The following is a 55,974-nucleotide window of genomic DNA, read 5'->3' as shown; positions in this document are numbered from 1 at the left end:
GCAGCTCGATGAGGTCGTTGCCGTGCACATTCATGATCGACACGCCGGCCGAGACCGTCACGCTGATCATGGCCCCGTCGGTGGGGACCGCCATCCGAGAGATGCGGGACCGCAGCCGCTCGGCGACCCTCCGGGCTTCGGTCACGTCGGCCCGCGGCAGCAGGACGACGAACTCCTCCCCGCCGAACCGGCCCACCACGTCGTAGTCGCGGAGCTGGCTGCGCAGCGTGGCGGCCACGCCGACCAGGACCTGGTCCCCGACCAGGTGGCCGTAGCCGTCGTTGACGCGTTTGAAGTGGTCGATGTCGATGATCAGGAGGGCGAGGCTCTCCCCGCTCCGCCGGGCCCTGCCGATCTCGGTGTCCGCCTCGCGCTGCCAGGCGGCGGCGTTGAGCAGACCGGTCTTGGAGTCGGTGCGGGCCGCCGCCTGGAGCTGGGCGTGCAGGAGGCTCCGCTGCAGCAGGACCACCGGGGGCAGCGCCAGGACCAGCAGTGCGGGGTTGATCCCGCAGGTGATGGCCACGATGACCCCGAGGCAGAGCTCGACCACGTCGAGAGTGAGGCTCTCCCGGTCCCACAGCACCTCCCGCCAGCGGCCCTCGGGATCCGCGGTGTGCGCCGCGACGGCGATCAGCGCCGTGTTGATCACAGTGAACAGCGCGGCGCAGCCGACCGCGACGAGGATCGGCCCTCCCTCGCCGGCGGTCAGCGCCGCCGGGCCCCCGGCGATCGCGTGGAACAGCACGGAGGTCGCGCATCCGGCCAGCCCGATAGCGGCCGCGCTGAGGACCCGCCGGTAGACGACCGTCTCGCGCACCCGCCTCTGAAGCATGATCTGCAGTGGTATGGGGGCGAGAAGCGCGTAGACCGGCGGCAGGAGCAGGGCGACCGGGAGCCACCAGGCGGACAGCAGGTCCCTGGAGACCCCGGCGGGGATGCCGAGCCGCCGGGTCGCCTCGATGCAGACCGCGCCGCACAGCAGCAGCGCCGCGAACGTCGGCGGGTCGGACCAGCGCAGGTCGCCCGTGGCGACGAGGACCGCGAACGCGAGCACCTCCAGGGCCACGACCCCGCACAGGTAGGCGACCAGCGGACGGCGCTGCCCGAGCAGAGGCCACCGACCGGCCAAGGCCGACACGCCGTCGCGCGGCTTGACCGGGGTGTGACTGGGCACCGCCATCCCGCCCTCCTCTTTGACTAACGATGTGTAACACAATAGTTGCGGAGTGTGCGGCACGCGATGGGAACCGCTACCTTTGCAAGGTGGGCCGCCCGACAGGCGGCCCGCGATCGCAAACCGCTCTGACTGGAAACCGCTCTCTCCACGAGCGGCCCGTGCGGGAAAGGAGCAGCCATGCTGCGGGGCGTTACCTGGATCTGACAGGTGCCTCAGCGTCCGACACGAGCAGGGGTCACACGAGCAGGGTCCGGCATCGGCCAGGACCGTCGGCCGGTCTCCCCGGTGCCGCCGCACCTCGGCTGTGGGGCACCGACCCGTCGGGCCGGTGCCCCTCCTCTTCCCCCTTTTCGCGGTCAGGCCGCCATGCGGGCGTCGGCGGGCCACGGCGTGTCGTCCTTGGCCACCCAGGCGACCACCTCGCCGTCCGCGTCTCCGGAGCCCGGCTCCCCGTTCCCGCCCCCAGCGCTCATCTCGGTGCTCGTCTCGGTGCTCCCGTCCGCGGCGTCCGCCCCGCCGTCCGGGTCCGCGGCGTCCGCACGGCCGCCCGGGGCCACGCCGCCCAGCGCCCAGTCATGCGTCCCGAGGTCGAGCTCACTGCGCTCCTGCAGCCCCAGCGCCGGGGCCGCCCCGCCCCGCTGCGGTTTGCTGAAGCTCCCCACGCCCCAGCGCAGGTCGTGCCCGACCGAGCTGGCCTCCACCTCCGCCATGAAGCGGCGCTCGCCCTCGTGGGCGAACTCGCGGATGCGCAACCGCCCCTGGACCACGACCGGCTGCCCCACGTGCACCGACTGGGCGACGTTGTCGGCGAGCCCGCGGAAGCAGCGCACCCCGAAATAGGTCGTCTCCCCGTTGCGCCACTGCTGGTTCTCCCGGTCGAAGTGGCGGCTCGTCGTGGCGACCCGGAGCGAGGTGACCCGCGATCCGTCGGAGAAGGTGTGCTGGCGCGGCGGGGCTGCGACGTTGCCGGTCAGCGTGACGTAGATGTCGTTCATCGTGCCTCCCTGAGGGCGGGCGGACTGCCCGCGTCTGGAGGACACAGTGGCCCGTGCCGCCACCGGCACGGGCCGCCGAACCGCACTCTGTGGACGGGCCGCGCCCGTCCGCCGCAGGCTGTGGACGACCGGCGGCCGGACCCTGCGGCGGGAGCCCCGCCCCGCCCGGCGGGCGGGCGCGGGATCAGCCGCGCACGCTCCGCATGGCCGCGTGGAACTCGCTGTACCGCGCCAGTTCCCGATCGACCGGCTCGATCACCATGCCCTCGGCGATCGAGCCGATCCGGCGGCGCATCTCACGCTCGAGCCGGTCGCGCTCCGTGGCCGCGCCGAGCACCACGACGTTCCGGGCGGCCACCGCGGTGAGCGCGCCCAGGCCGAGGACCGAGAGGATCATCAGTCCCACCCACGGCAGCGAGGCCGCCTCGCCGAAGAGCGCCAGGCCCCCGGGGAGCTCCCCGGCGCCGAGGACGCCGTAGGCCAGGGCCGTACCGACCCAGACCAGCCCGGCGACGAACAGCAGGACCAGCAGGTACTGCCACGCGAGGAGCAGGCGCCACCACACGGGGACCCGGTCCAGGGAGGGCGCCACCTCGGTCAGCTCCTCCGAGAGCACCTGCGGAAGCTGGGCCGAGCGGGAGCGCGCCGCGTTCCGGACGCCGTCCTGCCAGGCCTCGGGCATGCCGGTGGTGAGCCCGTCGGCCAGGGCCTGGATCGCGTTGTCCACCTCGGCGGGCTGGGCGCTCACCGAGCCGCCGGTCAGGCCGCGGATCTCGTCCCGCAGGTCGCCCAGGCGCAGGCTGCTCAGCGGGTCGGGGCGGAGCCTGGCCGCCCAGCGGGTGTACGGCCAGCCGACCCACTCGGCGGACCGCACGCCGTACACGTTCTCCATCGCCTCTCCGACGGCGGGCACGCCGACCGCGTCGCAGAGGGCGTCGGTCAGGCCGATCCGGCGGGCGTCGTCGATGGCGGCGGGCGGGGGCGGGGCGTCCTCCGCGGGGGCGATCGCCGCCAGGCGGCCGGTCAGCCGGTCCAGATCGGCCTCCAGCCGCTGGATCGCGGCCCTGCGCCTGAGCACGGTGTCGGCGAGGACCGCCTTGAGGTTGTCCACGCCCTTGCCCGTGGTCGCCGAGGTGGTCACGATGACGGGGTTCTCGACGCCCTCGCGGCGGAGCAGGTCCGAAAGGTCCGCGACGCACTCGGCCAGCTCCTCCGGGGTCAGCCGGTCGGCCTGGTTGAGCACGAAGACCGTCACCGTGTCGTGCCCGGCCAGCTCCGTCACGTAGCGGCGGTGGGTGGAGGCGTCGGCGTACTTCTGCGGGTCGAGCACCCACACCACGAGGTCGGCGACCTGGATCAGCCGGTCGGCCTCGGTGTCGGTGAGCGCCCGGATCGAGTCGTGGTCGGGCAGGTCGAGCAGGATCAGCCCGTGCAGCCGGCTCTCGCCCTTGTCCAGCGCGCTGGCCCTGGCGAAGCGGTGCCTCCACTGGATCTGCAGCCAGTCGAGCAGCGGCCCGGCGCCCTCCAGGCCCCACACGCACGCGTGGGTGCGCGCCGTGGTCGGGCGGCGCACGCCGGTCGGCGAGAGGTCGAGCCCGGAGACCGAGTTGAACAGCGACGACTTGCCGCTCCCGGTGCCTCCGGCGAGGGCGACCACCGTGTGGTCGGAGGAGAGCTTGAGCCGGTCGCCGGCGCGCAGCAGCAGCCGGCCCGACTCGGTGAGGAGCTTGGGGTCGACCCTGCCCGGCCCGAGCTCCACGATCTTGGCCAGGGCCGCGAGCCTGCTGCCGAGGCCCTGGCGCGTCTGGGTGGTACCAGTGGTGCCGACGGTGGTCATCGCTCGCTCACCGCTCCTCGTTCCTCGCGCGTCCCCGTGCCGGGAGCACGCATGGCGGGCACGGCGCCCACCGCGTCGGTCTCACTCCTCATCGGGCCACCTCGAGGTTGTACGCCGCCTGGTAGAGGCGGGTGGCGGCGGACTCGTCGGGGATTCCGGCGCCGTCGAGCGCCTGGATGTAGCGCGCCGTCTCGTCGTCGAACAGCATGCCGATCCGGGCGCGCAGGTCGCTGCGGGCCTTGGCGCCGATGCTCCGCAGGGACTCGGCGCCGAGCAGCGCGTGCAGCAGCCGCTGCGGCAGCGCGTTCCTGCCCGCGGCCTCCGCCTCGGTGGCGCCGTACCCGAGCAGCCCGACAGCGAAGATCAGCGACAGGGACTCGACGTCGAACGAGACCAGCCGGGCCACCGTCCGCTTGGTCACGCCCTCGGTGCGGATCAGCTGGACGATGTGCTCCTGCCAGGCGGCCACGGTCCGGCCGATCCTGCGCGTGAACTCGTCCGACGGACGGCCGAGCGCCGCTGCGGAGGTCAGCGCCTCCCCGGCCCCGGGGCGGTTCATCCAGCGCGTCACGGTCTCCTCCGCGGCCCGCTGCGCGGCCGAGGCGATGACCGACTCCAGCCCGGTCCGGAGCGCCGCCCTCAGCGCGCCGAGCCGCTCGGGGCCCTGACGGCTCGCCTTCCCGGCGAGCCGGCCGGGCTTGCGCAGGTGCAGGGTCCGCATGAGGTCACCCGATCCGGCGAAGTCCTGCCAGCGGGCGAGCACCTCCCCGCGGAGCAGCGAACCGTTCCTGGTCGCCCGGTCGATCTCGGCGAGCGCCGCGGTGTACGCGGCGTCCACGTCGCCGCGGAGCTGCGCCCGGAAGGCCACCTGGGCCTCCAGGTGCCTGGCCAGGGCCGGGACCCGGGTCCTGAAGCTGTCGAGCACCCCGGCCAGGGTCGCCTGCACGGCCTGTGCCCGGCGCTGGTCGTCCACCGAGAGCTCGGCCAGCCAGAGCCGGAGCTCGGTGACCTCGTCGTCGGGGAGCATCCCCTCGGTGACCTTGCTCTCGTTGATGACGAACCGGTCGACCTCGCCGAGCCCGTACTCGGTGAGCATGCGGACGAAGTGCTTGGTGACCACCTCGCGCGAGCGGGCGGGGACCCGGGAGAGCACGATCGCCAGCCGGGCCCCGCGCTCCTTGGCCAGCCGGAGCAGCCGCCAGGCGGGGGCGTCGGCGTAGCGGGCGGCGGTGGTGACGAAGATCCACAGGTCGGCCGCGTCGAGCATGCGGTGGGCGATCTCGTGGTGCTCCTCGACGACCGAGTCGATGTCGGGGGTGTCGAGCAGCGCCACGCTCTGCGGCAGGCGCTCGGTGGAGACGAGCACGAGCCCGTCGGGCACCGCCTTGTCGCCGGGGACCTCCCGCCGCTCCAGGCTGCCGAGCAGGTCGCCCTTGGCGAACCACTCGTAGTCGTCGGGATGGCAGGCGAGGACCGGGGTGGCGGTGGTCGGACGGCGCACGCCGGTGGCGCTCACCCTGGCGTTGGCCAGGGTGTTCAGGAGGGTGGACTTGCCCGCGCCGGTGGAGCCCGCGACGACGATCAGCGCCGGCGCGGTGCTCATGTGGATCCGGGGGATCACGTAGTCGTCGAGCTGGGCCAGGATCTCGTCCCTGGCCCGCCTGGCCTCCTCGGCGCCCGGCAGGTCCAGGCCGAAGGTAAGATCGGTGACGCTGTCCCGCAGCTCCGTGAGCGCGGCGGCGAGCGCCTCGGAGACCTCCTCGGGCATGGGCGTCTCGCGGACGCGGTCCTCCTGCCCGGCGTCCTCCGCCCCCGCTCCGGTCCCGGCGTCCTCCGTCCCGGCTCCGGTCCCGTCCTCTGCGGACTCCTCGGGCCGGTCCGCCTCCGCTCCCGGCGGATCCGCGGCCGCCGCGCCGGAGTCGTCCGCGCCGCCGTCCTGTACGGCGTCCGCGACGCCACCGGAACCCTCGTCCCCGGCGTCCTCCGGGAGGCTCTCGTCGTCGCCGGCGGGGGAAGCGCCATCGGCGGAGGAAACGGCATCGGCGCGGGGAGCGGCGTCCGCCTCTCCCCGCGCGTCGTCACCGGAGCCGCCCGCGGAGTCCGGTCCGGCGGCGTCCGCGGCGTCCACGTCATCGTCCTGTGCGGAGGCCTTCGGCCGGGGCGTGTCCCCCGAAGGCCCACCGGCTTCTTCTCCGGAGTCCGCGCCGGCCTGCCCGGCGGGCGCCGTCCCGTCGCCGGGGTCCTCGTCGCCGGTCGCGGCGGGGGCGGCCGGTGGGACCTCGTCCGCACCGGCGGAGGCGGCCTCCGGCACGGACTCGGCGGAGGGCTCGCCGTCGGCGGCGTCACCCGGCGGACCAGCGGACACCTCACCGTCGGCGGCGTCACCCGGCGGGTCGGCGGAGGGCTCGCCGGAGGCGCCGTCCACCGGCGCGGCGGCGGAAGGCGCGTCCTCCCTGCGGGCCTTCTCCGCGGGCCCGTCTTCCCCGGACCCGTCCTCGCCGAGGGAGATCACGTCGTCGTCGCGGATCGCGCGGAAGGCCACGGTCTGCTCGCCCGGGGACTCGGCGAGGTCTCCGGATTCGCCGCCGGAGGCCCCGGCGGACGCCCCTCCGGCCCCGGTACCGTCCTCGTCCGGACGCGTGGGCCTGTCAGCAGCCGATTTCACGGAACCCGCTCCGCTCGAACCATCTCGACCTCCTGGCCGACCTTCACGACATCGCCGACGATCACGATCGCCGGTGGCCGGATCCCAGCCGCGGACACGCGCTCCGCCACAGTGGACAGCGTGGCGTAAAGAGCTCGCTGGGTGGGAAGAGTACCGTCCTGTACCACCATTACGGGAGTTTCCGGCGAACGTCCTTCGTAGATCAGTGTTTCGGCGATCACCGCGATCCGCTCGACGGCCATCATGAGGACCAGGGTGCCCGCCGACCGCGCCAGGTTCGGCCAGTTCACGGTGGACCTGGGGTCGCCCGGCGGAACGTGCACCGAAACCACGTGGAACTCCTGGCTCACCCCGCGGTGCGTCACGGGCACCCCCGCCGCGGCGGGCACCGCGACCGGGCTGGTGATGCCCGGCACGACCACGACCGGGATGCCCTCGCGGGCGCAGGCGATCATCTCCTCACCGCCCCGGCCGAAGACGAACGGGTCGCCGCCCTTGAGCCGGACCACGAACTTCCCCTGCTTGGCGTGCTCGACGATCAGCTCGTTGATCTTCTCCTGGGCCATGTACCGGCCGTAGGGGATCTTCGCGGCGTCGATCAGCTCGACGTCCGGGGGCAGCTCGTCGAGGAGGGGCTGCGGGGCGAGGCGGTCGGCGATGACCACGTCGGCCTGGGAGAGCAGCTGCCGCCCGCGGACCGTGATCAGCCCGGGGTCGCCGGGACCCCCGCCGACCAGGGCGACGCCGACCGGCTTGGTGCGGTTGCGCCGGGCGTCGACCGTGCCGTCGCGCAGCGCCTCCACGACGGCGTCCCTGATCCCGGCGGCCCGCCGCGGGTCGCCGGCGGTGACCGCCACTCCGACCTCGCCGACCCGCCCGCTGGCCGGGGTCCACGCGGCCGAGGCCTCCTTGTCGTCGGCGCGCACGCACCAGATCCGCTTGGCCTCGGCCTCGGCGGCGACCGCGGTGTTCACCGCGTGGTCGTCGGTGCAGGCCTGCACCAGCCACGCGCCGTCCACGTCCCCCACCTCGTACCGCCGGGCCTCCCAGGTCACGCGGCCGCCGGCGATGAGCTCGTCGAGCGCGTGCGTGACGCTGGTCGAGACGATGGTGACCAGGGCTCCGGCCTCCAGCAGGGCCGGCACCCGCCGCTGGGCGACGCGGCCGCCTCCGACGACGAGCACACGCCGCCCGGTGAGGCGCAGACCGAGCAGGTAGGGCGACATGGCGACAGATCTCCTGTTCGCGACGAACGGTGAAGCACGGCGTGTTAGGAGGTAAACCTACCGGCTAATACGACGCCGTTTGATGTCACTGTGTTAACAAGCTTGACATCATCACGGCCACGAAAAGCCGAAATGATGTCAAGTCATACCAGGTCGGCGGTGAAACACGCCCACCGGTCCCGGAGTCAGGCCTCCTTCTCGCTGACGCCCGCGGAGTCGAAGGTCGCCACCTCGTGCATGACCCGGGCCGCCGCGCAGACCAGCGGGTGCGCGAGCAGCCCGCCGGTGCCCTCGCCGAGCCGCAGTTCCAGCTCCACCAGGGGGCGCAGGCCCAGGTGCGCGAGGGCGAGGGCGTGACCGGGCTCGGCCGAGCGGTGCCCGGCCACGCAGTGGTCCACCGCGGCGGGAGCGAGCGCGGCCGCCGCGAGCGCCGCGGAGCCCGCGATCACACCGTCGAGGATGACCGGCACCCGCAGGGAGGCCCCGCCCAGGACGAACCCGGCGATCGCCGCGTGCTCCAGCCCGCCGACCGCCGCCAGCGTCTCCAGAGCCGGTACGGCCCCCGCCCCGCCGTCCAGCCCGTTCACCCGCAGCGCCCGGCGGACGACCTCGACCTTGCGGGCCAGGGTCTCGTCGTCGACGCCGGTCCCCCTGCCGGTCACCTCGGCGGCGTCGCGGCCGGTGAAGGCGGAGACGAGGGCGGCCGAGGCGGTGGTGTTGGCGATGCCCATGTCGCCGGTCACCAGGCAGCGCGCCCCCTGCTCCACCAGCTCGCGGGCGACCGCGATCCCGGCCTCCAGCGCCGCCACCGCCTGCTCGACGGTCATCGCCGGCCCCCGGGACAGGTCGGCGGTGCCGTACGCGACCTTGCTGACCGTCAGGCCCGGGGCGGGGGGCAGGTCGGCGGCGACGCCGACGTCCACGACCCGCACGGTCGCGCCGACCTGGGCGGCGAAGGCGTTGGCCACCGCGCCGCCCGCCAGGAAGTTGCCCACCATCTGCTGGGTGACCTCCTGCGGCCACGGGCTCACCCCCTGGGCGTGCACGCCGTGGTCGGCGGCGAAGATGGCCAGCGCCGCGGGGGCCGGGATCGGCGGCGGGCTGACGGCCGCGGCTCCGGCGAGCCGTACCGCCACCTCCTCCAGCGCGCCCAGCGCGCCCCGCGGCTTGGTCAGCCGGTCCTGGTGGGCCCGTGCCTCCGCGGCCGCCCCGGGGTCGCAGGGGAGGATCGCGGCGATGGTCTGCTCAAGAGTGATCACACCGACCAGTTTCCCCGAAAACCGGCCCCCCGCGGAAAAGCTCACCACGCGATGCCGGCGAGCGCCTCCTCGTACCGGTCGATGACCACGTCGGCCAGCCCCTCGCAGTCGCCGATGACCTCGGCGCAGCGCACGTCCAGGTCGGGGTGGCCCGCGGCGTAGGCCATGGCCTGGGCCCAGACCTTCTCCAGCAGGCCGCCGGCGAACAGCAGGTAGGGGACGACGATCACGCGCCGGGCGCCCAGGCGGCGGCAGCGCTCGATGCCGCCGGGCACGCCGGGCGGGGTGAGCGAGGCGAAGGCGGTCTCCACGGTCATGTACTCGTGGGCGTGGGTCTCCCAGAACAGGCGGGAGACCCGGTGCACGTCGGCGTTGGCGGCCGGGGAGGTGGAGCCGTCGCCGACCAGGACCACCGCGGTCTCACCCGTCTCGATCCGCTCGGGCTCCTCCTCCAGGGGACCGCCGCCCGCGGGGACCAGGCGGAGGCTGGGCACCTCGCTGGCGGCGTCGGACAGGCGCTCGGCGAGCAGCGACAGGACCCGGGGGTCGGGCCCCAGCGGACGGCCGTAGTCGCAGGTGAGCATCGGGTGGCGCTCCTGCTCCAGGGCCATCAGGGCGGGGATGTCGGAGCCGATCCGCGGGTCCCCGGTGAGGCTCAGCGGCAGCGCCACCATGCGGTGGTACCCGCGGGCGACCAGGGAGGCGATCGAGTCGCTCAGGCGCGGCCTGGCCTGCGCGACGTACCCGCCCGAGACGTCGGCGGCGGTCCGGTCCAGGCGGCAGCGGAGCCGGTGGACGAACCTGCCGAACTCGGCGGATCCGTTGTCATCGTGTGAGCCCTGCCCGATGAGCAGCAGCGGCGGCTTCATGAAAAGGACTCCAATGACCTTGACCTGGGATTGCGCGTCGGCGACTCGCGAGGATATCCGATGACTGCACGGCATGGACAGGTCACGGACAGACGATGTTCACCGGCTCATCTCCCGGCCCCGGTCTCCCTCCTGCCCGGCTCGCCCCTCCGGCCCCGCCTCACTCCCTGGCCCCGTGCACGACGAAGACCGGATCGCAGGCGGCCAGGCGGTGGGCGCCGTCGGACTGGACGGTCAGCCGCGAGGACTGGAGCTGCACGCACTCGGCGCGGTAGCCGTGCTCGCGGAGGATGTCGAGGACCGCGACGACCTGCTCGACGGTCCGCAGCGCGCAGACCAGGGACCGGGGGCCGCGCGCCGCGCAGGCCGCGATCACGTCGGCCCCTCCCCCGCCGACGAAGACCGCGTCCGGGTCGGCCAGCGGCTCCAGGGCCGGGGGCGCCTGCCCCCGGGTGAGGGCGACCTTCACGCCGTGGGCGATGACGTTGCGGCGCAGCCGGGCGCAGGACTCCTCCTCGCGCTCCACCGCCACCACGGCCGCGCCCATCCTGGCGCACTCCACCGCGATCTCTCCGGCGCCCGCGCCCACGTCCCAGACGAGCTCGCCCAGCCGGGGGCCGAGCTTGGCCAGCGCGAACGCCCGGACCTGAGGGCTCAGCCGGGAGTCGGCGAAGTCCAGCGCCCACTCCCGCGGTCCCGGCCGCGCCCCCGCCACCCAGCCGGGCCCGTGCGGCCGGTGCAGCGGGTCCAGGACGAGCACCACGTCGGGATCCTTCCACGGCCGCGTGGTGGCCTCGCCCATCCGGCTGTGCGTGATCCGCTCGTCGGGACCGCCCAGGTCCTCGCAGACGATCAGCGCGCGCGGGGTGGTGGGGGCCAGCTCCCGGGCGATCTCGGCGGGGCCGACGCCGGGCGTGACGAGCACGGCGACCTTGTGGTGGGCCCGGCAGGCGTTCACCACGCGGTCGAGCCGCCCGCCGGTGACGACGAGCGCGTCCTCCCACGCCAGCCCGGCCCTGGCGAAGGCGAGCGAGGCCAGCGGGCGGGCGGGCAGGACCTCGGGGGTGACACCGTGCCCGCGCAGCTCCCTGACCACGTCGAAGAAGCCCGGATCCCCCTCGGCGAGCACGACCAGCGTGCCCTCACCCGCCTCCAGGTGGGCGTCCACGACCTCCAGGAGCGGCCCGCCGGCCCTCCTGGCCCCGGCCGGCAGGCGGCCCAGCCGGCGGAAGGCCCGTTCGGACCCGGTGACCAGGACGGCCTCGTCCAGCCTGGCCCGCGCGGCCGCCGACGGCTCCGATCCGTCGACCCCGACAACTGTGATCATCCGCACTCACCGTCCTCGTCTCCAGAGTGACGGCTCCGCGCCGATCAGACCAGGTCCGCACCCGTTCTTCCACCGATCTCGCAATGCGGCGGTCAAGGCTCCTCACGGAGGGGCAAGCCCGTACAACCAGGATGTTTGTCCCCGATCGGCCGGGTATGGGTCCGGATTATTCAGTGGGAAAGGGGTGACCGCCATGGAACGCGGAAGCGCTAAGCACGGCCCGCGCCTGGACGACCAGCAGCAGCATGAGACCGAGGGGCTGACCCGGGGCGGAGGCACGACGCACGCACAGGAGTGGAAGCAGCCCGAGCCCACCCTCGCGGCGGGCGAGGAGGGCACGGCGCCGTCGCACCGGCCGCCGGCCCACCAGCCGGGCGCGCCGCGCGGCCTCACCCCCGAGGGGGTCGACCTCCGCAGCGACCTGGCCAAGTGGATCAGCGGCACGGACGTCTTCCCCGCCGACCGCGACGCCCTGCTCTCCCGCGCCGAGATGCAGGGCGCTCCGGACCCGGTCATCGAGGCCGTCCGGTCCCTGCCGAACGCGACCTACACGAACATGGCGGACGTGTCGCAGGCCCTCGGGTACGGCACGGAGGAGAGGGACCAGGGATGAGACTGGACGCGCTCCGGCCCCTGTACGAGCGAACGGGACCCTTCGCGTCGGTGTACCTCGACACCGGCCGCGCCGTCCCGCAGGGCGAGCAGCAGATCGAGCTCCGCTGGAAGGCGATGGCCGAGCGGCTGGAAGGCGCCGACCCGGCCACCCTCGCCGCCTTCGAGAACCTGTTCACCTCCGTGCACGCGGCCGCGCCCGGCCGCGCGGCCTTCGCCTGCGGCGGTGAGCTCGTCCACACCGAGCCGCTGGCCGAGGCCCCCCGCAGGGAGACCGCCCGCTGGTCCCCGCTCCCGCACGTCATGCCGCTGCTGGCCCAGCGGGGGGAGAACGTCCCGCACATCCGGGTCCTCGTCGACCACGCGGGCGCGGACGTGATCGTGGTCGGCGCCGGTTCGCCGCGCCGTACGGCGGTGCAGGCGCAGGACTGGCCGCTGCAGAAGACCGGCAAGGGCGGCTGGTCCCAGCGGCGCTACGAGAGCGGCGTGGAGGAGGCCTGGGAGCAGAACGCCAAGGCGGTGGCGGAGGCGGTGGACGAGGAGGTCCGCCGGATCGGGGCCGATCTGGTGATCATGGCGGGCGAGCCGAAGTCCGTGAGCCTGCTCCGCTCCCACCTGGGCCACGAGGCCGCCGAGCGCGCCGTCGCCGTCGAGCACGGCAAGCGGGCCGAGGGCAGCGACCCCATGCCGTTCGTGCAGGAGGTGGAGGCCGCGATCGACTCGTGGCTGGACCGGCGGCGCGAGCAGCTGATGGAGCGCTACGGGGAGGCCTCGGCCAAGGAGCTGGCGGTCTCCGGCCTGGCCGCCGCGGCCCGCGCGTTCCGCGACGGCCGGGTGGACACCCTGCTGATGGTCGACCGGCCCGACGCCGACGGCATGGTGTGGATCGGCCCCGACGACGGCCGGTTCTCGACCGAGGAGGGTGAGATCCGCGAGTGGGGGGTGGACGCCCCCCAGCGCGACCGCGCGGACGCCGCGCTGGCCAGGGCGGTCGCGATGACCGACGCCGAGCTGTGCTTCGTCCCGGAGCTGGACGCCCCCGACGGGGTCGCCGCCCTGCTCCGCTTCTGACGGCCCGGATCCGGGCCGCGTCCGGACGCGGGAGGGGCGGGCCGCCCGGCGCGGCGCCCCTCCCCCGCCCGCCTCACCTGCCGGCGGCCTTCCGGCGGTACGGCGGGGCGGGGAGGTCCGGCGGCGGCAGGGAGTCGGCGGCGCGGCACGTCGCGCCGGAGCAGGCGGTCAGGGCGTCGAGCCGGCGGTCGAACTCGGCGAGCACCGCCGGATCCGTCCTCCCGGCGAGGTTGCGGAGCTGGTAGGGGTCGGATCCGAGGTCGTAGAGCTGGTACTCGCCGGTCGCGTAGCGGACGAAGGTGTGCCGGGCAGTGCGCATCGCCGCGTAGGGCGGGACCGGTGTCTGCCGGGCCGAGTCGTCGCTGGCCGGGCGGTGGAACTCGACCAGCACGCTCCGCCGCCAGGAGGCGGGGGTCCAGCCGCGCAGGAGGGGCAGGAGCGAGCGGCCCTCCACGAAGTCCGGGAGCCCGGCCCCGGCGAGCTGGGCGAAGGTCGGCGCGAGGTCCAGGGTGGAGCCGATCTCGCCGATGACGCCGCCGGCCTCGATCCCCGGCCCCCGGACGAACATCGGGACCCTGATCGACTCGTCGAAGGGCGTCGTCTTGCCCTGGGCGAGCCGGTGCTCGCCCAGGTGGAAGCCGTTGTCGGAGCCGAAGAACAGGTAGGTGTCCTCCAGCTTCCCCGCGGCCCGCAGGCTCTCCACCAGGGCGCCGACCAGGTCGTCCAGGCCGAGCATGGCGCGCAGCCGGTCGCGGTAGATCCGGTCGATCTTCTCCACGGCCCGGTCGGTCAGCCGCTTGCGGGAGCGCAGCCAGGCGGGCTCGGCGGACAGGTCCGCCTGGTCGAACGAGGGACCGCGCGGGGCGGTGATCCCGGCGAAGGCGTCGTGGTGGCGGGGGGCGTGGTTGGCCGGCAGGTGCGGGGCGACCGGGGTGAGGTAGAGGAAGAACGGCTCGTCGTCCTGGGAGACGAAGGCGTTCGCCTTCGCGCTGAGCACGTCGGTCAGGTAGTCCCCGGGTGCGGAGCCGTAGTCCCGCAGCGCGCCGTTCTCGTTGAGCGTGTAGCCGTACTCCTCGTAGAGGCGGCGGACCGGCACGTGCCACTCGTCCCAGCCCGGCGGGACGTGGGTGGGCGGGGCGGCCCCGCCGGGATAGTGGTTGAGGTACTTGCCCATGAGGGCGGTGCGGTAGCCGGCCTCCTTCATCCACACCCCGAGAGTGGAACGTTCCAGACCAGAGTCGTGAAACCTGGTGAAACCCCCCTCGGGGGCCGTGTTGGTCAGCACGCCGTGGCTGTGGACGTACTGGGAGCGCAGGATGGAGGAGCGGGACGGGCAGCACCAGGAGTTGGGGACGAAGAAGTTCTCGAAGCCGGTGCCGGCATGGATGAACTCGTTCCAGATGTTCGGAAATCTCTCTAGATCGCCCACCCCCAGGTCGTCCGCGAGGATGAACACGATGTTCGGCCGCTCCCTCACCTGCGCCACGGCCGGCAGACCCCCGGAGGCACCCAGTGTGAGCAGGAGGATCAGGCACACCATCTTGCGGGCAGCGTTCAGCACATGTTCACGCTTTCCCCAAAGCCCGGCCTCCGACACCCATGTCTCGACCAAGTAGATAGAACGTGTTCTAATTGCAGGGCCGTACCCGCACGGAAGGCCCCGATATGAGCACCGATCTGAAGCTCGGCCTGAATCTCGGCTACTGGCAGCGGCACGCCGCCGACGCCACCGAGCTCGTCCAGGCGGCCGAGCGGCTGGGATACGACTCCGTCTGGACCGCCGAGGCCTACGGCAGCGACGCCTTCACGCCCCTGGCCTGGTACGGCGCGCGGACCTCGCGCATCAAACTGGGCACCTCGGTGGCGCAGATCTCGGCCAGGACCCCGGCGGCGACCGCGATGACCGCGATGACCCTGGACCACCTGACCGGCGGGCGGCTGCTGCTCGGCATCGGCGCCTCCGGCCCCCAGGTGGTCGAGGGCTGGTACGGCATGCCGTTCGGCCGCCCGCTGGCCCGCACCCGCGAGTACGTCGAGATCATGCGCAAGGTGTGGCGCCGCGAGGAGCCGGTGACCGGCGACGGCGAGCACTACCCGCTCCCGCTGCGCCCGGGGGCCGGCGCGGGGCGCGACGGCGGTGTCACCGGCCTCGGCAAGCCGTTGAAGCTCATCACCCATCCCCTGCGCCCGGAGATCCCGCTCTACCTGGGCGCCGAGGGGCCGAAGAACGTCGCGCTCGCCGCCGAGATCGCCGACGGCTGGCTCCCGCTGTTCGCCTTCCCCGAGAAGATCGAGCGGATGTACGGGCCGTCCCTGGCCGGGGCGGGCCCGGGCTTCGACGTCGCGGCGATGGTGATGACCGTGGTCACCGACGACCTGCGGGCCGCGCTGGACGGGGTGAAGATGATGCTCACCCTCTACATCGGCGGCATGGGGGCGCAGCACCGCAACTTCCACGCCGACATCATCGGCCGGATGGGCTACGCCGAGGCCGCCGAGGAGATCCAGGCGCTCTACCTGGCCGGGCGCAGGGACGAGGCGTTCAACGCGATCCCCGACGAGCTCGCCGACGGCATCTCCCTGCTCGGCCCGCCCGGCCGCATCCGCGAGCGCCTGGAGCTGTGGCGTGCCAGCCCGGTGAGCAACCTGCTCGTCATGGGCCCCCGGGACGAGCCGTCCCTGAAGATCATCCGCGATCTGGTCCTGGGGTAGCGTTCCGGCGGGCCGCGGCCGCGCGGTCCGCCGGGTGGCGGACCTGCGGTCGGTCACCCGGCGGAAGGGCGGATCGCGCCTCGGGGGACGACGGGCGGAGCCGCGGCGCCTACCTTTCCTGACTCGCCCCGCCCACTCCGGTGCGGGCCAGTCCAGAGGGAAGACTCCATGCCTGCACTCTCCGACCCGCGCGGATTCCGCAGAACGGCCGCCGGGCTCTGCCTCGTCGCCGCGCCCGTCGTCTACGTCGCGGCCCTCGTCGTCGATCCGGCCATCCGGCAGGGCGGCGACCCCGTCGGGATCTACGGGCGGTACCCGGAACAGGTCACGGTCAGCGCCGCGCTCCTGCACTGGAGCTGGGTGCTGCTGATCCCCGGCATCATCGGGATGATCCATCTGATCCGCCGCCGCGGCGTCGTCCTCGGGCACCTCGCGGGCGGTCTCGCCCTGCTCGGCGTCGTCAACTTCTCCGCGCTCATGCTGGGCGACTTCTTCTACTCACGGCTCGAACGCGCCATGGAGCCCGCCCGGGGGGCGGCGCTCGGCGACGAGGCGCTCGCCGACCCCGGGGCCGTCTTCGGCTTCCAGATCCCGGGCTTCGCCGGGTTGCTGGGCCTGTTCCTCCTCGGGCTGGTCCTGGCCTACGCGCGGCGGGAGCTGTGGTGGGCCCCGTTCGCGATGCTCCTGGGAATCTTCGGCGCGCCCGTCTACCCGATCGGCACGGTCGTCGGCGGCCTGCTCTACCTCGCCGGATCCGGCGCGATCGGACTGCGCATGCTGCGGATGAGCGATGCCGAGTGGGCCGGGGAGGAGCCCGCTCAGCCCGTCTCCGCCGTGCCGGCGAGCGGGAACCGGGCCGCCACGCGGTAGCCGCCGCCCGGCACCGGGCCGGCGGACAGCTCGCCCCCGTGCATCGCGGCCCGCTCGCGCATCCCGATCAGTCCGTGCCCGCCCCGGCTCCGTCCGGGACCGGCGGTCGCCGGGTCGTGCCCGCCCCCGCCGCCCGCGTCGGCTGCGTCGGCCGAGGGCGGGGTCCGGCCCGCCCCGTCGTCGACGACCTCCACGACCAGCTCGGCGGGGCCGTATCCGACGACGACGTCGGTCCGGGCCGCGCGCGCGTGCTTGAGCACGTTCGTCAGCGCCTCCTGGACCACGCGGTAGGCCGACAGGCCGAGCCCCGGCGGCAGCGGCCGCGGCTCCCCGGCGGTCCGGAGCCGGACGTCCAGCCCGGCCTCCCGGACCTGGGCGAGCAGATCCTCCAGGCGGTCCAGATCGGGCTGGGGACCCCCGGGCCCGCGGTCACCGTAGCCACCGTGGCCGTCGCGGTCGCCGTAGTCGCCGTAGTCGCCGTGGTCGCGGAGCACCCCCAGCATGAGCTGGAGCTCCTCCACCGCCTCGCGGCCGGCCCGCTCGACCCCGAGCAGCAGGTCCCGCTCGCGTTCGTGGCCGTCGCCGAGCAGCATCCGCGCCCCGCCCGCGTGCAGGGTCATGACGCTCACGTTGTGCGAGACGACGTCGTGGAGCTCCCGGGCGATCCGGGCCCGCTCCTCCTCCACGGCCCGCCGGGCCCGCTCCTCCCGCTCCACCTCCAGGCGGGCCGCGCGTTCGGCGAGCCGCAGCGTCCGGTCGGTCTGGCGGCGCAGGAGGATGCCGCTGCCGTACGCCACGCCCACGAAGATCGCGCCGATCATGACCTCGGCGACGTCGTTGCGCTGGAGCGTCTGCAGAAAGCCGTACGCCGCCAGCACGCATCCGAGCCCCGCCAGACCGCGGCGGCTGCGCAGCTCGGCCGCGCCGGCCACGGTGTGCACGAGGACGAGCGTCGAGTAGAAGTGCCAGGCCGGGTAGTAGCCGGTTCCCGCGACCGCCTGTACGGCCACGCCGGTGGCTATCAGCGCGAGGAGCATCGTCACGGGGAGCCTGCCCCGGAACAGCAGCAGGGTCCCGGCCGCCACCGCACCGGCGGCCATCGGCACCGGCTCCTGCACCTGGCCGGGGTCCGGGCCCTGGCGCCCGAAGGACTCGACGAGACCGGCGACCCCCACGGCGAGGGAGAACAGCAGGTCGAGCCGGGTCGGCCGCCGGTCTCCGCGCCCTTCCGCCGGGGCTCCCCGGACGTTCCCGAACACGTTCTTCACCGCGTCCCCGAACGCGCCCCTCACCGCGGCGGACCCTTCCGCCTCCGGCCGGGCCGGACCACCCCGGCCTCGTAGGCGAACACGACGGCCTGGATGCGGTCCCGCAGGCCGAGCTTCTGCAGCACCCGGGTGACGTGGGTCCTGATGGTCGCGTCACCGATCCCGAGCTCCCGTGCGATCTCCGGGTTGGACAGGCCCAGCGCCAGCAGGTGCAGCACGTCCAGCTCCCGCTGGGTGAGCGTGGCCAGCTCGGGCGGGGCGGACGGCTCGGGGTGCGCGGCGAAGGAGGCGATCACCCGCGTGGTGACCGCCGGGTCGATGAGCGCGTCACCGGCCGCCGCCACCCGTACCGCCTCGACCAGCTGCTCCGGCGGGGAGCTCTTGAGGAGGAAGCCGTTGACCCCCGCGCGCAGCGAGGCCTGCAGGTTGCCGTCGGTGCCGAAGGTGGTCAGCATCACGATCTTCGGCGGCCGGGGGTCGCCGAGCAGCCGGCGGGCGGTGCCCAGCCCGTCCAGGCGGGGCATCGCGATGTCCAGCAGCAGCACGTCCGGCCGGAGCCGGCGGACCACGGAGAGCGCCTGCACCCCGTCGGCGGCCTCCCCGACGACCTCGATGCCCGGCGCGGTCTCGGCGACGAGCCGCAGCCCGGCGCGGATCATGGACTGATCGTCCGCGATGACCACCCTGATCGTCATGAACCGTTCCGCACGCTGCTCGACATGCCGCAAAGGTTATGAGACCCGGAGCATCCGGGCAGCCATCCACGGAGCGGAGGCGGACCGGTCCCGGGTCCGCCACGTGGCGGACCCGGGATCCGCCGCGTAACGGACCGCCGCGCCGGACCCGGCGGTCACTCCTCCCGGGGGCGGACGCCGGGGGCGGTGACCCACCCGGAGGACTCGTAGGCGACCTTGAACCCCTTGCGGAAGGGGAGGTGGACGGACCGGCCGCCGCCGCGCGCCTCCTCGTCCGGCCCGTCGTACTCGAAGGCCAGCAGCCGCGCCCCGGACTCGTCGACGGTCAGCCGGACGTCCCCGCCGTCCGCGGCGACCGCGACACCGGTACGGCCGAGCGGGTCAGCGACGCCCCGTTCCAGGGTGAGGCCCGGCTGGCCGGCGAGGATCCGCAGCGTCGCGGCGCGCGTGGCCGGGGACGCCGGGGAGGACAGCAGGTATCGCGCGGCGGCGAACACGAAGGACGGGAAGGACCCGCCCCCCTCGTTCCGGTGCGCCGAGCGCAGCCACCGCTCGAGCTCCCCCGCGTCACCGGGCAGCCGCCGGACCTCGTCCATGGTCAGCGCCCGGCCGCCGATCTCCCACTTCAGGGCCAGCCGGGAGAAGTCGCGCCGCTGCGGCCCCGGCCACAGGGGCGGTGAGCCCTTCTCCTTCCACGCGGCCTCGTCGGCCGGGTCGGCGAAGGCGGTCACGACGTCCTGGTTGGACAGCCCGCGGCCGTCGCGGCCGTCGTACCAGGACTCGTCGGAGTGCGCGACGACCGCGCCGGACTCCAGCGGTTCGAAGGTCCGGGTCCGCTCGAACCAGTAGCGGCCCTCCGCCCCGGTCTCGGCGGCCGCCCGCTCCGCCCCGGCCAGCAGGAGCGAACGGGCGTCGAGCGTCACGGCGGGCGTGGCCGCGGGGCCGGGGGAGACCTCCGCGGCCTGCCCGGCCTGCCCGGCGGACCGGCCCCCGCCCGGTCCGGCGGGCATCGCCGTACCGGTCACCGCAGGCACGGCCACCGCCGCGGCCAGACCGGCGGCGACCGTACCCGCCAGCGCCAGGCGGGCCCGCAGCGGCAGGGGGCGGACGCGGGGGAGAACGCGGCGGGACCGGGCGGTGGCGAGGGCGCGGGCGAGGTCGCCCTCACGCCGGCGCCGGTAGGTCTCGTCGAGGATGTCGTCGGGGCGCAGGGCCGCGATCAGTTCGTCTGTCGTCATCTCTGCTCCTGCAGGGTCGTCCGGGTGAGGTCCAGCGCGCCGGCCAGGCGGCGGCGCGCACGGTGCAGGCGCACCGAGAACGCGCGGGCCGAGCAGCCCGCGACCTTGGCGGCCTCGGCCGGGCCCAGGCCGTACCAGCTGGCCAGGATCACCGCCTCGACCTCGTGCTCGGGGAGCGTGGAGAGCGCCTCCAGCGCCATCCGCCGATCGGAGACCTCGTCGGCCACGTCGCCCTCCGGGAGCAGCGCGGCGAGCCGCTCGGCGGAGGTCGTCCACCGCCGCCCGCGCTCGTGGTGCTTGCGCAGCAGGTTGCGGGCCACGCCGAGCAGCCAGGGAAGCGGCTGCTCCGGCACGCCGTCCAGCCGCCGCCAGGCGATCAGGAAGGTCTCGCCGGCGACGTCCTCCGCCGCCTGCCGCTCGGCCCGCAGCAGCGCGTAGCCGAGCACGCTCCGGTAGTGCCTGTCGTACAGCGCGGTGAACCGCGCTTCGGGATCGTCCACACCCAGTAGTCCCTCTCCGGAGCCCTCGATTACCGGTCCGGACGGGAGAATTCTCCCGGACGCGGAGCAGGGGCTCAGTCCGGCCGGGGGGCCGGGTCGGCGGTGACCGACCGGAGCAGCGGGGCGCTCGCCGCCCCCGCACCGGCCACCCCGGCGAAGCCGAGGGCCACGCAGACCAGCAGGACGGCCATCCCGCCGGCGTTCACCGCGGAGACCGAGAACGGCAGCGCGCAGAACACGCCGACCGCGATGGAGCCGCCGCCCATGACCGCCAGCGGGATGAGCGTCTCGGCGCGGCGCGCCCGGTCGAGGACCTTCAGCGGGGTGCCCGCCAGGCGGAGCAGGGCGTAGGTCTGCCTGCGGTCGAGGACCGAGGAGGCGGCGGTGATGCCCGCGCTGACGACGGCGACCAGGAACGAGACGGTGAGCACGACGACGGTGCCGGTGCCGATGTCCGCCAGCAGCAGGACGCCGGGCAGGTCCTCGTCGGCGGCGGTGGTCGCCCCGCGGCCGGGGACCAGCCCGTCGAGCGCGGTCCTGGCCCGGTCGACCGCCGCCGCGTCCGCCCGCGCGGGACCGGCTCCGCCTCCCGCACGCGCCGGCCCTCCGGAGGTCCCGTCGTCCTCCCGCGCCGCCTTCCCGCCGTCTCCGGCCGCCTTCCCGACGGCGACGGCGAGTATCCTGCGCCCGCCCTCCCCCGTGACCTCGACCCGGGCCGCCACATCCGCGGCGGACAGCCGTTCGCGGGCCTCGGCGGTCAGCCGGGAGGCCTGGGCCGCGGGGACGGACAGACGCAGCGTGGCGGCGTCCGCGTCGCCGAGCAGGCCGCTCGCCGGGCTGAGGAAGCCGATGAACCCCGCGACGAACCCGGTCATGGCCACACCGCTCACGGTCCGCCAGGCCGCCCTGGGGTCGTCGGTCAGGCGGCGCCCGGCCAGCAGGCCGGCGGGCCCGCGGGCCGTGCGGGCGGTGATCCGGCCGATCATCCCGACCACCCACGGCCCGGCCAGGTTGATGGCCAGGAAGACCAGGCCCAGCACGACCGCGACCACCCCGGCGGCGGCCCCGGCACCGAGCGCGGGCACCGCCGCCAGTGCCGCCAGCAGGGCGAGGACCCGGACGAAGCGCATCGCCGGCGGGGTCTCCCGCCTGGCCACCCCCAGCGGGCTGACCACGATCCGGCGCAGGCCCACCACGGCGGACAGGCCGACGAGCAGCGGCACGGCCGCCAGGACGGCCGACGTGTACGGCACGCCCGGCCACAGGTCGGAGGCGAACCAGGGGCCTCCGGCGATCTCGATCCGGGTGAGGACCGGGATGAGCAGGCCGTACAGGACCGCGCCCGCGAGCGCGCCGCCGGCCGCCGTGATCATAGCCTCGGCCGCGGTCATCGCGACCACCTGGCCGGGGGTGGCGCCGACCAGCCGGAGCGCGGCCAGCCGCTGGTCGCGGCGGGCCACGGTGAGCCGGGCCGCCGCACCGCCGAACACCAGCAGCGGCACGACCATGAGCACGGTCGCGATCAGGGCGAGCGCCTGGTACGCCTGCGCGTCGGGCGTGGGCGACCCGGTGAAACCCGCGACCCGCTTCGGCGCGGTCCCGGTGCGCGGGTCGGCGGCGGCGACCGCGGTCATCACCGGGGAGTCCGGCGCCTGACCGCGGACCGCGACCAGTTCGCCGGGGTGGACCAGCGCCTCGTCCCCGACCGTCCCGGCGATCCGCTCCGGGAACCGGTCGGCGAGCTCGCCGGCCGGGAGTCCGCGGGCGAGTTCCGCCAGCGCCGGGGAGAACCAGACCTCACCCGGCTCGGGGAGGCGGTCCAGACCGGGCGGCGGCGCCGTCCCGGGCTTCAGCACGGCGACGTCCACGACCGTGACGTACCGGTCGCGCACGTAGTCCCTGCGGACGGCCTGGACGGCCGCGGCGGCCGTGCCCTCGCCCGCGGCCACCGGGTTGCGCCACGCCTCCCGGTCCGCCCTGCCCTGGAAGGCCGCGTTGGCGGAGACGGCGAACAGGAGCAGCATGGTGGAGACCGCCACCGCCACCGCGGTCAGGCCCGCGCCCAGCAGGCCGCGGCGGCCCCCGCCGCGCAGCAGCCGCCAGCTCAGCGCCAGGGTGCCGCTCACCGGTCCGCCCCCGGGAGGACCTGGGTCACCGGTTCTCCCTGGGCGTGCCCGGCGTACGGCCCGGGAGCGCCCGGACCGGCGTGCGGCCCGCCCCGATCACGGCCGTCCCGATCACGGCCGTCCCGGGCGGGGCCGCCGGCCAGGACCCGGCCGTCGCGGACCTCGACCGTGCGGTCGCACCAGCGGGCCACCTGCGGATCGTGGGTGACGACCACCAGCGAGGCGTCGTTGCCCCTGGTCGCCTCCACCAGCAGGCGCATCGTGTCGTGACCGGTGGCCTGGTCGAGCGCGCCGGTCGGCTCGTCGGCGAAGACCACCGCGGGCCGGGTGACCAGCGCGCGGGCGATCGCCACCCGCTGGGCCTGCCCGCCGGAGAGCTCGCCGGGCCGCCGTCCCTCCATGCCGCCCAGGCCGAGCGGGCCGAACCACTCCCGGGCCCGCCGTACGGCCTCGCCCCGCCGCACCCCGCCGAGCATGAGCGGGAGCGCGACGTTCTCCTCGGCCGGGAGCTCGGGCAGGAGCTGGCCGAACTGGAACACGAACCCGAACCGGGTCCGGCGCAGGGCGCTGCGCTCCCGCTCCCGCATCGTGTCCACACGCTGCCCGAGCAGGCGCACCTCGCCCCCGTCCGGTTTCATGATCCCGGCCAGGCAGTGCAGCAGGGTCGACTTGCCCGACCCGCTCGGGCCCATGATCGCCACGGCCTCGCCGCCGACGGCCAGCCCGACGCCTGCCAGCGCCACCGCCGGGCCGAACCGTTTCACCAGGCCGGATCCTTCGAGAACGACATTCATGGCGACGACCCTCCCGCGCGGGGAGGCCGCCGCGGATCGGCCGGGCGTTCGATCCGTCCCGGAGGCCATCGGCCGAAAGTCCGATGGCCGGGCCCCACCCGGCGGCTGGCAGAATCGATCAGGTGACGATTCGGGTGCTCATCGCCGACGACCAGCAGCTCGTGCGGACCGGTTTCCAGATGATCCTGGACGCCCAGCCGGACATGGAGGTCGTGGCGACCGCGGCGGACGGCGCCGAGGCCGTCGAGCAGGCGCGGCGGCTCCGGCCCGACGTCTGCCTGCTCGACATCCGGATGCCCAGGCTGGACGGGCTGGAGGCCACCAGGATCCTGGCCGGGCCCGGCACCGCCGACCCGCTGCGGGTGGTCATCGTCACCACCTTCGACCTGGACGAGTACGTCTACGGGGCGCTGCGCGCCGGGGCGACCGGGTTCCTGCTCAAGGACAGCGGGCCGACACTGCTGCTCGAGGCGGTCCGCGCGGCGGCGGCCGGGGACGCACTGGTCTCGCCGTCGGTGACCGTGCGGCTGCTGGAGCACCTGGCCCGGCCGCCGGCCGGGCGGTCCCGCCCGCCCGCCGAGCCGCTGACCGAGCGGGAGCTCGACGTGGTCCGGCTGGTGGCCAGGGGCCGGACCAACCAGGAGGTCGCCGCGGAGCTGTTCGTCTCGCTGTCCACGGTCAAGACCCACCTGGGGAGCATCCAGGCAAAGCTCGGGGCAAGGAACCGTGTGGAGATCGCCGCCTGGGCATGGGAGTCCGGCGTGGTGGGTTGATTGGCGCGGGGCCCGGCGGGATAGAAGAAAGGCACGTCCTTCAGCGCATGCCGGGGGGAGATTCACATGCGCCCTGCCCCGTCCCTGCCCAAGAGGTCCGCATCACCGCGCGGAAGGTCCGCCTCGGCCGTCTACGCGGCCCTCGCCGCCCAGGTGGCCGCGACCACCGCCCTCGTCGTGTTCGAGGCGGTCCGGGGCGAGCGGCTGGCCAGGGAGATCGCGGCGCTGGGCGGTGACACCGAGGCCCCGGGAGCGCAGGTCCTCGCCGGCGCGGCCACCGTCTTCGCCCTGCTGGTCCTGCTGGCGGCCGCGACCACGGCCGCCTCGGCCGCGGCGTATCTGGTCTGGCTCGCCGGGGCCGAGCGGCACGCCGGCCTGCGGGCCTCGCGGGCGCTGGCGGGGTGGTTCGTCCCGGTGCTCAACCTCGTCGCCCCGCCGGTGCTGCTGGACCGCCTCTGGCGGGCGAGCGGCCCGCCCGCCGGGCAGCGCGGTCCCTGGACGGCGCTGCTCGCCGCCTGGTGGCTGAGCTGGCTGGGCCTGCTCGCCGGAGTCGTGGTGCGGCCGGCGCTCGGCTCCCCCGGAGAGGCGAGCCTGACCGGCCTCGGACCGGCCGAGCTGGCCGCCGTCGTGCTGTCCGCCCTGCTCTGCGCGGCGACGGTCCGGCAGATCACGGCGTTGCAGACGGCGGGCGCGCGGCGCCGGCGCCGCGCGCCGGCGCCCCGGCCCGTCCCGCAGACCGCCGCGCAGTGAGGGCCCGGACCGGCGGGCGCCGCCGGGCAGGGGCGGCGCTCAGCACTCCCATGCCCTGACCAGCAGCCAGCCGGCGCCCGTGGTGTCGAAGCGCAGCTCGTAGGTGCCGAGCCGCTGCCCGGGGCTGGCCTCGACCCGCCAGAAGCGGCGCTCTCCGGGATCGTCGTCGTCGACCTTCCACCACTCGCGGGCGACCACCCAGTGATCGATGATCCGGCGGACGGCGTAGAGCCGGTCGCGCCAGACGAACTGGATCGGCTCCCCCTCGCGGGTCCACACCTCGATCGGATCGCCGTAGAGCCTGCTCACAGTGGATCTTCCCCCCGCGGCTTTCGGATGGGCACCCGGGGGAAGGCGGGCTTTCACCAGTCGAACATAGGTTCTTATCGCGCCGGACGCAAGTCCCCCACCTGCCGCACGAGCGGGTTGGCGTCCACCGAGTTGCGGATGCTGAAGGTCACGCTGCCCGCGCGGTAGCGGTCGTCGGACCACTCCACCGGCCGGCCCTCCGGGGTGGTGGTGACCCGGCGCTGGCGCAGCAGCGGGCTGCCCCGCCGTACGGCCAGCAGCCGGGCGTCCTCGGTCCCGGCCGCGACCGCGTCGATGAAGTGCTCGCCGTAGGCGAGGACCAGCCCGGCGCCGTCGTGGAGGGCCCGGGTGACCGACTCGCAGTCGGCGTCGAGGCGCTCGACGGCCGGGGCGATCCACCCGGCGTAGACAGTGCGCTCCAGCAGCACCGGCTCGCCCTCCAGCGAGCGCAGCCGCAGGACCGACAGGACCGGCTCGCCCGGCCGGAGCGCCAGCCGGGCCGCCTCGACGGCGCTCGCGCCCCGGCGGCGCTGCGCCAGCACGCGGCCGCCCGCCCGGTGCCCCGCCGCCCGCGCCCACTGCGCGAAGCTGTGCAGTTCGGCGAAGCTCTGGCTGCGCTCGCGGCCCAGCACGATGCGCCTGGCCCCCTGCCGGGAACCGACCAGCCCCTCGGCGGCGAGCACCGCCACCGCCTGGCGGACGGTGCCGCGGGAGACGGCGAAGCGCGCGGCGAGCTCGGCCTCCGACGGCAGCTGCGCGCCCACGGCGTACCCGCCGCGCGTGATCGCGTCGCGCAGCTCTGCGGCGATCCGTGCGTACCGGGCGGTCATGGCTCCCTCACCGTGCACACCCCCACTGCGCGCACTCTCACTGCGCGCCCTCTCACTGCGCACATCCCCACGGCGCACACCCCCACTGCGCGCACCGGCCTGTCGGCTCCGGCTCCACCCTAGGCAAGGATCGATCACCGAGAAAGCGCGGGTTCTCGCATTCCACCGGTGTACTCCGGCCGTTCATCCAGGGGAAACCGGATGCCGACGCACTGGGCCTAGCTTGTTTGAACAAGTTCGCTTAGTTTCGTGACATATTGCGCGACACCCCCTCTGGGAGACAACGTGATCGCATCCCGAATCCGCTCCGCAGGCATGGCCGCACTCCTCCTGGCGGGGATCGCCGCGTGCGGAGCCGCACCGCAGACCTCCGCCTCGTCGCCTGCGGCCTCCGGCTCCGCCGGCGGGGTGGACGCCAGGACCGCCACCTCCGCCGCCGACTTCGGCGGGTTCGACAAGCTCGTCGAGGCCGCCAAGAAGGAGGGCAGGCTCCACGTCATCGCCCTGCCGCACGACTGGGCCAACTACGGCAAGATCATCGAGGCCTTCAAGGCGAAGTACGGCATCGAGGTCGAGGAGGAGACCCCCGACGCCTCCAGCGCCGACGAGATCAACGCGGTGAAGACCCGCAAGGGCCAGGACCGCGCCCCCGACGTGCTCGACATCGGCCAGTCCTTCGCGGTCAGCGGGGCGGCCGAGGGCCTGTTCGCCCCCTACAAGGTGCAGACCTGGGACAAGATCCCGGAGAACCAGAAGGAGCCGACCGGCCTCTGGTTCAACGACTACGGCGGTTACGTCTCGATCGGCTGCGACGCCAAGAAGATCGCCAAGTGCCCGGAGACCTTCGCCGACCTGCTCAAGCCCGAGTACAAGGGCAAGGTCGCGATGAACGGCAACCCGACCCAGTCCGGCTCGGCCTTCGGCGGCGTCTTCGCCGCGGCGCTGGCCAACGGCGGCTCCTTCGACGACATCGGGCCCGGCCTGGAGTTCTTCAAGAAGCTGAAGGCCGCGGGCAACTTCAACCCGGTGGAGACCACCCCGGCCACCATCGAGAAGGGCGAGACCCAGATCAGCATCGACTGGGACTACAACAACGCCGCCTACGGCCCCGTGATGGCGGACAAGGGCCTCGACTGGAAGACGGTCGTCCCGACCGACGGCAAGTACTTCCAGCTCTACGCCCAGGCGATCAACAAGGACGCCCCGCACCCGGCCGCCGCCCGCCTCTGGCAGGAGTTCCTCTACAGCCCCGAGGGCCAGAACCTCTACCTCGGCGGTTTCGCCCGCCCGGTGCTGCTGCCCGCGATGCAGGCCGACGGCACGGTGGACAAGGCCGCCGAGGCCAACCTGCCCCCGGTCGAGGGCGAGCCGGCGTTCCCGACCGAGGCCCAGGTCGGCAAGGCCAAGGAGGTCCTGGCCACCGGCTGGGGCGCCGCGGTCGCCGGCTGATGGTCTCGATCACCGGGGAACCCCCGGGTACGGCCGCCGCCCGCCGCGGCGGCCGTACCCGCTCGGCGGACTGGCCCGCGGCCGTGCCCCTGCTCGCCTTCACCGCGCTGGCCTTCGGGATCCCGGCGGTCGCGCTGCTGCTGGGCGCCTTCACCGTCCGGGACCCGCAGACCCGCGCCTCCGCCTTCAGCACCGCCAACCTGTCGGAGAGCCTCCAGGGCAACTACCTGAACACCCTGGTCAGCAGCGTGCAGCTCTCGGCCGTGGTCGCGCTGCTCGGCGCGGCCTGCGGCGCCTTCCTCGCCCAGGCCGTGGTCGCCTCCCGGTTCCGGGCGCTGCGCGAGTCGGTGCTGACCGCCTCCGGCGTGCTGGCCAACTTCGGGGGCGTGCCCCTGGCGTTCACCTGGGTCGCCACGCTGGGCAACTCGGGCGTGGTCACCCAGGCCCTCGGGCTGGACTCCCACGGCTGGAGCCTCTACACCTTCTGGGGACTGGTCCTGGTCTACCTGTACTTCTCCATCCCCCTGATGGTGCTGGTCATGGTGCCCGCCATGGACGGGCTGAAGGCCCAGTGGCGGGAGGCCGCGAGCAACAGCGGCGCCACCGCCTGGCAGTACTGGCGGCACGTCGGCGTCCCGGTGCTGGCCCCCGCGCTGCTCGGCGGCACGGTGCTGCTGTTCGGCGGCGCGTTCGCGGCCTACGCCACCGCCCGGGCGATGGTCGGCAGCACGGTCCCGCTGGTCACCCTGCAGATCGCCGACGCGCTCACCGGCGACGTGCTGATCGGCCACGAGAACATCGCGCTCGCGCTCAGCCTCGACATGATCATCGTGGCGGGGCTCGTGATGGCGGTCTACCTGCCCCTGCAGCGCAGGAGCAGCCGATGGCTGCGGTGACCCCGATCCTGCCCGGCCGGACCGGCGAGCCGGACCTCCCCGCGGGCCGCCCCCGGCGCACCCGCCCGTGGCGCGGCGCGGTGCTGGGCGCCGCGGCGCTCTACTTCCTGGTCCCCATGGGCGCCTCGTTCTGGTTCACCGTCCACAGCGAGGAGCGGGGCTTCTCCCTGTCCACCTACGCGGAGATCCTCGGCGCCGAGGGCTTCGCCACGAGCATGCTGCTCTCCCTCGCCCTGGCCGCGGCCACGATCGCGGTGGTGCTGGCGCTGACCCTGCCCGCGCTGCTGGCCGTACGGCTCGGCGCGCCCCGCCTCCGGCCGGTGCTGGAGGTGATCTGCACGCTCCCGCTGGTCGTCCCGCCGATCACCTTCGTCACCGGGATCAGCACCGTGCTGCGCTGGGGACCGGAGCACCTGGCCGCCACGCCGTTCTGGGCGACGCTGATCGCGATCCAGGACGAGACGTTCCCGGTGGTGCTCGTGCTGGCCTACGCGGTGCTGGCGCTGCCGTTCGCCTACCGGTCGCTGGACGCCGGACTGGGCGCGATCGACGTGCGCACGCTCGTGGAGGCCGCCCGCAACCTGGGCGCCTCGTGGCCGCACGTGCTGCTGCGGGTGATCGTCCCCAACCTGAGGTCCGCCCTCGCCGGCGCCTCGTTCCTCACCCTCGCCCTGGTGCTCGGCGAGTACACCGTCGCCGCACTCCTGGGCTACCAGACCTTCCCGGTCTGGATCGTCACGGTCTCCGGCTCGAACGGGCGGCTCTCGGTGGCCGTCTCGATCCTCAGCCTGCTGCTCACCTGGCTGCTGCTGCTGGCCCTGTCCGGCGCGGGCGCCAAACGGAAGAAGGACACCGCATGAAGACCTCTGGCGTGGAGTTCCGGGGGCTGCGCCGGGTGTTCGGCCGCACGGTCGCCCTGGACGGGCTCGACCTCACCGTCGAACCCGGCGAGCTGGTGGCGCTGCTCGGCCCGTCGGGCTGCGGCAAGACCACGGCGCTGCGCTGCGTGGCGGGCTTCGAGCACCCCGACGCGGGAAGCGTGCTGATCGACGGCAAGGACATCACCCGGCTGCCCGCCAACCGCAGGGACGCGGGCATGGTCTTCCAGTCCTACTCCCTCTTCCCCAACCTCAACGCCCGCGACAACGTGGCGTTCGGCCTGCGGGTGCGCAAGGCGCCCGCCGCCCGGCGGCACGCCCGCGCCGCCGAGCTGCTGGAACTGGTCGGCCTGCCCGAGCACGGCGGGCGCTACCCGCACGAACTCTCCGGCGGCCAGCAGCAGCGCGTCGCCCTGGCGCGGGCGCTGGCGCTGGAGCCCCGCGTGCTCCTGCTCGACGAACCGCTCTCCGCGCTGGACGCCAAGGTCCGCGTCACCCTGCGGGAGGAGATCCGGCGGCTCCAGCTCGACCTGGGCATCACCACGATCTTCGTGACGCACGACCAGGAGGAGGCGCTCTCCGTCGCCGACCGGGTCGCGGTGCTCCGCGCCGGCCGGCTGGAGCAGGTCGGGCCGCCCGCCGAGGTCTACGACCGCCCGGCGACCCCGTTCGTGGCCGAGTTCGTCGGCACGATGAACCACATCCCCGGCCGCCTGTCCGGGGACACGGTCGCGGTCCTCGGACAGACCCTCCCGGTGGACGGCCCGGTCCCGGACGGCCCCGGCGTGAACGTGCTGGTCCGCCCGGAGGCCGTACTCGTCACCCCCGGCCCCGCGCCCGGGTCCGGCGCGATTCCTCCCGCGCCCGGGTCCGGCGCCCCGGAGCACGCGGGCCGGGGACTCGTCGTCGCCTCCTCGTTCCGCGGCTCCTCGGCCCGGCTCCGGATCCGCCTCGACGGCCCGCCCGACGAGGCGGAGCTCCTCGCCGACGTCCCCGGTCACGACGCGGTACGGCTCGCGCCGGGCACCCCGGTGACCGTCGCCCTCGTCCACCGCCCCGTCCTGGTCGCCCCCGCGACCCGCGTCCCCGCCGGGGCGGAGGACCCCGCCGGCGTCGGATGAGCTCCGCGGCCGCCGCCCACCGGGAAGATCTCGGTAGGCTGAGCCCTCACGTGACGGCACAAGCGGCAGGTATGACGGTGAACAACCTCAGTCCGGGTGAACCCCTCCAGATCGGACAGTACCGAGTGCTCAGCCGGCTGGGCCGGGGCGGCATGGGCACCGTCTACCTCGGCGAGGCCCCCGACAGGCAGCAGGTCGCCATCAAGGTGATCAACTCCGAGTACAGCCAGCACGAGCAGTTCCGGATGCGGTTCCGCCGGGAGGCCGAGGCGGCCCGGCGGGTCCGGCGGTTCTGCACGGCCGCGGTGCTGGACGCGGCGCTCGACGGCGACCAGCTGTACGTGGTCACCGAGTTCGTGCCCGGCCCCAACCTGGAGGAGGCCGTGCGGTCCGGCGGCCCGCTCCGCGGCTCCAGCCTGGACGCGCTCGCGGTCGGCGTGGCCACCGCGCTGACCGCGATCCACGGCGCCGGAGTCGTGCACCGCGACCTCAAGCCGTCCAACGTGCTGCTCTCCCCGGTCGGCCCCCGGGTGATCGACTTCGGTATCGCCCGCGCGCTCGACACGCTCAGCGGGGTCACCGGGACCGGCGAGATCGTCGGCACCCCCCGCTACATGGCGCCGGAGGTGCTGCGCGGCGAGCCGGTCTCCCCCGCCTGCGACGTGTTCTCCTGGGGCTGCCTGGTGGCCTTCGCGGCCAGCGGGCGGGCGCCGTTCGGCGGGGAGGCCCTGCCCGCGGTGCTCTACCAGGTGCTCAACACCGAGCCCGTGCTGGAGGGCATGGAACCCGCCCTGCGCGAGCTGGTCGGCTACGCCATGGCCAAGGATCCGGGCCGCCGCCCCACCTCCCAGCAGGTCCTCGACCACCTGGTGGGCCGCTCGGCCGGCCCCGAGCAGGCCGCCCACTCGGTCCAGACGGTGTGGCAGCAGAGCCCGCCCACGCTCCGCGAGACCGCTGCCTGGCCGGGGGCCGGACCGGCCGCGCACGCCGTGCCCGGGGTCGCCGGACAGCCCGGCCGGACCGGGGCGGTGCCGCCCGGCATGCGCCCCGACCTGCTCGGGCAGACCGGGCCCGGCTCCGCCTGGCCGCCCGGGGAGACGCTCGCCCCCGCCCCCGGACCGCGGACGCACGTCTCGGGCGGCGGTCCCGCCGGGCCGGGAGCCGGCGCCGCCCGGCAGAAGAAGGCCGTCATCGGCGGGGCGATCGCGGCCCTGGTCGTGACGGCCTGCGCGGTCGGCGGTTACTTCGCGCTCACCTCGGGCGGTCCTCCGCAGGATCTGACCCTGCTCTACCAGGACGACTTCACCCAGAGCAACGACTGGCCCGGCGGGAAGTACGACGAGAAGAACGGGTACGGCTACGGCTACACGTCCGGCGGCTACTACGCGATCGACGTGAACGCCGACAACCGGATCGGGCGGATCGACGCGCCCGTCCCCTTCCTGACGGATCCCTCCCCCACGCCCGTCCCCACTCCCGACCCTTCGGTCAGCCCCACTCCCGCCATCCCGGCGCGGCTCCTGCTCGGCTCGGACGTCACCGTCCGCACCGGCAGCTCCGGCGCGGGCGAGTACGGGCTCTTCTGCCGGGGCGAGGACATCACCGACGCGACCCGGTACGAGTTCCTGATCGACACCTCCGGCAAGGCCCGGATCCGCAGAACCGTCAAGAGCGCCGGAGGCGACCTCAGCGAGCCCGTCCAGCTGGAACTGGAGAAGGGCAAGCCCGTCCGGCTCCAGATCGAGTGCGCGGGCGGCCAGGACGGCGTGCGCCTCAGCATGTGGGTCGACGGTAAGCGGGTGCACTCCGTCCTGGACGACAATCCGCTGCCCACCGGCCAGGTCGGAATGATCGTCCGAGTCGAGGAGAAGAGCGGCGCCGTCCTGAAGACGGCCTACGACAACTTCACGCTGCACGGCCCCGCCACCGCGAAGAAACAGCCCTGACCCCTCGTCCCCGGCGCCCGCGGAGGTTCCGCCGCCGCGCCGTCCCGGGCCTCCCCGCTCCGGGCGGGAACAACGAATGATCGGCTCCCAGTTGGGAAAGACCGAACTCGCCCGAGCGAAGGAGCCCGTCAGATGCGCGCCATAGTCATCTCCGCCACCGGCGGTCCCGAGGTCCTCATGTACTCCGACTGCCCGGAGCCCGATCTCAACCCCGGTGAGGTGCTGGTCGACGTCACCGCCAGCGGCGTGAACTTCATCGACGTCTACCACCGGATGGGCCGCTACCCGCTCTCGCTGCCCTTCGTCCCCGGCAACGAGGGGGCGGGCACGGTCGCCGCGGTCGGCGAGGACGTGGAGGGCGTCTCCGTCGGCGACGTGGTGGCCTGGGCGAACGTGATGGGCAGCTACGCCGAGAAGGCCGTCGTGCCGGTCTCCCACCTGCTCCTGGTGCCCGAGGGCGTCGAGCCCGAACTCGCCGCGGCCGTGACGCTCCAGGGGCTCACCGCGCACTACCTGACCCACTCGGTGCACGAGGTGAAACCCGGCGACGACGTGCTGGTGCACGCCGCGGCCGGGGGCATGGGCCTGCTGCTCACCCAGATCGCCAAGCTCCGCGGGGCCCGGGTCATCGGCACGGTCTCCACCGAGGAGAAGGAGGAGCTGGCCCGCCAGGCCGGCGCCGACGAGGTCCTCCGCTACCGGGGCTTCGCCGAAGCGGTCCGCGACCTGACCGGCTCCGGCGTGCACGTCGTCTACGACGGCGTGGGCGCGGCCACCTTCGACGAGAGCCTCGCCGCACTGCGCCCGCGCGGCATGATGGCCCTGTACGGCCAGGCCAGCGGTCCGGTCCCGCCGGTCGACCCGCAGCTCCTGGCCCGGGAGGGCTCCCTGTTCCTGACCCGCCCCACCCTGGGCTCCTACATCGCCACCAAGGACGAGCTCGCCCGGCGGGCCTCCGACATCTTCGGCTGGCTGGCCGCGGGCAGGCTCCGGGTGCACGTCTCCCGCCGCTACCCGCTCGCCGACGCCGCCCGGGCCCACGAGGACCTGGAGGCCCGCCGTACGGCCGGCAAGCTCCTGCTCATCCCCTGACCCCTTCCGTACGGCCGCCGCGCGCCCCGGCCGCCCGGCCTTCCCGCACCGGCCCGGCCGCCGCCTCTCCCGTGAGGCGGCGGCCGTACGTCATTCCCCGGCCTCCCGGCGGGCGAGGCCGACGGGGAAGGCGTCGAAGGTGACGATGACGCGCGCGGTGTCCGGGACGTCCTCGTCCCTGTCCTCCGCCCTCGCGTGGTGGGCGTCGATCACCTGGGAGACCTCCCGGACGAGCCCGGCGAGCTCCTCCCGGGTGAGGCGCATGACCCTGCGCAGGTCGAGGGTGGCCTCGGTCCACTCGCGCGGCGTGCTCAGCGACTCCTCCAGCCAGCGGGCGAGGTCGGCGCTCCGCTGGCGGACCAGCTCGGCGAGCACGAACTCGGCGGCCTGCGCCGTGTCGGGGTCGCGGCGGAACCGGTCCCCGTCGAACCCGAACGACCGGGACCGCCACCAGCGCTCCTTGCCCTTCCCCCGCTCCGGGGCCTCCTCGATGAAGCCGTGCCGGGCGAGCCGGCGCAGGTGGTAGCTCGTCGAGCCGGTGTTCTCCCCGGTCCGGGCGGCGAGCTGGGTCGCCGTGGCGGGGCCGTGGTCGTCCAGCAGTTCCAGCAGGCGGAGCCGTACCGGGTGGGCGAGTCCTTTGATCGCCGAGGCGTCCAGCTCGCGGACGGAGTGCTCGCGGGCCGGTGGACCACCGGTGTCAGGGGTCTTGTCGTCCATCGCATGCAGCCATATCTTTGCAAAGGAACATTTGCACACTTCTCTTTACACGTTACCGGAGGCGACCGTGCCCGGACGACCCTTCCGCTGGTTGTGGACCTCTGCCGGACTCTCCAACACCGCCGACGGGATCGTGCTCACGGGCGTGCCCCTGATCGCGGTGACGCTGACCCGGTCACCGCTCCTGGTCTCCCTCGTCGCCATGGCGACCACGCTTCCGTGGCTGCTGTTCTCGCTGCACGCGGGAGCGCTCACCGACCGGCGCGACCGGCGGCGGATGATGGTCGCGGCGGCCTGGGCCCGTACGGGCGCGCTGGCCGTGCTGGCGCTGGCGGCCTGGCAGGGGATGCTGAACCTGCCCGTGCTGCTGGCCGGGGTCCTGCTGCTCGGCGCGGGCGAGGTCTTCGCCGACAGCGCGGCGCAGGCGGCGGTGCCGATGGCCGTACCGCGCGACCGGCTCACCGACGCCAACGGCAAGCTCGTCGCCGCGCAGACCGTCGGCAACAACTTCCTCGGCGGCCCGCTCGCCGGCGTCCTGATCGGGCTCGGCGGCACCGCGGCGTTCGGCGCGGCGGCCACCCTCGGGGCGCCCGCCCTGCTCTACGCGGCGGCGGGGCTCGCCCTGCTCGGCATGCGCGGGCGCTTCCGCGTCCAGACCCCCTCCACCGGTCCGCTCCGCGCCGACATCGCCGAAGGACTGCGGTACCTGTGGAACCACCGCGTGCTGCGGAGCCTGGCCGGCTTCTCAGGAGTGTTCAACTTCGCCAACGACGCCTACTTCGCGGTATTCGTCCTGTGGGTCGTCGGCGCGGAGTCGCGCGTGGGGCTCACCCCCGCCGGATACGGCCTCCTCTCGGCGGCCCTCGCGCTCGGCGCCATCGCGGGCTCGCTGGCCGCCGAACGGCTGGCCCGGCGCGCAGGGCAGGCCAGGACGATGATCGCGGTCAACGTGGTCAACGGGCTCCTGCTGCTCGTGCCCGTCCTCGCCCCCACCGTCCCCGCCATCGGCGTCACCGCCATCGGCGTCACCGCCGTGCTCCTCGGCGTGACCAACGCCGTCTCCAACGTCCTGCTGGTCTCGCTGCGCCAGCGGCTCATCCCCGAACAGCTGATGGGACGGGTGCACGCGACCGTCCGCCTGATCGGCATGGGGGCCAGGCCCCTGGGAGCGGCGGCCGGCGGGATCCTCGCCACCGCGGCCGGACTGCCCGCCGTGTTCTGCGCCGCCGCGGCCCTGTGCGTCCTCACCATCCTCCTCGTCTCGCGGACGGTCACGACCCGCTCGGTGGCCGCCGCCGAGGCCGAGGCGGAGACCGCGGCCGCGGCCGAGCCCCGGCCCGCGACCGCCTGAGTCCGGGTCAGGCCCGGCCCTGCGAGGCGAGGGGCTGGGCGGGCCAGTCGAGGAGGCGGGCGCCCAGGACGGCGGTCTCCAGGGTGAAGCGCTGGGTGGGGTCGTCGGGAGAGAAACCGGTGAGGCGGCGGATGCGCTCCAGCCGGTAGGTCACCGCCCGGGTGCTGATGCCCAGTTTGCGGGCCGCCGCGGCCTGGTTGCCCTGGACCTCGAAGACCGCCTCCAGCGTGCCGAGCAGCGGCTCCGGCCCGCCCCGCGCCGTCAGCAGCGGGCTCAGCACGGTCGTGACCAGGTCGTCGATGGCCTCCCGGTCGCGCAGCAGCACGGGGAAGACCAGCAGGTCGGCGGCCTTGAGCACGGCGGCCCGCAGACCGAGCCGGTCACCCAGCTCGATCGCGTTCCCGGCCTCCCGGTAGGAGGCGACCACCCCGCCGGGCCCCCGGTGCGGACGCCCGACCCCGACCCGCCAGCCGGGCTCGAAGGCCTGCCGGACGTGGTGGGTGAACTCCCCGGTGGCCGCGGCGAGCGTGCCCGGCGCGACGCAGGCCAGCAGCCCGTCCCTGACCGCGATCAGCACGTTGTGCGAGCCGAACCGGGTGATCATCGCCTCCTCGATCCGCCGGACCGCCGGACCTCCGTCCCGCAGCCCGCCCGGCCCGGCCGGGCGGGCGACCACGACCACGTAGGACTCGGCGAGCCGCAGGCCGAAGTGCTCGGCGCGCTCGGCCAGCCGGTCGGCCCGGCCGTGCAGCAGGTCGTCCACGAACTCCCGCCGGGCCGCCTCCTCCTGCCGGATCGCCAGCCGCTGAGCGTTCTCGTAGCCCTCCATGAGGGCGTAGACCGCCCGGCGGAGGACCGGGAGCAGCGCCGTACCGGTGTCTCCGCCCGGTCCCGCCCCGTTCCGCCCGACCGGTTCGGCCATGGCCAGAGCGGCGTCGACCAGGTCCCGCAGCGGCACACCCAGCTCGGCGGCCCGTGCCCCGGACGTCCGGTACCCGTCCAGCGCCTCGCGGCCGGGCGGCCGCCCGCTGGCGACCGCCTCACCCAGCACCCGGAGGTGCCCGCCGAGCAGGTCACCGGGCACCTTCACCGCCACCGCCCCTCCGCTCGATCGCACGCCGGCCGCCGCGATCCCTGTGCTTCCCTTCGATCGCATGCCGACTTCTGCGATCCCTGTGCTTCCCTTCGATCGCATGCCGACTTCTGCGATCTCATATCAGACTCCTACGTCACGCCGGTCGAAGGCGAGGATCGCGGTGAGCAGCAGCACGACGGTCGCCCCGGCCAGCACAAGGTAGTCCCCCACCGGGAAGCCCTGGTAGAGGGGCCGGCCGTCCAGGTAGTAGTGGAACGGCGAGACCCACCGCAGCCAGGAGATCGCGTCCACGTTCCTGCCCATGGTCTCCACGATGTAGCCGCCGACCGCGACCACCCCGACGACCGCCATCGCCGGCCCCCTGCGCCCGGTGGCCGCGCCGACCGCGAGGGAGAGAGCGCCGAAGAACAGGCCGAGCAGGAAGACGCCGGTGTGCGCCGCCAGGATCCGGCCGGAGGCGACGTCCATGTCGACGGCGGCGGACAGCGCCCAGGCGAACAGGAACGTCGCGGCCGCGACGCCGAGCAGGCCGAGGGCCAGCGCGGCGAAGCGCTCGAAGACCAGCCGCCTGCGGTCGACCGGGAGCGTGACGGTCAGCTCCAGCGTGCCGGTCTCCTCCGGCTGCGCGATCGCCCGGTTGCCCAGGATCGCCGCGCACACGACGAACAGCATCGGCCCGAAGAGCTGGTAGACCACGCTGTGCAGGTAGCCGACCCCGGAGGTGAAGTCCTGCATGCCGCCCATCAGGTCGCGCATCGCCCCGGGGAACTTGGCCAGGGCCTGCGGGCCGTAGATCTCCTGGTTCTGGGAGATGTTCGGGTAGAACGAGAGGTACAGCCCGAAGAACGCCCCGATGCCGACCGTCCAGCGGACCAGTGACCTGCGGTAGTCCCGCAGGCCCTTAGACACCAGCGCGGGCATGGCGCCCCTCCTCTTCTTCGCTCTCGCTGTAGTAGGTCAGGAAGATCTCTTCCAGGTCGGGCTCGGCGCTGACCAGATGCACCACGGTGAACCTCGCCGCCGCCTTGACCAGTGCGTCGGGCCGGCCGTCGATCGTGCAGCTCACCGAGGCCCCCTCCACCCTCAGGTCCCGCACGCCCGGCAGTCCCTCGAAGTCCTCCCGGGGCACCGGGGCGTCGAAGTGCAGCTCGATCCGGCGCACCGCCTTCTCCCGCAGGGCCGCGACGTCCTCGACCGCGACCAGCCGGCCGCTCCGGACGATGCCGACCCGGTCGGCGACGTTCTCCACCTCGGCCAGCACGTGGGAGGACATCAGCACGGTCCGCCCGCTGCCGCGCACCTCGCGGACCATCGCGAGGAACTCCTGCTGGACCAGCGGGTCCAGGCCGCCGGTCGGCTCGTCGAGGATCAGGAACTCCGGCTCGTGCATGAAGGCCTGGATCAGCCCGACCTTCTGCTTGTTGCCCTTGGAGAGCCTGCCCATCGGCACCGAGAGGTCGGCGTCCAGCCGATCGGCGAGCACCGCGATCCGGTCCCGGGACACGCCGCCCCGGACGCGGCCGAGGAAGGCGAGGTACTCGCTCGCCTTCTCCCTGCCCTCCAGGGCCAGCTCCCCCGGCAGGTACCCGATCCGGCCCCGCACGGCGGGATCCCGGGGGTCCGTCCCCAGCACGCTCATCCGACCCCGGGTGGGCCGGATGACGTCGAGGAGGAGCCGGATGGTGGTCGTCTTGCCGGCGCCGTTCGGGCCGAGGTACCCGAACACCTCTCCGGGGCGGATCTCCAGGTCGAGATCTTCCAGCCCCCGGCGCCTGCCGTAGAACTTCGTGAGTCCCTCGGTCTCAACTACCGCTGTCATGCCCCGATGGTGCTCCCCCGCCGGACCTCCGGACCATGACCTGTTCCCGACACTTGGTCCCGCGCCCGTTTCCCGCTTCCGGAAACGTCCCGCCTCCCGGCGGGGTGCCGTGCGCGGACGGCCGGGAGGGCGGACGCGCCGAGCCGCCGGTCCCCGGCGTGTCAGCCGTGGTGCCAGGGACGGTCGGCGGCGGTGGCGCGGGGGCGGGCGGCCACGGCGATGCCGTAGGCCGCGCGGGGCGCGTGGTCGTCGACCGGGCCGAGGTAGGCGTGACCCGTCAGGTGGCACCAGGCGGGCAGGTCGATCGGCGCGGCCGGATCGGCGGCGATCAGGTGCACGACGGTTCCGGGGGCGAGGTCCCCGGTCAGGCGGCGCAGCTCCATCAGCAGCTGCACGCACCGCCGGTCCCCGCCGTCCAGCACGACCGGCCCGCCGCCGGCGGACCCGCTCACGACGCGACCGGCAGCTCTGCCAGGCGCCATTCCAGCATGCCGTCGGCCAGGCGCGCCGCGTTCCGGCCGCGGGCGGTCAGCTCCCGCACCGCCTCGTGCGCCATGACGCAGTAGGCGCCCCGGCAGTAGGCGACGATCCGCCCGTCGGCAGGCAGGTCGGCCAGCCGGTCGGCCAGCCGCTCCAGCGGGACCGACAGGGCCCCGGGGATGTGCCCGGCGGCGTACTCCTCGACCGGGCGCACGTCGACGACGGTGACGTCCCCGGCCTGGATGCGCGCCAGCAGCTCCTCGCGGCTCGGACCGCGGTCTCCACCGTCACCAGTCCGGGGAGAGGCCGGACATGCGGCGGAGGTACTCGTCCTCGTCGATCTCGCCGGCCGCGTAGCGGCGCCTGAGGATCTCCCGGGGGTCGTCGAGGACGGCCCTGCGCCTGCTGCGGGAGGTGTGGACCACGAGCGCGACGCCGAGGACCACCGCGGCGACCACGGCGATGACGAAGAGGACCAGGACCAGCCGGGTGATCATCTTTCACCGTCCATATCCCCATTCTGCGAAAAATTCGGGGCTTCGTGGAGGGGACCGCCCGGCGGCAGGACCGGAAGACCCTGAGGCGCTCCGCCTTCCAGGAGGCGGAGCAGGGCATCGGTGTCGACGTTCCGCTCGATCAGGTCGCCGAGGGCGTCCAGCCGCTCCTCGCGCAGCGCGGCGAAGCAGGTCCCCGGCGCGGGCGTGAAGTCGCGGCCGGCGGCGGCGGCCGCCTCACGCAGGAAGGCACGGCGGAAGTCATCGTTCTCCAGCGCCCCGTGCCAGGTGGTGCCCCAGACGGTCCCCTCCCGGCAACCGTCCAGGAAGGGGGTGCCGCCCTCGGCGGTCACCACGCCGTGGTGGATCTCGTAGGCGGCGACGCGGCAGCCGTACGCGCTGCCGACCGGGCGGCCCAGCGTCTTGTCCGCGGCGAACTCCACCGTCGCGGGCAGCAGCCCGAGCCCTTCGACCCGTCCGGCCCCCGACTCGACGTCGTCGTGGATGCTCCGGGCGAGCATCTGGTAGCCGCCGCAGATGCCCAGGACGACCCGGCCGGGCAGGGCGTCCGCCAGGCCGGTGGCCCGCAGCCAGGCCAGGTCGGCGACCGTGGCCCGGGAGCCGGGCAGGACCACCAGGTCGGCGTCGTCGAGTTCCGCCGGGGAGGTCACGAAGCGCACGACCACCCCGGGCTCGGAGGCCAGGGCGTCGACGTCGGTGAAGTTGGAGATGCGCGGCAGCCTGACCACGGCCACGCGCAGGGTCTGCCTGCCGTACGGCGTGCGCGCCGGGGCGGCGGGCCGGTTGTCCAGGGCGAGGGAGTCCTCGACGTCGAGCCAGAGGCCGTCCAGCCAGGGCAGCACGCCGTACACCTCCCGGCCCGTCAGATCCCTGATCATGTCGAGACCGGGTTCGAGGAGCTCGCGCGCGCCCCGGAACTTGTTGACCACGAATCCGGCGACCAGCGCCTGGTCGGCGGGCTCCAGCAGCGCCACCGTCCCGTACAGCGAGGCGAAGACGCCGCCGCGGTCGATGTCGCCGACCACGACGACCGGCAGGTCCGCGGCGCGGGCCAGGCCCATGTTGGCGATGTCGCCCCGGCGCAGGTTGATCTCCGCGGGGCTGCCCGCGCCCTCGCAGACCACCACGTCGTAGCGGTCCCGCAGCCGCTCCAGCGCGCCCACCGCGATCTCCCGCAGGTGCTCCTTGACCTGCCAGTACTCCATCGCGTCGACGTCGGCCAGCGGCCTGCCCATGACCACGACCTGGCTGCGCCGGTCGCTGCCCGGCTTGAGCAGGATCGGGTTCATGTCGGCGCTCGGCTCCAGCCCGCAGGCGGCGGCCTGCATCGCCTGGGCCCGGCCGATCTCGGCGCCGTCGGCGGTGACGAAGGAGTTGAGCGACATGTTCTGCGCCTTGTACGGAGCGACCTTCACCCCCCGCCGGGCCAGCCAGCGGCAGATCCCCGCGGTGACGACGCTCTTGCCCGCGTCGGAGGTCGTCCCGGCGACCAGCAGTGCGCCTCTCATGCCTTCTCTCCCCCGCTCCCGCCGGTCACCGCCCATCGGCGCCGGGCTCCGCCGCGCCCCGGCCGGGAAGCATCCGGGCGCCGGGGCACCGGGCCCGGCGGCACGCCCGCGCACCGCCGTGACCCGTCGTCCGTGCGGAGCGCCGTCCCTCACGCCGAGCGGCGGTCCCTCATGCCGGGCGGCGGTCGCGCACGCCGAGCGCGACGAGGACGGCGAGTCCCGCAGCGGCGAACCCTACCGCGCGCGCCAGCCGCACCGAACGCCGGATGTCCCGTACCTCCGGCTTGCGCCCGTCGCCCATCTCCGGCCGGTGCTCGACGCGGCTGCCGTAGACGTTCGTGCCGCCGAGCGTGACGTCCAGCGCCCCGGCGAACGCCGCCTCGCACCGGCCCGCGTTGGGACTGGGGTGGCGGTGGCCGTCCCGGCGCAGCACGGCCGCCGCCCGTCTCGCCGAGCCGCCCGCGACGGGGGCGGCGAGGACGGTGAGCAGGCCGGTGAGCCGGGCCGGCACGGCGTTGGCGACGTCGTCGAGGCGGGCGGCGGCCCAGCCGAACCGCGTGTAGCGGGCGTCGCGGTGGCCGACCATGGCGTCGAGCGTGTTGACCGCCCGGTAGGCCAGCAGCCCCGGCACCCCGGCCACCGCGCCCCACAGCAGCGGCGCGACCACGGCGTCGGAGGTGTTCTCCGCAATCGACTCGACCGTCGCCCTGGCGAGCCCGGCCTCCTCCAGGTGGGACGGGTCCCGGCCGCACAGGTGCGGCAGCCGCCCGCGCGCCCCGGCCAGGTCTCCGGACTCCAGGAAGGCCGCCATGGCCGCGCCCTCGCGGCCGAGCGTGGTCCCGCCCAGCACCGACCAGGTCGCCACGGCGCTCACCGCGCCCCGGGCGAGCGGGTGCCGGACCCGGCCCGCGGCGACGCCGAGCAGCGCCGCGGAGCCGACGCAGAGTGCGACGTGGGCGGCGCCGTTGGCGCGGGCGTCGCCGTACAGCCTCTTCTCCAGGGCGGCGGCGGCCCGGCCGAACAGCGCGACCGGGTGCCCGCGGCGCGGGTCGGCGAGGAGCGCGTCGAGGGCGACCCCGGCGAGCATCCCGAGGGCGTGGGCGTAACCGGACGGACCGGCGCCGGAGCGGCCGGGTCCGGGACGGACGTTCCTAGACGAGATGGGCATGGAGCTCATCCTGGTGGATGTCGAGCCAGGCCCCGGCCCGGCGGATGCGCGTCCCGGCGCCCTCGGCCCACATGCGGGCCCAGCCGCCTCCGGAGGCGGCCCTGGTGCGCATGGCGATGTAGGAGCGGCTGAAGCGCAGCCGGGCCAGGTCGAGGAGGCGGCGGCGGTCGCGGGGCGCGAGGCCGTACGCGTCGCAGAACAGCCGCAGCCGGGGGCCGACGGGCAGGTCGCGCTGGAGGGGGTCCAGGTCCACCGGGTCGGCCAGGGGCGCCCAGTGGCGCAGGGTGGTCACGACGTCGAAGAGCCGGGTCGTCGGCCGGGCCAGGTCGAAGTCGATGAACGCGTACGGCAGGCCGTCGCGGAAGATCACGTTGTCGAGGTTGACGTCGCAGTGCCCGACCAGCTCGGGGGCCCGGTCGTCGTTGGAGCCGTTCTCCCAGACCGCCTGCCGGGGCGGCAGGAAGGACGCGGCGGCGTCGTGGAAGCGGCGCAGCAGCCCGGCGAGGGCGGCCAGCGCCTCGTCGGTCACCGCGTACGCCGGGAGCGGGCGGAGACCGGACTCGCCCTCCAGGTAGGTCAGGACCTCCCGGCCCTGCTCGTCGAGGCCCACCACCCGGGGAGCGCCGTCGAAGCCCTGCGCCTCCAGATGCCGGAGCAGCGCGTGCACGGACGGCGTGGACGGACGGGTCGGCCTGCGCACGGTGTCGCCGACGCGCATCACCCCGTCCGTCACGTCACCGCCCAGCAGGGGGATCTCCTCGTGGACCGTGGCGACGAACATGCCAATTGAGCCTAGACCGGTCCGCCCGGTGGTCGTGACCGTTCGGGCGGACCGGTATGTCCCTTACAGGGACTTCTGGTAGGAGCCGAAGGCCCGGGTGCCCAGGTATCCCAGGACGAGCGCGACGGCGGCCAGGGCGCCGAGGCGGCCCCAGACCGTCCCCCAGTCGGGCGAGGCGGACAGGGCCTCGCGGGAGGCGACGACCGCCCAGTCCACCGGGTTGTAGGCCGAGAGGGTCCGGATCCAGTCCGGGGCCGCCTGCTGGGCCATGATCGCACTGGAGAGGAACATCAGCGGCAGCGTCAGGAACTGCGAGAGCCCGATCAGCGCCTCCCTGGTCCGCAGCAGCAGCCCGAACGCGTTCGACATCGAGCAGAACGCCGCGATCAGCAGCGTCGACGCCAGGAGGGTGACGAGGATCCCGGACGGCCCGCCGGGGTAGTCCGCTCCGGCCAGCCGGCCGACCGTGATCACGATGACCCCCTGCACGAGCAGGGAGAGACCGTGGTAGGCGAGCGAGCCGATGATGATCGCACCCCGCCGGACCGGGGTGGTGAGCATCCGGTCCATGATCCCCCGCTCCATCATCTCGACGAAGGCGACGCCGCTCCACGCCCCGGTGAAGATCGCGTTCATCACGACCACTCCCGGGACGAGGAAGTCGGTGTAGTTGATCCCCGCGAAGCCGGGGAGTTCGACGACCCGTTGGAAGAGCTGGCCGAACATGAGCAGCCAGATCATCGGCTGAACCAGCATGAACAGCATGTAGACCGGCTGACGCCAGAGCACCTTGACCGACTGGGCGGTGAAGTGCCAGGAGTGGGCGAGGAGGGAGCCCTTCGCCCGGACGGCGGTCCCGCCCCGTGGCACGGTCATGGTCGTCATGCCGCCTCCTCCTCGAAGGTCCGGCCCGTGTGGCGCAGGTAGACGTCGTCCAGCGAGGGCCGGGCCACGGTGATCGCCCCGACCCTCACCCCCGCCGCGTCCAGCGCGGCCAGCACGAGCGGTACGGCCGCCGCCCCGTCGTCGACCCGGGCCCGCAGGCGCCGCCCCGACACGGTGACCTCCCGCGCGCCCGGGACACGGCCCAGCGCCCGCTCGGCCTCCGCGAGGCTCTCGGTACCGGCGAGATCGGCCACGATCGCATCGCCGCGCAGCTCGTTCTTGAGCGCGTCCGGGCTGCCGGCGGCCACGACCCTGCCCCGGTCCACGATCGCCAGCGTGGCGGCGAGCCGGTCGGCCTCCTCCAGGTAGTGCGTGGTGAGCAGGATCGTCAGCCCCTCGTCGGCGGCCAGTCCGGCGATCTCCGCCCACAGCGCGGCCCGGGCCTCCGGGTCCAGGCCGGTGGTCGGCTCGTCGAGGAAGAGCACCCGCGGGCGGTGGATGAGGCCCATGGCGACGTCGAGCTTGCGCTGCATACCGCCGGAGTAGGTGCGGGCGGGGCGGTCGGCGGCCTCGGCGAGGCCGAACCTGGCCAGGAGCTCGTCGGTACGCCGCCGCAGGTCGCGGCGGGGCAGGCCGTACAGGGCGCCGTGCAGGACCAGGTTCTCCCGGCCGGTCGTGGCGGGGTCCACGCTGATCTTCTGCGTGACGCAGCCGATCGCCAGCCGCACCTGATCCTGACTTCTCATGACATCGAGGCCTGCGACGGTGGCGGTCCCGTCGTCGGGCCGCGACAGGGTGGTGAGGATCCTCACCGCGGTCGACTTGCCCGCGCCGTTGGGACCGAGGAGCCCGAAGATCGTGCCTGTCGGCACCTCGAAGCTCAGCCCGTCCAGCGCGCGGACCTTGCCGTACGTCTTGACCAGGCGCTCCGCCTGGATGGCATGGTGCATCGTGTTTCCTCCACATCGGGATGTGCGGAGGCGCGAGCCGGCGTCTGGCGCCGTTCCGCGGACGGTCCGCCCGCCGTTTTCCGGGACGGGCGCGGAGCCGTATCGTGGAACCGCCTTGTCACGAGGCCGGGTTCCGCCTCCGAGCGGGACCTTCCGGCCCCCGGCGCGGTGTTGCCGCACCCGCCGGGGGCCTCATGCGTGTCAGGGAACTCTGCGCATCAGGGAAAGGGTGCCTCCGAATCGTCACCGCCCGGCGCTCCGGGCACGGACGGCCCGGTGCGCGCGACGCACCGCTCGTGCCAGACCCGCCAGTCGTCCAGCCCCTCGAGTGTGCCCTCGCGGAGCTCGTCGAGCAGGCCTCTCACCCAGCCGAGCTCAGCCCGGCGGAGCATCATCACATACTCCCCCTCGATGAGAAGCAGGCGGGGAAAGTCATGCTTGGCCGCCAGCTCCCGCAGCGCCTCCTCCATGTGGAGCTGCTGCTCCAGCCGGAGCACGCGCTCCTCCAGCAGGCTCATCACGTCGTCGGGCGAGAGCACCCCGATCAGCGACAACCCCGCCTCGAAGGAGGTGTACTCCCTCGCAGGCATGCTGATCAGCTCGCTGAGCCAGTCGTACAGTTCCAGCCTGCCCGGTTCCGTGATCGTGTAGACGGTCCGCTCGGGCCGCCTGCCCTCGCGGACGACCTCCGTCGCCTCGATCAGGCCACGCTTCACCAGGCTCTCCACGACCGAGTACAGCGAGCCGTAGTTGAGCTTGATGCTCTCCTCCTTGCGCCGGGCGCGCATGGTCGAGGCCATCTCGTAGGGATGCATCGGCCGCTCGAACAGGAGCGCCAGCACCGCCAGCGCCAGCGGATTGCCGCGTCCGCGCGTCATGAGCCACTTCCCCTCGAATACTCGATTTCGAGTATTCGGCAACTTGCGATGCATCGCAAGACCCATTCCGGTGCTTCTCGAAAATCCGATGCCGCACCGGTCCTCCGCCGAGGTCTCAGCGACCTTCCTCGCCGCCGCACCCGGCGGCGGCCGCCGGCCGCATCCCTGCCGGATCACCGGGGCCGGTCGTGAGGAGTGATCCTGGTCACGTTCCACAGAACGGCGGAGCCGTACGGAGGCGGACCCGGTTGACCAGCGCGGATGCCACCCGCCCGGCCGGAGAGCGCACCGGTCGGCGGGACACCGGCCCGCTCCGGGCGACACGGAAGGAAAACCGATGCATGGGCACTCCCAGGATCATGCACAATTAGGCAGGAGCGCCCTTAGCTCAGCTGGATAGAGCACCGGACTTCTAATCCGACGGTCGCAGGTTCGAATCCTGCAGGGCGCGCTTTTGACCTGCGGAAACTTTCGCCGTGCCCGCAAACCGCCACGATGTGGGGCTGGCCTGGGGCAGATGTGAGTCAGACTCTCCGATCACGGCCGAGAGCCGCCGCGGCGGTCAGCACCAGCCGAGCCGTCTCCTGAGCCGCCTCGTGGGCGATCACCGGTAGCACCGAGACATAGGTGTCGGCGGTGAGCACGATGCTGGCATGCCCGAGCATCGCCTGGACCACCTTGAGATCGGTGTGCGCCGCCAGCACCAGTGTCGCGGCGCCGTGCCGCAGATCGTGCAGCCGGATCGGGGGAAGCCCCGAGGCCGTCACCAGTCTGCGGAACCGACCCGTGAGGTAGTCCGGCCGCAACGGTGCCCCCTCGGTCGTGGTGAATACATACCCCGATTCCTTCCAGCGCGGTCCCGCGGCCTCGCCCTGCTGCTCCTGGCGCTCCCGGTGACAGGTCAGCACCCGCACCGTCTCCTTGTCCAGGGCCACCACCCGGCAACTGGCGGCGCTTTTGGGCGGGCACACCACCACCCGGCCTTCGGCGTGCACCCGCTGCTGAGCCACGGTCAACTCCGCGGCCTCCAGCTCGACGTCCGTCCAACGCAGCCCAGCCACCTCCCCGCGCCGCAGGCCGCGCAGCGCGGCCAGCCACCAGGCGGCGTACAGGTGATCCTGCGCCACTCCGGTCAGGAAGATCGCAAGCTGTCGTTTGGTCCAGACCGCCACCGCCGGACGCTCCCCCTCCTGCCGCCACCGAGCCGTCCGCCCCGCGGTCCACACCACCGGATGCGGCCGCCGGGGTCGATGGAGCTCGGCTCCGGTGGCGGGATTGGTCGGAATCAGCCCGGCCCGCACCGCCGCGTTCAACGCGGCCCGCAACGTGGCGTGGATGCGCACCACGGTCGCCGGCGACAACCGGTGTCCCGCCGGTGAGCGATGCGCCCCCAGGGCCGCGAGCATCCCGCTGACGTCCCGGACCGTCAGCGCCCGCAGGCGGATCCGGCCCACGTGCGGAATGAGGTGAAGACGGAGGTGGGTGGCATATCCCTGCCGGGTCGACGGCCGCGCAGCGGTCTTGGTCGTCAGCCACCGCGCCAACCACTGGCCCACCGTGCATCCGGCGCCCATGACATCGCCGTCGGCGGCGATCAAGGCTCTGCCGGCGGCCTCCGCTTCCTCACGGTCGACATGCCCGCCCTGGCGGACCCGCTGCCGCTCTCCGTCCAGGCCCCGTATCCGAACCGCGAAGTACCAGCTGCCGTGATCGTCGTCCTGCAGCAGACGTGGACAGTTCGCCCCGCGCTGGCGTCCGGTGCGGGATTCGACACAGCCGCATCGCCTGCTGACCTTCACGTGGTTCTTTGCCATCTGCTCGCCTCCGCACCTTCAATGTGCATCGCGCCAGGCGCCTCAACCAGGCCAGAAGTCGACGAAAAATCGAACTCTAGCACCCATTACCTACCATTCCCCCTGCTTCGCCTGCTGCGGAAGATGTCAAACCCACCATCGCAACGGCGCAAGGGGCCGCTTCCCGATGAGAGGATAGTTAGCGGCCCCTAGGCACTCGCTGAAGAGCAGGTGAAGTGTGCGCAAGGACAAAACCGTGGTCGTGATCACTCCTATGAATCTGGAGTACAAGGCTATGCGCGCACGACTTATGGACCTCCGGCAGCAATGGCACCTGGAGGGCACATCCTTCGAAACGGGAATGATACCCGGGACACCCTGGCAGGTAGTGATAATGCTGGCAGGCGAGGGGAATGTGAACACTGCGGTATTAGCTGAACGAGCCATCACCTCGTTTAATCCGCGAGCGTTGCTCGTCGTTGGCATTGCTGGAGGCCTCAAGGACGACATCGACCTCGGTGATGTCGTGGTGGCGACGTGGGTGCACGGCTATCACGGCGGGAAAGAGGAGAGTGAGGAGTTTCGGGCAAGGCCGCGCGGCTGGGGTGCAGCACACTTTTTGGAACAAGTGGCACGGATGGTAGATGTGCGAGGTGAGTGGGCAACTCTCCTACCCTCACCAGCTAATCCGAAAGTGCATTTCAAGCCGATCGCGGCGGGCGAGGTTGTACTCAATTCTCGTAGCTCAACGCTCGCCGTCCAGCTACGGAAGAACTATGACGATGCGGCGGCCATTGAGATGGAAAGCGCTGGCGCTGGAATCGCAGCGCACCTCAACACGTCGCTACCTGTCCTTACAATTCGGGGGATCAGCGATAAGGCCGACGGGGAGAAACATCTCAGCGATGCAAAAGGACTCCAACCTCAGGCGGCATCCCATGCCGCCGCTTTCGCCACTGCATTCCTCAAAGACCTGGCAGAAGCCGAGGATGCCATGCGCTCGAACTCTCCGGTACATAATTCCGGATCAAACTCCGAAATGAACGGTAAGGCCACCTGGAGGCCACTGGACGAAGCCTTACCGACCTTCTGGCTATCCGAACTCAACCTCGGGAACTCAAGCATGTCAGCCGCAATAGAACTGCACGTCATTCCAGCCGATCAAACCCTACGGATGGAGGCCCGGAGGCTGAGCGCACTCAACAACGAACTTGCGGCCTTGGGTCGAGCAGAGCAACTATTCGCAGTAGCTGAGGGATTGAGGATTGAGGATCCCGCAATGGTCATCGCACCGTCCGGAAGCGGACTGGCGGTCACTCGTGATGGTCAGCGCTCCGCCTGGCAATCGCTACCGAAGGACATGCTGGGTGCTGTGCTCGACCCGATAGACCTCGTCGGCCGCTTGACAGCCCTGCTGACGCTACTTGCCAAAGTGGAGGTGCCGATTTCCATGGAGGTAGGCGTCGCGGTTGGCCTCACACGCACCTTCGCAATCGCGGAAGGCCGCGTCTCGGACCTTCCCCGGACGAGCGCCCCCCTTCGGATATCATCGACACCCGTACGCGTACCGGCCGACGATGTCCTCCCTTTCCCGCACCTCGCTTCTAACCCTCAAGATATTGCCGAAGAAATGTGCGCTCGGCTACTACAAGCCTTTCGCAGGATAGGTCGGTGATTCGTTCTTACTACACTATCCTGACTCCCATAGATGATTGATCATTTGAAAGGGGGGGAATCTCGCTCGATCGCAGCAACGGCGGTATCAACAGCGACGCGGACCCTCTCCGATAGAGGGCTGCGGGGCGACCAACTTCAGGAAAGCGGCGCTCCCCCGTGGGCTCGAGAAACCCTTCTGCTCGGGTCATCTTTCTACGGAAGTTGCTGGGATCGAGCTTGAATCCCCACACGGCTTCATAGATGCGACGCAAATCGCCGACGGTGAACGGTTCGGGGCAGAAAGCCGCCGCCACCGTCGTATGTTCAAGCTGTGATCTCGCTCTTTCCAGTCCGTCGCGCAGTATCGCTGCATGGTCGAAGGCCAACGCCATGCCGCCATCCAGGGCGGATGAGATCGGCGTCCAGTACGCTCTCGCGGCATCCGTGCCAGCAGCCGGGAACGGCAGGTCAGATCCGAGCGCCAGATATGCCACCGTGATGACCCTGCCTCGCGGATCGCGTTCCGGATCGCTGTAAGCGTGCAACTGCTCCAGATGCAGTCTGCGTCCGTCGAGCGCAGTCTCCTCCAAGAGCTCTCGTAGTGCTGCCTCATCCAAGGTTTCACCGTCGCGGACGAAGCCTCCGGGCAAAGCAGCGGATCCCCGATATGGCTCATTGCCGCGTTCGACCAGCAGAACCTGGAGCTGGTCCTGCCGGACGGTGAAGATCACGAGATCCACTGTCACAGTAACCGGCGCGGCTGGGCGTCGACCGGATCTTTCCACCACCAGGCCACTCTAGCTAAAGGTCACCTTGACTCAAAACGGTAGGCGGCTTATGGTCAGTTAGACCTGAATTGGGCTAGGAGGACGGCATGGTCCGATCCTGGGTGGCGCGAGATGAGCACGGCGGCGCCTTCAGAGAAGATGCCTCCACTCGACACCTGTGCGCGGGCACGTACCGCGACCGCGACTTTCGCCGCGTCATTCTTCGCCACGTGCACAACGACACGAGCCGCCTAGTCGCTCCGTCCTACGGCTTCGACCTCGTCCCCGTCGTCAGGCACGCATGGCGGGCATGGTTCCTGGAGACGGCACAGCATCTATGCGTCCTGGCAGTACTCGCAATCGGCTTCGCCACCAACCCGCCGGCCGCGCTCACCGGTGTCAGCGGACTCGGATTCTGGTACCTCTTCCGTCTGGCGGCCAGGAGCACTCGAGTCGTGCTTCCGCTCCACGCCAAGGCCGCGATGGACAGATGGCTGCGGCGAACACGGTGGAGAAGTGAATCAGACGAACTACGGCAGCACACACGCCTTCTCCGTCTCAGCGGCTTCGGATGCGCCGTCCTGTCCCTGATGCCCTTCATGGTCGCCGGGTTCTCCCGCGTTCCACTGAGCGAGATGACGCAGTCGACGGTGCTCCTCGTGTCGCTGCTCGTCATCGTGGTGGGGGGCAGGCACGCGGTTCAGCAGTGGTGTCTCAATCACATGCATCGGGCGGCGTCGCTGCGGCCGCGGAAGCTCACCCTTCGCCAACAAACGATCGACGATCAGCAATCCCATCCTTATGTGGTCTATCGCAGACCCTCGCCACTAGAGCCTGAAACGCAACCAGGAGACTTCACCTTCGAACTGCTTGACGAAGACCAGAGCCCGTTCGTAGGAAGCGGCGAACTCGTGCACCGATGGCTTCCTCCACTGACCATCCAGCTCTTCCGATCACTCAACGCCAGAGACAATCCCACTGGGCACACGCCCATGGAGGAGCTGGAGCACGCGACACCGCGTTTCCAGGCTCACGAACTCATCGCTCACCTGCACAAGGCCATGACACCCATGGGGGACCCCGACGATCCAAACGGGCTGCGCGGGTTCAGAATCAACGATCGGCTGTATATCGCCGAAGCCGATGTGCCGCCCCACCCTGAGTGGCTCAGGAAACGTCCGAGCCAGAGCGAGATCGACAAGACCATCGACGATCCCTACAACACATCTCACCACTTCCTGGAAATCAGCACCAGCGCCACCGGTGAATTGGTCACCACGGTCTTCCTCCGAGTAACCGTCAAGGGGCGAGCGCTCAGCCTCGATTTCGCCGCCTGCGCGCTGACTCGCACTCCCGTCGAGTACCAGTGGCTCAACGGCTTCGCGGAGAGCGGCGCAAGCGCAGTCATCCGCTCTACGGTGCGCGGACTGTTCAGCCTTCCTACCGAAGTCTCAGACGTATGGCGGCTCACCGAAGCTCCCCTACTCCTGATCGGTGCTGTGCGCGCCCGCAAAAATCGCATGCTCAAACCTCGACGCGGGATGGCCATCGGTGCCCAAGTGAGCATCCGCGAGGAGAAATCCACGCCATGGAAGCACGCACAACTGGACGAGGTCACGATTCATGACCATATGAAGCTCATCGAACAGCGTCTGCTCAAGGCCACCGAGGACTTCCTCGAATCCCGAGAGATCGACACCTCCACGTTCAAGAAGAGGGCAACCAGCATCATCAACACAGGCGTGCTCAACATGGGCGGGAAGACCGAGATCAAACAGTCTGCGGTAGGTACCAACGCACAGGTCCGCGCAGACACTCGCGAGTCCGACACGAGCAGTGGACAGGCTCCGACAAATGAAGGAGACCAGCAATGAGCGGCAACAGTGGCATCGCTAATTACGGAGGATCCATGGAGATCAGCCAGTCCGCGGTCGGGCACGGAGCGAAAGTTACCGTAGCGGCAAGTGACCAAGAGAAGAGATTGCACGCCAGACGCGCCGACGTAGGAGTGATCACCATCCTCGGCAAGGAGGCGAGCGCGGTTCACGCAGTACTGGACCTGCAGCGCGCCCAGACCGGCGATCTTCCCTTCTTCGAGGGAACCGTGAACGTCCGGGGTACCGTCACTCGAGTCGCCGCTATCCGTGCCCTGTCTCAGGGGCAGCGATCAACCGTCGTGGCCTTCGACCACTTACGGCGGCACTACAACCCGGCCATCATTGTGCTGGCCGGGATCGGTGGTGGCATCCACGCTGACACCGCTCTCGGCGATGTCGTCGTGACCACCAGAGTCGTCTACTACGACCTGCGCAAGGAGACTCCAGAGGGGCGAAAGCGCAGAGGTGAGGAGCGAGAAGCCCCATCCGCGGTCGGTCATGCCATCAACTCTTTTTTCACCGATTACGGTGAGCCGGCCAGATTCCAGATCACCGACGACGAAGGCGTCACACGTGACTACCGAGTGCACGCTGGACCGATCGGATCGGGTGACGCCGTGATCGCGGATGCGGAGTCGGAAATCATCCGATACCTGAAAGCCTTCAACGACAAGATCCTCGCCGTTGACATGGAGGCTGGTGGCCTCACCCAGGCATTTCATGAGCAGGACGGGTCTCAGGCCGTACGTGGCTGGATTGTCGTGCGCGGAATTTCCGATGACGCCAGTCCGCGCAAGAACGACGATTACCACGATATCGCCGCCCGACACGCGGCAACGGTCCTACGCAACCTGCTTCCCTATCTCCGAGTCGACAGGGTGTGAGACTTCAGCTCCCTTATCCGGCCTTCAACGAAGGAGACAGGCGTGGATGCGTTCGTGCTTGGGGTGGTGAGTTCTCTTCTGGCGACCGCGCTCACCATCGCGGGAAGCTGGGCATTCTCCACGCGTTCCCGCCAATGGCCAGTCGCGCTCCTGTCCCGAGTGACTGGTTTAGGAGTCCGATACGTCTTTCCGCGCCAACGACTGGCCGCTCAGCAGCTGGCGGCCGAGTTGGCGCGCGCACGATGGGTACGCGTTCTGGCGGGACGCGGCAACGAGCTGACACGCGATGGGTTCGCCAGCGTCTGGGAGGATGCGGGCAGGCGATTGGAATCTGTCCAGGTCCTCCTGCCCGATGTCGATCTCGGCTCTGACTCCTGGCTCGCCAGACGAGAGGCGGAGATACGTCGTGTGGATTTGGGTTTCTCCCCTGGGCTACTCACTGAACAGGTACGCACCAATGCCGCGTATGTGAGTGAGGTGGCGCGCCATCACGAAAACGTCTTGCTGAGGTTCTATAACCTGCCCAACGTGCATCGCATCGTCATCACCGACAACGTCGCCTACCTGACCATGTACCGGCAGACAGAACACGGTCGCAACTCCCCATGCGTTGTCGCACGCCGCCCTGGCTTGATGTACGACTACGCATTACTCCTGTTCGCGACTGCCTGGGACCACAGTCGCCCAGCAGAGTGATCACAGAACATCATGCACGCACCCGGGAAATCCGAATGCCGTGTCCAACGCGCTCGGTGTGTGCTCGCATGCCCCGGAATCCATCATTAGCGCCGGGCACAACCCGGCAGCAAATCCGAATAGATCGGAGACGAAACATCATCAAGCGACAGCCAGAACCCCAGAACAGTCATGACGAACACATAGATGATCTTTCTTCTAATCCGACGGTCGCAGGTTCGAATCCTGCAGGGCGCGCAACCGAGACCAGGTCATTCGCTGTCTGACCTGGTCTTTTCCATGTCACCGGCCCGGGCCTCCCCTGCCGCCGCAGGCAGCCGTACGCCACTGGTCGCGGAATTCCCGCGGCCCCGCTTTCCCCGGTGGCGCCGGGGGTTCCGGCACTGCGCGGAACCATTCCGGGCCTTCGCAGGCATGGTCCGTGACATCCCGGTATGGCACCATCTAGACCATGACGATCAGAAAGGCCGATGCCGCGTAGACGGCCCGGCGCCCTGCGCGTACACCCGTGGGCGGACCGCCGAAGGTACCGCCCAGCTTCCAGGATTCCCGGCCTGTCCAGCCGGACCAGTGCGGCCATCGCCCGCATCGAACTCCAGAACCGCTATCTGGGACCCGGGTCCGTCACGGCGGCCTTCGTCGAGTATCGACGGTTCCTCCGCCGGCCCGGCCGCTACCTCTACCTGCCCGAACCCGACTGCCCCTGCTGCGATCCGACAGAGGCCCGCGACACCCTGGAATACGCCCTGCGGCGCCTCCGGCACTCGGCCAGGGCGGAGTTCTCGCGGCTCGTGACGAGACTGGACGAGGAGTTCTACCGCCGTACTCTCCCCGACCCCCGACCATGCCGGTGGCCGGGAGCCTTCAACGGATGGTGGTACCACCGCCTCTACGAACGGTGATCGATCCATGCACGGCGAAGGGTCCGGTGCGAACCGAGACCCTGAGCTTGTTCCGCTTTAACGGACACCTTTGGTGTGGTGGTCAGGCCGCGACAGCGGCCTCGTAAGCGGCAGGGCTGACGTAGCCCAGACTGCTGTGCAGCCGATGCAGGTTGTACCAGTCCTTGGGAGTTGCCTCGGTTCAGTAGACACGTCAGGGCTTGCGGCTACGCGGCAGCACAGTCGCCCACAAACGCGCTTGGGCGCGTGCCGGCGCTCGCACTCGGCCGGCCTCACCCGCATCGCAGCCTCAGATCGACCCGCAGGTCAAGCACCCTACGGCGATTTTCGAAGCGGTACAGCCGGTTGGTGACCGACCTGAGCCGACCGATCCTCCCGGACAAATGTTTGCACTGCATACTTGGGGCTAATATAAGCACTGTAAACATTGGTTTCGGGAGACCTGTCGCCCAGGCTTCGCCCGAGAACCTCCCGCCGACACAGGAGACGAGCACCATGAAAGCGATCACGATCAAGGAGCCGGGTGGCCCGGAGGTGCTGGAGTGGACCGAGGTCGACGATCCGGCGCCCGCGACCGGCGAGGTGGTCATCGACGTGGTCGCCACCGCGCTGAACGGCGCCGATGTCGCCCAGCGGCTGGGGCTGTATCCCGTGCCTCCGGGCGCCTCGCCCTATCCGGGGCTGGAGGTGTCGGGCCGGATCAGCGCCTTGGGCGAAGGGGTGAGCGGCTGGCAGGTGGGCCAGGAGGTGTGCGCGCTGCTGACGGGCGGCGGGTATGCGCAAAAAGTCGCCGTGCCCGCCGGGCAGCTGCTGGCCGTACCCAAGGGGGTCGGACTGGTCGAAGCCGCAGCGCTGCCGGAGGCTGCGGCGACGGTGTGGTCCAACGTGGTCATGACCGCGCGGCTGGCCGAGGGCGAGACCTTCCTCGTGCACGGCGGGGCCGGAGGGGTCGGGACGATGGCGCTCCAGATCGCCAAGGCGCTGGGGGCGCGCGTCGTCACCACCGTGAGCGGTGCCGACAAGACCGCTCGTGTGCGGGAGCTCGGCGCCGAGGTGACGATCGACTACCGCGGGGAGGACTTCGCCGACTTCGGCCCTTATGACGTGATCCTGGACGTCATCGGCGGGCAGTACCTGGAGCGCAACGTGCAGTCCCTGGCCCTCGACGGGCGGCTGGTCATCATCGGCATGCAGGGCGGCTTCGAGGGCAGGCTCGATCTCGTCGAGCTGGTCTTCAAGCGGAAGTCGGTGTTCGGCACCACGTTGCGTTCACGGTCCGGCGAGCAGAAGGCCGAGATCGTCGCGGCGCTGCAGGAGCACGTCTGGCCCATGATCGAGGCCGGTGCGGTTCGGCCGATCATCGACCAGGTCCTGCCCATGTCCCAGGCCGCCCGCGCGCACCAGCTCATGGCGGACTCCCAGCACGTCGGCAAGATCCTGCTGGTCAACGAGTAGGTCCACCGCCGTCGGCAGCCCCGTCCGGCACGGCCGGCTCGGCTTCGTGGACCTGCTGGCCGCCCTCAAGAACGACAGCCTCGACTCCTCCAGGACCATCCGGTTCGACGTCGTCACCGAAGGCCAGATCTCCCTGCACATGCCCGTCCCCTTCTCGGTACCGAGCCGAAGCCGGGAGCCGGGAACCCATCATGATCACCGGTCGTGCGCCCCAGCCGACCGCCGACTTGCCGGTCTCCACGCCCGCCGAGGTCGAGGACGCCTTCATCCGTGCCCGCGTTGCCTTTTTCCGGCGTCCCTGATCGGCCCTCAAGGACAGGCGGTCAGAGCACCAGATCGTCGTGTTCGTCGAAGATCCAACCGTCTTCGTAGAGCACCTCGAACAGGTGCCCGTCGGGATCGGCGAAGTATCCGCTGTGTCCCCAGGGATTCGGGCCGGCCGGGCGGGTGACGGTGGCGCCCAACTCGGCGGCCTTGGCCATGACCTGGTACACCTCCTCGGCGCTGCGGG

52 protein-coding genes and 1 tRNA gene (2 of these 53 only partly in view) are annotated in these 55,974 nt (G+C 72.3%); 20 read left to right on the top strand and 33 right to left on the bottom strand.

Annotation, left to right across the window (positions count from 1 at the left end; translation table 11 throughout):
* The 8 genes from FHS22_RS09215 to FHS22_RS09180 all read right to left on the bottom strand — a co-directional run.
* A protein-coding gene (locus tag FHS22_RS09215) for a GGDEF domain-containing protein (protein WP_184940112.1) crosses the window boundary here: on the bottom strand, positions 1-1,180 show its 5' portion. The gene continues 119 nt to the left of window position 1, outside the view; only the first 1,180 of its 1,299 coding nucleotides appear in the window; it begins with the start codon at positions 1,178-1,180; its stop codon lies off the left edge, out of view.
* 353 nt (positions 1,181-1,533) lie between these two features.
* Positions 1,534-2,172: a single-stranded DNA-binding protein gene (locus FHS22_RS09210; protein WP_184940110.1), complete on the bottom strand. Its 639-nt coding sequence runs from the start codon at positions 2,170-2,172 to the stop codon at positions 1,534-1,536.
* A 184-nt stretch (positions 2,173-2,356) separates the two neighbouring features.
* Positions 2,357-4,009, bottom strand: coding sequence for a GTPase (locus FHS22_RS09205; RefSeq protein WP_184940108.1), 1,653 nt, complete (start codon positions 4,007-4,009; stop codon positions 2,357-2,359).
* A gap of 88 nt (positions 4,010-4,097) precedes the next feature.
* Positions 4,098-6,674, bottom strand: coding sequence for a GTPase (locus FHS22_RS39195; protein ID WP_338047675.1), 2,577 nt, complete (start codon positions 6,672-6,674; stop codon positions 4,098-4,100).
* Positions 6,671-7,900, bottom strand: a complete 1,230-nt coding sequence (gene cobA / locus FHS22_RS09195) for a uroporphyrinogen-III C-methyltransferase (protein WP_184940106.1) — start codon at positions 7,898-7,900, stop codon at positions 6,671-6,673. Before cobA ends, FHS22_RS39195 begins: the two co-directional genes overlap by 4 nt.
* A 185-nt stretch (positions 7,901-8,085) precedes the next feature.
* Positions 8,086-9,159: a nicotinate-nucleotide--dimethylbenzimidazole phosphoribosyltransferase gene (gene cobT / locus FHS22_RS09190; RefSeq protein WP_184940104.1), complete on the bottom strand. Its 1,074-nt coding sequence runs from the start codon at positions 9,157-9,159 to the stop codon at positions 8,086-8,088.
* A gap of 41 nt (positions 9,160-9,200) precedes the next feature.
* Positions 9,201-10,028, bottom strand: a complete 828-nt coding sequence (locus tag FHS22_RS09185; RefSeq protein ID WP_184940103.1) for a sirohydrochlorin chelatase — start codon at positions 10,026-10,028, stop codon at positions 9,201-9,203.
* 160 nt (positions 10,029-10,188) lie between these two features.
* A complete protein-coding gene (locus FHS22_RS09180; RefSeq protein WP_184940101.1) occupies positions 10,189-11,355 on the bottom strand; it encodes a bifunctional cobalt-precorrin-7 (C(5))-methyltransferase/cobalt-precorrin-6B (C(15))-methyltransferase in 1,167 nt (388 codons plus the stop codon).
* A gap of 193 nt (positions 11,356-11,548) precedes the next feature.
* Here FHS22_RS09180 and FHS22_RS09175 point away from each other — a divergent pair, with 193 nt between their 5' ends.
* Complete coding sequence (locus FHS22_RS09175; RefSeq protein WP_184940100.1) at positions 11,549-11,968, top strand: DUF2795 domain-containing protein; 420 nt, start codon at positions 11,549-11,551, stop codon at positions 11,966-11,968.
* Positions 11,965-13,038 (top strand): baeRF2 domain-containing protein, encoded by a 1,074-nt coding sequence (locus tag FHS22_RS09170; protein ID WP_184940099.1) that lies wholly within the window; start codon positions 11,965-11,967, stop codon positions 13,036-13,038. Before FHS22_RS09175 ends, FHS22_RS09170 begins: the two co-directional genes overlap by 4 nt.
* A gap of 73 nt (positions 13,039-13,111) precedes the next feature.
* Here FHS22_RS09170 and FHS22_RS09165 read toward each other — a convergent pair whose 3' ends face one another.
* Entirely contained in the window at positions 13,112-14,599 is a 1,488-nt protein-coding gene (locus FHS22_RS09165; RefSeq protein WP_338047674.1) for a sulfatase family protein, read from the bottom strand.
* A 104-nt stretch (positions 14,600-14,703) separates the two neighbouring features.
* On the opposite strand from FHS22_RS09165, the gene FHS22_RS09160 reads away from it, so the two are divergent.
* Positions 14,704-15,750 carry an LLM class F420-dependent oxidoreductase gene (locus tag FHS22_RS09160; RefSeq protein ID WP_184940098.1) on the top strand — a complete coding sequence of 349 codons (1,047 nt, stop codon included), beginning with the start codon at positions 14,704-14,706 and terminating at the stop codon, positions 15,748-15,750.
* A 168-nt stretch (positions 15,751-15,918) separates the two neighbouring features.
* Positions 15,919-16,620 (top strand): hypothetical protein, encoded by a 702-nt coding sequence (locus tag FHS22_RS09155; RefSeq protein WP_184940097.1) that lies wholly within the window; start codon positions 15,919-15,921, stop codon positions 16,618-16,620.
* Here the strand turns inward: FHS22_RS09155 and FHS22_RS39190 are convergent.
* From FHS22_RS39190 to FHS22_RS09125, 6 genes are all read right to left on the bottom strand, one after another.
* A complete protein-coding gene (locus FHS22_RS39190) occupies positions 16,569-17,912 on the bottom strand; it encodes a sensor histidine kinase (protein ID WP_184940096.1) in 1,344 nt (447 codons plus the stop codon). The two genes, FHS22_RS09155 and FHS22_RS39190, sit on opposite strands and share 52 nt — an antisense overlap.
* Entirely contained in the window at positions 17,909-18,583 is a 675-nt protein-coding gene (locus FHS22_RS09145; protein WP_184940095.1) for a response regulator, read from the bottom strand. The genes FHS22_RS39190 and FHS22_RS09145 overlap by 4 nt, the downstream gene beginning before the upstream one ends.
* A gap of 155 nt (positions 18,584-18,738) precedes the next feature.
* Complete coding sequence (locus tag FHS22_RS09140) at positions 18,739-19,821, bottom strand: hypothetical protein (RefSeq protein WP_184940094.1); 1,083 nt, start codon at positions 19,819-19,821, stop codon at positions 18,739-18,741.
* Positions 19,818-20,321 (bottom strand): RNA polymerase sigma factor, encoded by a 504-nt coding sequence (locus FHS22_RS09135; protein ID WP_184940093.1) that lies wholly within the window; start codon positions 20,319-20,321, stop codon positions 19,818-19,820. The genes FHS22_RS09140 and FHS22_RS09135 overlap by 4 nt, the downstream gene beginning before the upstream one ends.
* Before the next feature lie 74 nt (positions 20,322-20,395).
* On the bottom strand, positions 20,396-22,447 hold the full coding sequence (locus tag FHS22_RS09130; protein ID WP_338047673.1) for an FtsX-like permease family protein: 2,052 nt from the start codon (positions 22,445-22,447) through the stop codon (positions 20,396-20,398).
* Positions 22,444-23,211, bottom strand: coding sequence for an ABC transporter ATP-binding protein (locus tag FHS22_RS09125; protein WP_425567302.1), 768 nt, complete (start codon positions 23,209-23,211; stop codon positions 22,444-22,446). Before FHS22_RS09125 ends, FHS22_RS09130 begins: the two co-directional genes overlap by 4 nt.
* A 152-nt stretch (positions 23,212-23,363) precedes the next feature.
* Between FHS22_RS09125 and FHS22_RS09120 the strand changes: the two genes are divergently transcribed.
* A complete protein-coding gene (locus tag FHS22_RS09120; RefSeq protein ID WP_338047672.1) occupies positions 23,364-24,014 on the top strand; it encodes a response regulator in 651 nt (216 codons plus the stop codon).
* Between the two features lie 66 nt (positions 24,015-24,080).
* A complete protein-coding gene (locus tag FHS22_RS09115; RefSeq protein ID WP_184940088.1) occupies positions 24,081-24,764 on the top strand; it encodes a DUF4328 domain-containing protein in 684 nt (227 codons plus the stop codon).
* A 39-nt stretch (positions 24,765-24,803) separates the two neighbouring features.
* Here the strand turns inward: FHS22_RS09115 and FHS22_RS09110 are convergent, their stop codons facing one another.
* Together FHS22_RS09110 and FHS22_RS09105 are read right to left on the bottom strand one after the other, a co-directional pair.
* A complete protein-coding gene (locus FHS22_RS09110; protein ID WP_184940086.1) occupies positions 24,804-25,073 on the bottom strand; it encodes a DUF6504 family protein in 270 nt (89 codons plus the stop codon).
* 74 nt (positions 25,074-25,147) lie between these two features.
* Positions 25,148-25,903, bottom strand: a complete 756-nt coding sequence (locus FHS22_RS09105) for a GntR family transcriptional regulator (protein ID WP_184940084.1) — start codon at positions 25,901-25,903, stop codon at positions 25,148-25,150.
* 285 nt (positions 25,904-26,188) lie between these two features.
* Between FHS22_RS09105 and FHS22_RS09100 the strand changes: the two genes are divergently transcribed.
* The 6 genes from FHS22_RS09100 to FHS22_RS09075 all read left to right on the top strand — a co-directional run bounded on the left by FHS22_RS09100 (position 26,189) and on the right by FHS22_RS09075 (position 33,285).
* Entirely contained in the window at positions 26,189-27,352 is a 1,164-nt protein-coding gene (locus FHS22_RS09100; protein WP_338047671.1) for an ABC transporter substrate-binding protein, read from the top strand.
* Positions 27,352-28,248: an ABC transporter permease gene (locus FHS22_RS09095; protein WP_184940081.1), complete on the top strand. Its 897-nt coding sequence runs from the start codon at positions 27,352-27,354 to the stop codon at positions 28,246-28,248. The genes FHS22_RS09100 and FHS22_RS09095 overlap by 1 nt, the downstream gene beginning before the upstream one ends.
* Entirely contained in the window at positions 28,236-29,108 is an 873-nt protein-coding gene (locus FHS22_RS09090; RefSeq protein WP_184940080.1) for an ABC transporter permease, read from the top strand. The genes FHS22_RS09095 and FHS22_RS09090 overlap by 13 nt, the downstream gene beginning before the upstream one ends.
* Positions 29,105-30,247: an ABC transporter ATP-binding protein gene (locus tag FHS22_RS09085; RefSeq protein ID WP_184940079.1), complete on the top strand. Its 1,143-nt coding sequence runs from the start codon at positions 29,105-29,107 to the stop codon at positions 30,245-30,247. Before FHS22_RS09090 ends, FHS22_RS09085 begins: the two co-directional genes overlap by 4 nt.
* A gap of 71 nt (positions 30,248-30,318) precedes the next feature.
* Positions 30,319-32,193, top strand: coding sequence for a serine/threonine-protein kinase (locus FHS22_RS09080; RefSeq protein ID WP_184940077.1), 1,875 nt, complete (start codon positions 30,319-30,321; stop codon positions 32,191-32,193).
* Positions 32,194-32,325: 132 nt separating this feature from the next.
* Positions 32,326-33,285, top strand: a complete 960-nt coding sequence (locus FHS22_RS09075) for a quinone oxidoreductase family protein (protein WP_184940076.1) — start codon at positions 32,326-32,328, stop codon at positions 33,283-33,285.
* 90 nt (positions 33,286-33,375) lie between these two features.
* Here FHS22_RS09075 and FHS22_RS09070 read toward each other — a convergent pair whose 3' ends face one another.
* A complete protein-coding gene (locus FHS22_RS09070; protein ID WP_184940074.1) occupies positions 33,376-34,002 on the bottom strand; it encodes a helix-turn-helix domain-containing protein in 627 nt (208 codons plus the stop codon).
* Between the two features lie 67 nt (positions 34,003-34,069).
* On the opposite strand from FHS22_RS09070, the gene FHS22_RS09065 reads away from it, so the two are divergent.
* Positions 34,070-35,353 carry an MFS transporter gene (locus FHS22_RS09065; RefSeq protein WP_338047670.1) on the top strand — a complete coding sequence of 428 codons (1,284 nt, stop codon included), beginning with the start codon at positions 34,070-34,072 and terminating at the stop codon, positions 35,351-35,353.
* Positions 35,354-35,360: 7 nt separating this feature from the next.
* Here the strand turns inward: FHS22_RS09065 and FHS22_RS09060 are convergent, their stop codons facing one another.
* From FHS22_RS09060 to FHS22_RS09005, 12 genes are all read right to left on the bottom strand, one after another.
* Positions 35,361-36,509: a PucR family transcriptional regulator gene (locus tag FHS22_RS09060; protein WP_184940073.1), complete on the bottom strand. Its 1,149-nt coding sequence runs from the start codon at positions 36,507-36,509 to the stop codon at positions 35,361-35,363.
* Between the two features lie 60 nt (positions 36,510-36,569).
* Positions 36,570-37,370: an ABC transporter permease subunit gene (locus tag FHS22_RS09055; RefSeq protein ID WP_184940071.1), complete on the bottom strand. Its 801-nt coding sequence runs from the start codon at positions 37,368-37,370 to the stop codon at positions 36,570-36,572.
* Positions 37,351-38,268, bottom strand: a complete 918-nt coding sequence (locus FHS22_RS09050) for an ABC transporter ATP-binding protein (RefSeq protein ID WP_184940070.1) — start codon at positions 38,266-38,268, stop codon at positions 37,351-37,353. Before FHS22_RS09050 ends, FHS22_RS09055 begins: the two co-directional genes overlap by 20 nt.
* Positions 38,269-38,429: 161 nt before the next feature.
* On the bottom strand, positions 38,430-38,720 hold the full coding sequence (locus FHS22_RS09045; RefSeq protein ID WP_338047669.1) for a sulfurtransferase TusA family protein: 291 nt from the start codon (positions 38,718-38,720) through the stop codon (positions 38,430-38,432).
* Positions 38,717-39,001, bottom strand: coding sequence for a rhodanese-like domain-containing protein (locus FHS22_RS09040; RefSeq protein WP_260407806.1), 285 nt, complete (start codon positions 38,999-39,001; stop codon positions 38,717-38,719). Before FHS22_RS09040 ends, FHS22_RS09045 begins: the two co-directional genes overlap by 4 nt.
* 34 nt (positions 39,002-39,035) lie before the next feature.
* Entirely contained in the window at positions 39,036-39,245 is a 210-nt protein-coding gene (locus tag FHS22_RS09035) for an SHOCT domain-containing protein (protein ID WP_184940067.1), read from the bottom strand.
* Positions 39,242-40,771, bottom strand: coding sequence for a cobyric acid synthase (locus FHS22_RS09030; protein WP_184940065.1), 1,530 nt, complete (start codon positions 40,769-40,771; stop codon positions 39,242-39,244). Before FHS22_RS09030 ends, FHS22_RS09035 begins: the two co-directional genes overlap by 4 nt.
* 169 nt (positions 40,772-40,940) lie before the next feature.
* Positions 40,941-41,939: a cobalamin biosynthesis protein gene (locus FHS22_RS09025; RefSeq protein WP_184940064.1), complete on the bottom strand. Its 999-nt coding sequence runs from the start codon at positions 41,937-41,939 to the stop codon at positions 40,941-40,943.
* Positions 41,923-42,720, bottom strand: a complete 798-nt coding sequence (locus FHS22_RS09020) for a phosphotransferase (RefSeq protein ID WP_184940062.1) — start codon at positions 42,718-42,720, stop codon at positions 41,923-41,925. The genes FHS22_RS09025 and FHS22_RS09020 overlap by 17 nt, the downstream gene beginning before the upstream one ends.
* A gap of 63 nt (positions 42,721-42,783) precedes the next feature.
* Positions 42,784-43,605, bottom strand: a complete 822-nt coding sequence (locus FHS22_RS09015; protein WP_221473408.1) for an ABC transporter permease — start codon at positions 43,603-43,605, stop codon at positions 42,784-42,786.
* Positions 43,602-44,555: an ATP-binding cassette domain-containing protein gene (locus FHS22_RS09010; protein ID WP_184940060.1), complete on the bottom strand. Its 954-nt coding sequence runs from the start codon at positions 44,553-44,555 to the stop codon at positions 43,602-43,604. The genes FHS22_RS09015 and FHS22_RS09010 overlap by 4 nt, the downstream gene beginning before the upstream one ends.
* Before the next feature lie 218 nt (positions 44,556-44,773).
* Complete coding sequence (locus FHS22_RS09005) at positions 44,774-45,433, bottom strand: PadR family transcriptional regulator (protein ID WP_184940058.1); 660 nt, start codon at positions 45,431-45,433, stop codon at positions 44,774-44,776.
* Positions 45,434-45,810: 377 nt separating this feature from the next.
* Between FHS22_RS09005 and FHS22_RS09000 the strand changes: the two genes are divergently transcribed.
* Positions 45,811-45,884: transfer RNA gene (locus FHS22_RS09000), tRNA-Arg, on the top strand.
* A gap of 73 nt (positions 45,885-45,957) precedes the next feature.
* Here FHS22_RS09000 and FHS22_RS08995 read toward each other — a convergent pair.
* Complete coding sequence (locus FHS22_RS08995; protein ID WP_184940056.1) at positions 45,958-47,247, bottom strand: tyrosine-type recombinase/integrase; 1,290 nt, start codon at positions 47,245-47,247, stop codon at positions 45,958-45,960.
* Positions 47,248-47,464: 217 nt separating this feature from the next.
* Here FHS22_RS08995 and FHS22_RS08990 point away from each other — a divergent pair, with 217 nt between their 5' ends.
* On the top strand, positions 47,465-48,901 hold the full coding sequence (locus FHS22_RS08990) for a 5'-methylthioadenosine/S-adenosylhomocysteine nucleosidase (protein ID WP_184940055.1): 1,437 nt from the start codon (positions 47,465-47,467) through the stop codon (positions 48,899-48,901).
* A 10-nt stretch (positions 48,902-48,911) separates the two neighbouring features.
* Here FHS22_RS08990 and FHS22_RS08985 read toward each other — a convergent pair whose 3' ends face one another.
* Positions 48,912-49,613 carry an NUDIX hydrolase gene (locus FHS22_RS08985; protein ID WP_338047668.1) on the bottom strand — a complete coding sequence of 234 codons (702 nt, stop codon included), beginning with the start codon at positions 49,611-49,613 and terminating at the stop codon, positions 48,912-48,914.
* Between the two features lie 143 nt (positions 49,614-49,756).
* Here FHS22_RS08985 and FHS22_RS08980 point away from each other — a divergent pair, with 143 nt between their 5' ends.
* The 5 genes from FHS22_RS08980 (at position 49,757) to FHS22_RS08960 (ending at position 55,463) form a co-directional block, all read left to right on the top strand.
* Positions 49,757-51,523, top strand: a complete 1,767-nt coding sequence (locus FHS22_RS08980; protein ID WP_184940053.1) for a hypothetical protein — start codon at positions 49,757-49,759, stop codon at positions 51,521-51,523.
* A gap of 35 nt (positions 51,524-51,558) precedes the next feature.
* Entirely contained in the window at positions 51,559-52,410 is an 852-nt protein-coding gene (locus FHS22_RS08975) for a 5'-methylthioadenosine/S-adenosylhomocysteine nucleosidase family protein (RefSeq protein ID WP_260407770.1), read from the top strand.
* A 42-nt stretch (positions 52,411-52,452) separates the two neighbouring features.
* Positions 52,453-53,106, top strand: a complete 654-nt coding sequence (locus FHS22_RS08970) for a hypothetical protein (RefSeq protein ID WP_184940050.1) — start codon at positions 52,453-52,455, stop codon at positions 53,104-53,106.
* A gap of 470 nt (positions 53,107-53,576) precedes the next feature.
* Positions 53,577-54,008, top strand: coding sequence for a hypothetical protein (locus FHS22_RS08965; protein ID WP_221473407.1), 432 nt, complete (start codon positions 53,577-53,579; stop codon positions 54,006-54,008).
* Between the two features lie 495 nt (positions 54,009-54,503).
* Complete coding sequence (locus FHS22_RS08960; protein WP_184940048.1) at positions 54,504-55,463, top strand: NAD(P)H-quinone oxidoreductase; 960 nt, start codon at positions 54,504-54,506, stop codon at positions 55,461-55,463.
* A gap of 323 nt (positions 55,464-55,786) precedes the next feature.
* On the opposite strand, the gene FHS22_RS08955 is transcribed toward FHS22_RS08960, so the two are convergent.
* Positions 55,787-55,974, bottom strand: the final stretch of a protein-coding gene (locus tag FHS22_RS08955) for a VOC family protein (RefSeq protein ID WP_184940047.1). 232 nt of this gene lie beyond the right edge of the window; 188 of the gene's 420 nt are visible here — the last part of the coding sequence; its start codon lies beyond the right edge, outside the window; it ends in the stop codon at positions 55,787-55,789.

Origin of the sequence: Thiemannella venezuelensis (genome assembly GCF_014203605.1) — a bacterium.
Lineage (GTDB): Bacteria > Actinomycetota > Actinomycetes > Streptosporangiales > Streptosporangiaceae > Planomonospora_A > Planomonospora_A venezuelensis.
The sequence above is the reverse complement of the archived record's forward strand: the minus strand, read 5'-3'. Positions and strand labels throughout refer to the sequence as shown.

Excerpts from the sequence above, each read along its gene's own strand:
- FHS22_RS09010 (WP_184940060.1), bottom strand. The coding sequence starts at position 44,555 with ATGCACCATGCCATCCAGGCGGAGCGCCTGGTCAAGACGTACGGCAAG.
- FHS22_RS09075 (WP_184940076.1), top strand. The coding sequence starts at position 32,326 with ATGCGCGCCATAGTCATCTCCGCCACCGGCGGTCCCGAGGTCCTCATG.
- FHS22_RS09085 (WP_184940079.1), top strand. The coding sequence starts at position 29,105 with ATGAAGACCTCTGGCGTGGAGTTCCGGGGGCTGCGCCGGGTGTTCGGC.
- FHS22_RS09005 (WP_184940058.1), bottom strand. The coding sequence starts at position 45,433 with ATGACGCGCGGACGCGGCAATCCGCTGGCGCTGGCGGTGCTGGCGCTC.
- FHS22_RS09210 (WP_184940110.1), bottom strand. The coding sequence starts at position 2,172 with ATGAACGACATCTACGTCACGCTGACCGGCAACGTCGCAGCCCCGCCG.
- FHS22_RS09020 (WP_184940062.1), bottom strand. The coding sequence starts at position 42,720 with ATGTTCGTCGCCACGGTCCACGAGGAGATCCCCCTGCTGGGCGGTGAC.
- FHS22_RS08960 (WP_184940048.1), top strand. The coding sequence starts at position 54,504 with ATGAAAGCGATCACGATCAAGGAGCCGGGTGGCCCGGAGGTGCTGGAG.
- FHS22_RS08995 (WP_184940056.1), bottom strand. The coding sequence starts at position 47,247 with ATGGCAAAGAACCACGTGAAGGTCAGCAGGCGATGCGGCTGTGTCGAA.
- FHS22_RS08980 (WP_184940053.1), top strand. The coding sequence starts at position 49,757 with ATGGTCCGATCCTGGGTGGCGCGAGATGAGCACGGCGGCGCCTTCAGA.
- FHS22_RS09185 (WP_184940103.1), bottom strand. The coding sequence starts at position 10,028 with ATGAAGCCGCCGCTGCTGCTCATCGGGCAGGGCTCACACGATGACAAC.
- FHS22_RS09115 (WP_184940088.1), top strand. The coding sequence starts at position 24,081 with ATGCGCCCTGCCCCGTCCCTGCCCAAGAGGTCCGCATCACCGCGCGGA.
- FHS22_RS09180 (WP_184940101.1), bottom strand. The coding sequence starts at position 11,355 with ATGATCACAGTTGTCGGGGTCGACGGATCGGAGCCGTCGGCGGCCGCG.
- cobA (WP_184940106.1), bottom strand. The coding sequence starts at position 7,900 with ATGTCGCCCTACCTGCTCGGTCTGCGCCTCACCGGGCGGCGTGTGCTC.
- FHS22_RS09050 (WP_184940070.1), bottom strand. The coding sequence starts at position 38,268 with ATGACAGCGGTAGTTGAGACCGAGGGACTCACGAAGTTCTACGGCAGG.
- FHS22_RS09070 (WP_184940074.1), bottom strand. The coding sequence starts at position 34,002 with ATGGACGACAAGACCCCTGACACCGGTGGTCCACCGGCCCGCGAGCAC.
- FHS22_RS09090 (WP_184940080.1), top strand. The coding sequence starts at position 28,236 with ATGGCTGCGGTGACCCCGATCCTGCCCGGCCGGACCGGCGAGCCGGAC.
- FHS22_RS09140 (WP_184940094.1), bottom strand. The coding sequence starts at position 19,821 with ATGACGACAGACGAACTGATCGCGGCCCTGCGCCCCGACGACATCCTC.
- FHS22_RS09155 (WP_184940097.1), top strand. The coding sequence starts at position 15,919 with ATGCCTGCACTCTCCGACCCGCGCGGATTCCGCAGAACGGCCGCCGGG.
- FHS22_RS09205 (WP_184940108.1), bottom strand. The coding sequence starts at position 4,009 with ATGACCACCGTCGGCACCACTGGTACCACCCAGACGCGCCAGGGCCTC.
- FHS22_RS09060 (WP_184940073.1), bottom strand. The coding sequence starts at position 36,509 with ATGCGATCGAAGGGAAGCACAGGGATCGCGGCGGCCGGCGTGCGATCG.
- FHS22_RS08965 (WP_221473407.1), top strand. The coding sequence starts at position 53,577 with ATGCCGCGTAGACGGCCCGGCGCCCTGCGCGTACACCCGTGGGCGGAC.
- FHS22_RS09105 (WP_184940084.1), bottom strand. The coding sequence starts at position 25,903 with ATGACCGCCCGGTACGCACGGATCGCCGCAGAGCTGCGCGACGCGATC.
- FHS22_RS08975 (WP_260407770.1), top strand. The coding sequence starts at position 51,559 with ATGGAGATCAGCCAGTCCGCGGTCGGGCACGGAGCGAAAGTTACCGTA.
- FHS22_RS09035 (WP_184940067.1), bottom strand. The coding sequence starts at position 39,245 with ATGATCACCCGGCTGGTCCTGGTCCTCTTCGTCATCGCCGTGGTCGCC.
- FHS22_RS09025 (WP_184940064.1), bottom strand. The coding sequence starts at position 41,939 with ATGCCCATCTCGTCTAGGAACGTCCGTCCCGGACCCGGCCGCTCCGGC.
- FHS22_RS09160 (WP_184940098.1), top strand. The coding sequence starts at position 14,704 with ATGAGCACCGATCTGAAGCTCGGCCTGAATCTCGGCTACTGGCAGCGG.
- FHS22_RS09055 (WP_184940071.1), bottom strand. The coding sequence starts at position 37,370 with ATGCCCGCGCTGGTGTCTAAGGGCCTGCGGGACTACCGCAGGTCACTG.
- FHS22_RS09175 (WP_184940100.1), top strand. The coding sequence starts at position 11,549 with ATGGAACGCGGAAGCGCTAAGCACGGCCCGCGCCTGGACGACCAGCAG.
- FHS22_RS09145 (WP_184940095.1), bottom strand. The coding sequence starts at position 18,583 with ATGACGATCAGGGTGGTCATCGCGGACGATCAGTCCATGATCCGCGCC.
- FHS22_RS09170 (WP_184940099.1), top strand. The coding sequence starts at position 11,965 with ATGAGACTGGACGCGCTCCGGCCCCTGTACGAGCGAACGGGACCCTTC.
- FHS22_RS09030 (WP_184940065.1), bottom strand. The coding sequence starts at position 40,771 with ATGAGAGGCGCACTGCTGGTCGCCGGGACGACCTCCGACGCGGGCAAG.
- FHS22_RS09015 (WP_221473408.1), bottom strand. The coding sequence starts at position 43,605 with ATGACGACCATGACCGTGCCACGGGGCGGGACCGCCGTCCGGGCGAAG.
- FHS22_RS09095 (WP_184940081.1), top strand. The coding sequence starts at position 27,352 with ATGGTCTCGATCACCGGGGAACCCCCGGGTACGGCCGCCGCCCGCCGC.
- FHS22_RS09080 (WP_184940077.1), top strand. The coding sequence starts at position 30,319 with ATGACGGTGAACAACCTCAGTCCGGGTGAACCCCTCCAGATCGGACAG.